Raw genomic sequence first — 57,171 nt, 5'->3', positions numbered from 1 at the left:
CGGCTTGACGTGCGCTCGGGTGCCCCGGAGCGGCTCCATCATCGGGATGCGCTTGAGCGGGTCGCCGCCCACGTCGAGGATGAGGCTGTCCCAGTTGGCGGCGACCACCGCCTCGGGCCAGCGGGCGAGGCACATGCCCCGAAAGTAGGCCCGGGTCGAGCCGGGCGGCTCGGTGATGGCCTGGAGCACGTCGGCCTCGTCGACGAGCCGCTCGACGTTGCCGGCGCGCACGAGCCGCTCGTAGAGGGAGCGGTCGGGGCGCACGTCGTGGTACTGCAGGTCGAGGAGGGCGAGCTTCGGGTCGCTCCAGGACAGGGAGTCCCGAGCCACGTAGGCGTCGAGGAGGGTCCGCTTCGTGACCCAGTCCAGCTGCCCGTCGAGGGACGCCGGGTCCCGCTCCAGCCCGCCGAGGACCGCCTCCCACCGGGTGAGGACCTGGCCGCCGACGTCCTCGCCGCCGCACAGCTCGAGCCCGGTCTCGTCGGCGTACTTCTGGGCCAGCCGGAGGAACTCCCACTGGAGCTCGACCGCGGTCATGCGGCTGCCGTCGGCGAGCTCGACGGTGGCGCGACAGGTCGGGTCGTGCGAGACGGTGCGCATCGCGGGGACCGGCCCGGCGAGCGACCACTCCTTGCGGGTGCCCGCCATCCCGAGGTCGAGGAACTCGTCCTCGATCATGCCGAGGACGACGGCGGTCGTGCCCACCTTCAGGAACGTCGCCACCTCGCAGAGGTTGGCGTCACCGGCGATCACGTGCAGCCGCCGGTACTGCTGCGGGTCGGCGTGCGGCTCGTCGCGGGTGTTGACGATCGGGCGCTTCAGCGTGGTCTCGAGCCCCACCTCCTCCTCGAAGAAGTCAGCCCGCTGGCTCAGCTGGTAGTCGACGGGCGCGGCGCCGTTCTCGGAGCCCACCTTGCCGGCCCCGGTGAAGACCTGCCGGGTGACGAACCACGGGAGCAGGTATCGCACGAGGCTCGAGAACGGGACCGCCCGGTCGACGAGGTAGTTCTCGTGGCACCCGTACGAGTTGCCCTTGCCGTCGGAGTTGTTCTTGTAGACCACGATCGACTGCCCGGGCTCGAGGAGCCGACCGGCGGCCTGCATCGAGCGGGCCAGCACTCGCTCGCCCGCCTTGTCGGCCAGCACCAGCTCGAGCGCGTCGGCGCACTCCGGCGTCGAGTACTCGGGGTGGGCGTGGTCGACGTAGTACCGGGCGCCGTTCGTCAGGACCGTGTTGACGAGGTGGGTCTCGATCTCGGGAGCCTGGGTGCCCTCCCGCGCGTAGCCGCGGGCGTCACGGCCGGGGCTCTCGTCCTCGAAGTCCCAGCCGACCTTGCGCTGCTCGACGTAGCTGTTGATGAGCACCGACGACGCCAGCACCGGGTTCGGGTCGGGGGCGCCGCGCAGCACCACGCCGTACTCGGTCTCCGTGCCGCAGACTTTGGGGACGGCCACGAACTCCAGCCTACCGACGGCGCGCTCGGGTCCTCGGCCCTCGGTTAGAGGTACTGGCCGGTCGTGACCCGCTCGATCTGGCGTCCGCCGGTGGCCTCGTCGCCCTCGGCGAGGAGGGTGCGGACGAACACGATCCGCTCGCCCTTCTTGCCCGAGATCTTCGCCCAGTCGTCGGGGTTCGTCGTGTTCGGCAGGTCCTCGTGCTCGCGGAACTCCTGTCGGATCGACGCGATGAGATCGTCGGTGCCGATGCCCTTCGGCCCCCCCTCGATCTGCCGCTTGATCGACAGCTTCTTGGCGCGGCGCACGATGTTCTCGATCATGGCGCCCGAGGCGAAGTCCCGGAAGTAGAGGATCTCCTTGTCCCCGTTCTGGTAGGTGACCTCGAGGAACTGGTTGTCGTCCTCGTCGCTGTACATGTGGGTGACGGCGGCGCCGATCATCTGCTCGACCGCCTCGGCCGGGGTCCCGTGGGCGCTGGCCTCGGCCTCGGCGAGCGGCAGCGCCACGGTCAGGTAGCGGGAGAAGATCTGCTTGGCGCTGGCCTGGTCCGGGCGCTCGATCTTGATCTTCACGTCGAGGCGACCGGGCCGGAGGATGGCGGGGTCGATGAGATCCTCGCGGTTCGACGCGCCGATGACGATCACGTTCTTCAGGCTCTCGACGCCGTCGATCTCGGCCAGCAGCTGCGGCACGATCGTGCTCTCGATGTCCGACGAGATCCCCGTGCCCCGGGTCCGGAACAGCGAGTCCATCTCGTCGAAGAAGACGATGACGGGGACGCCCTCCTCGGACTTCTCGCGGGCGCGCTGGAAGATGAGCCGGATCTGGCGCTCGGTCTCGCCCACGTACTTGTTGAGCAGCTCCGGGCCCTTGATGTTCAGGAAGTACGAGCGGGCCGACGCGTTCTGGGTCTTCTCGGCGACGCGCTTGGCCAGCGAGTTCGCGACGGCCTTGGCGATCAGCGTCTTGCCGCACCCGGGGGGCCCGTACAGGAGGATCCCCTTCGGCGGCTGCAGCTGGTGCTCCTGGAACAGCTCCGCGTAGAGGTACGGCAGCTCGACCGCGTCGCGGATCTGCTCGATCTGGTTGTCGAGGCCGCCGACGTCCTGGTAGCTGACGTCGGGCACCTCCTCGAGGACGAGCTCCTCGACCTCGGGGCGGGGCAGCCGCTCCACCACCAGGCCCGAGCGGGTGTCGTACAGGAGGTGGTCGCCGACCCGGATCGGCTGGCCCACGAGCGCGCCGGCGAGCTCGCACACCCGCTCCTCGTCGGCTCGCCCGACGACGAGGACCCTTCGCTCGTCTTCGAGCATCTCCTTCAGGACGACCACCTCACCCGACACCTCGAGGCCGCGGGCGAGCACCACGTTCAGTGACTCGTTGAGGGCGACCTCCTGGCCGCGCTCGAGGGCCTCCACGTCGACCTCGGGGTGGACCGAGACCCGCATCTTGCGCCCGGCGGTGAAGATGTCGACGGTGCCGTCGTCGTTCGAGCCGAGGAACGCGCCGTAGGCCGACGGCGGCATCGTGAGCTTCTCGACCTCCTCGCGCAGCGCCGCGATGTGCTCACGCGCCTCACGGAGCGTCGCGGAGAGGCGCTCGTTCTGGGAGACGGCCTGGGCCAGCTGCCCCTTCGTCTCGAGGAGGCGCTCCTCGAGGGTCCGGACCCGCTTCGGGGCGTCCTGGAGGCGGCGGCGGAGGATCACGACCTCCTCCTCCAGCGCCTTGACCTGCGACTGGAGCTCTCCGACCTGACGCTCGTACTCGGCGAGGCGTCGCTCGTGCTCCGGGGCCACGTGCCACCTCCTCCCGGTACTCGAACCGTCCGGGTCTCGGCCGGACACTACACGCCGGATTCCAGCGCATCGGGGCATGCGAACGCCCGCAAATTTACCCCGCCTGCGCTTGAGAAATGACGGCCGGATCGGCTACGCTCAGGTCCTGAAGGGCCCGCCGCGGCCCTGTCCCCAGCCAGGAGTAGGTGGCGATGAAGGTCTGGATCGACCAGGACCTCTGCACGGGCGACGGTCTCTGCGAGGAGATCGCCCCCGACGTCTTCACGCTGCTCGACGACGGGCTCGCGTACGTCAAGGAGAGCGGCAAGGTCTTCAGCGACCCCGGTGGCGCCGAGGGGCTGGCCGGCGTCCCCGGCGGCCTCGAGGAGGCCGTGATCGAGGCGGCCGAGGAGTGCCCCGGCGAGTGCATCTTCATCGAGGTCGACTGACCCACCGCGGGCCCGCCTGACGGGCCCGTCCGCCGCTCCGGCCCGGGCCCCCGCCCGGGCCGCTTCGCGTCAGCCCTGCAGGCACGAGCCCGTGCCAACCGGCGCGCTGGCGCCCGAGGCCACGACCGGCAGCAGCACCGCGTTCATCTCGTCGACCGCCAGCGCGTAGGACGTGGACGCGGCCCCGGGGTCGACCGCGAACGCGATCCCGATCACCCGACCTCGGTCGTCGACGACCGGGCCGCCCGAGTTGCCCGGCATCAGCCGCGCCGCCAGGACGAGCACGTCGCGGCGGGTCGGCGCCGAGTGGTAGATGTCGCTGCCCTCGGCGACGATCCGCTGGGCGACGCGCGCCGGCGCCTCCTGCAGCGGGCCGCCCCCCGGGTAGCCGAACACTCCGCCGTGCTCGTCGACCTGGGCGTCGGCGACCGCCAGGGGGCTCTCCCCGCGAGCGACGCGCAGCACCGCCACGTCCCGCGCCGGGTCGAACGCGACGACGGTGGCGTCGAGCTGGCCTCGTCGCGGCACGAGCACCGTCGTCGAGCGCTCCCCCGCCACCACGTGCGCGTTCGTGACCACGACCCCGTTGCCGACGACGACGCCGCTGCCCTGCTGGATGACGTCGCAGGCGCGGCCCTGCACCTTCACGACTGACGCCTCGACCCGGGCCGCGACGAGCGCTGGGACCCCCCCGGCGGGGGGTGTCCCCACGTCGGGGCTGGTGAGCCGCCGGAACACCTCGGGGAACGAGCCCGCTCCGACCAGGCGGCCGAGGGTGGCGAGCGCCGACGGCGGCGTGGGGGCGACGCGGTCGATCTCGCGGACGATCGCCGAGCCCCGGACGGCCCGGGCGGGCCATCCCGGCGCGTTCGCCAGGCCGGGAATCAGGAGCCACATGGCGACGAGGACGCCGAAGACGCCGGCGGCGGCGCCGGCGACCCGGTCGGCCAACCGGATGCCGCCGAACGCCGGGATGTGCCGCCGCACGACCGACCCGACGGCGATGCCGAGGCTCTGGCCGGCGACGGCGACGAACAGCAGGAAGGCGAGCGAGGCGAGCAGCCGGGTCCGCGGGGTCGACCCCTGCAGCGACCGGGCGACGTCGTCGACGAACTCGACGCCGAGGACCAGGCCGCCGGCCAGCCCGGCCCACGACAGCGCCCGGGCCGCGAACCCGAACCGGTAGCCGCTGTAGGCGGCGGCGGCGATCGCGACGACCAGGAGCAGGTCGAGGAGGTTCACCCCGTCGAGCCCAGCAGGCGGGCGTGGGTCAGGAAGCCGGTGTGACCGACCATGCGGTGGTCCGGACGCACCGACTGGCCGTCCACGTGCCAGCCCCGCTGGATGACCTCCAGGGTCTGGGCCATGCCGAAGGCGGACCCGGCCAGCTCCTCGCGCAGGCGCGCCACCTGCCCGATCGTGGGCAGGTACGCGACGACGATCCCGCCGGGCCTCAGTGCGACCTCGGCGTGCTTCACGACGCGCCACGGCTCGGGCAGGTCGAGGACGATGCGGTCGAGCTGCTCCTCGTCCACGCCCTCGTACACGTCCCGAACCTCGACGCGCAGGGGCAGGTCGGCGCCGAGCAGCCGCTCGACGTTGCTGCGGGCCCGGGTCGCGAAGTCCTCGCGCAGCTCGTAGCCGGTGACGTGCCCGGTCGGGCCGACCGCTCGGAGCAGCGTCAGGGTGAGCGCGCCGGACCCGACACCCGACTCGAGGACGCGCGCGCCGGGGAAGACGTCGGCGAGCATGAGGATCGGGCCGAGGTCCTTCGGGTAGATGACCTGGGCGCCTCGGGGCATCTCCAGCACGTACTCGGCGAGGGTCGGGCGCACGGCGACGATGCGAGCCCCGAGCGTCGTGCGCACGGTCGTCCCCTCGTCCCGGCCGAGCAGGTCGTCGTGGCGGACGATGCCGGCGTGGGAGTGGAACTCGCCCCCCGGCTCGAGGGTGACGAGGTGACGCCGCCGCTTCGAGTCGACGAGGAGCACGAGGTCGCCACGCGCGAACCGGCCGCTCACGACGGTCGACTGGCGCGGGCGCGGAGCCGACAGAAGGCGCACACCGCGCCCGTGGTCGGCGCGCCGCACTCGGCGCAGCGCCCGAGCGGCGCGTCGTCGGCGACGGCGGCGTCGGCGAACCGAGGGTGGCCCCGCTCGACGAAGCCCTGGAAGAACGCGGCCTTCGTGCCGGGCGAGCGTCCCTCGAGCGCGTTCAGCACCTCCTTGTAGTGCAGGTGGCGGTTGCCGGCCGCCATCGGGCACTCCTCGACCTGGTAGTCGATGCGTCGGAGCACGCAGTAGGCCGCCATCTCGCGCTCCCCGAGCCGCACCAGGGGCTTCACCTTGCGCACGAACCCGGGCCCGGCCGGCAGCACCGGCTGCTGCCGGGCGAGGTACTCGGTCTCCCAGCGGAGGACGTTCCCGAGGAGCACCGCGGCCTCGTCGTCGAGGTTGTGCCCGGTCGCGACGACGTCGTAGCCGCGCTCGAGCGCGAACGCGTTGAACAGGTGTCGCTTCGACAGCCCGCAGGCGCTGCAGGGGACGCGATGGGTGGCGGCGGCGGCGTCGGGGACCGTGAAGCCCCAGTCGGCGTCGAGGTCGACCTCGTGGAGGGTCAGGCCGTGGTCCCCGGCGTACTCGCGGGCGTAGCGCCCGGAGTCCTCGGAGTAGTCGCCGATCCCGAGCCCGAGGTACAGGCCGTCGGCGGCGACGCCGAGCCCGCCGAGGAGGTCCCAGAGCCCGAGCGAGTCCTTGCCCCCCGAGACGGCGACGAGGACCCGGTCACCGGCGTCGAGCATGTCGTGGTCGGCGACGGCGCGCTGCACCTGCTGGCGGCAGTGCACGAGGAAGTGGTCGCGGCAGAACGCGGCGTTGTGCCGACGGACGTCGATGACGGCCGGGCCACGACAGACGCGGCACTTCACCGGGTTGCCCCGCCAGAGATGACGGGGCGGATCTCGACCGTCGTGGCGTCCTCGAGGCGGGCGTCGCGGGCGACGAGCTCGTCGCCGGCGATGACGAGCACGGCCTCCGGGCTCAGCTCGAGGCGCTGGAGGAGCGCGGCGACCGTGATCGGCCCGTCGACGTCGAGCTCGCGCCGCGGGTTGCGGAGCAGGACCTTCATCGGGGCGTCCAGGGTACCGGTGGGGAGCGTCCGCGCCGTCAGCGCGCGGCCGGCTCCACGACCCGGACCTCGAGGGCGTCGCCCGAGTGCAGCTCGATCGCCGCGTGCGCTCCCGGCTCGGCGAGGACACGACGCAACACCCCGACGGCGCCGAGGCTGACGCCGACGACGAGCCAGCCCCGCGACCCCCGGACGCCACGGCGCAACGCGGCGGCCGCGGCGCGAGCAAGAAAGAGGTCGCGGCGGGCGCGGGCGTATCGCCCGAGGAGACCCATGGCGCGTCAGATCCGCCGGATCTCGATGATCGAGCGGCGCTTCCTCCCGCGATGTCGACCGAGCAGGTAGGCGACGACGATGAGCAGGAGCGCGGCGGCGATGCCGCCAGCCACGCCGGCGCCGCGGGCGGCCTCGGCGCCGGCCTCGGTGCTCCGCTGCAGCTGCCGGAGCTTGGCTTCGATGTCGTCGCGGGTGATCGGGCGAGCGGCTTCGGTCTTGGACATTCGCGGGCCTCCTCAGGCTCGGGCGCGGCGGGCTCGGCGCGCTCGCCAGGTGACGGCGCCACCGACACACAGCGCGACGAACACGATGCCGTAGGGCGCCCACGACCAGTCGCCGCTGAACGTGCTGCCGGTCTCGGCTTGCAGCAGCCGCAACGAGCCGACGCCGAGGAGGATGACCCCGGTGCCGAGCAGGAACGCACCGGCCAGCCCGAACAGGACGTACCGGCCGAGGCTCTGCAGCGGGACGACGGTCTCTTGCCGGAAGTACGCGACGACGAGGTCGCGCAGCTCGAGCACGAGCTGCGGCAGCGGGACGTCCGCGGCGGGGGCGTCAGGGTCGGCCATCGCGGCGGAGTCTACGGTGGGAGCGCCGCCGCGCCCCGGGCCGCGTGCGCGGCCTCAGCGCATGTTGCCGGTGTGACCCAGCGAGTAGCGCCCGGGCTGGGGCCAGACCGCCACGCCGTGGGGCTCACGGCCCACCGGGATGGTCCGCTCGGCTCCGGTCTTGGTGTCGAAGACGTAGACGACGTCGTCGAACCGACCGCTCACGAAGAGCTGGCGACCGTCGGGCGTGACGTTGCCCATGTCCGGGCTTCCCCCGCCGGGGATGGGCCACGTGGCGACGACCTGGTTCGTCGCGAAGTCGAGCACGCTCACCGAGCCGGGCCCGTGGCCCGGCCCCACCCCCTGGGTCTGGGACCCGCGGTTGGCGACGTAGAGCTTCGTGCCGTCGCGGCTGACGACGAGGCCGTGGGCGCCGATGGTGGTGGGGATGAAGCCGGTCACCGCGAACCGGTTGCCGTCGACGGTGTACAGGCCGCCCCGTTGGAGGTCAGCGACGTAGAACGTGGCGCCGCTCGGCGACACGCGCACGTCCTGGGGCACCGCGTCCGCCGCGACCCGCAGGTAGCCGAGGACGGCGTGGCGACGCCAGTCGACCTTCACGAGGCCGCGCTCGAACTCGCACGACAGGATCAGGTACGACCCGTCGATCGAGAAGTCGCCGTGGTTCGGGCCGGCGCAGCCCGGGAGGGGAAGCGTCGCCTGGAAGGCGAACGTGTGCGGGTCGAGGAAGTCGAGGCGCTTCCGCTGCTCGGCGACGACGATCACGGAGCGACCGTCGGGCGTGAAGTACAGGTTGTACGGGTTGTCGACCGCGATCGGGTCGCCCGGCTTGCCGGTCCGCGGGTCGATCGGGACCACGGTGCCGGCCGAGCCGGGGACGTCCTCGTTGGCGATCCAGAGGGTCTTGAGGTCGTAGGACGGCACCACGTGCTGGGGGTCGATGCCGCCGGACGGGTAGCGGTCGACGACCTGCAGGGTCTTGGGATCGATGACGTAGACGTCGTTCGACTTCAGGTTCGGGACGTAGACGCGGAACCGGGCGCCCTTCGTCGCCGGGCTCAGCCGGCCGACGCCGATCTCGCTGTACAGGTTGCGGGCGTCGACGACGGACGGCATACCGGGTACGACGCGCACCGACGGCGTCGAGGCTGTGGTCCCGGAGCCACCGCAGGCGGCGAGCAGGAGGAGCGCGCTCGCGAGGCCGGTCGCCGCGGCCCGGCTCGTGCGCCCGCGATGCGTGACGGCGCGCGCCGCTCGCGGAGCGCGCGCGGGCGCGCCGAGTCGACCCGGGGTTCGCACCAAGGCCGCGGAGCCTACGGAGCCGCCCCGGCCCGCGGGCCTCACCCCGTCCGCGGGGTGACCGCCGCGGGGGCGGGCACCAGGGCATCCCCCGAGATGTCGGGGAAGGTGGCGAGCGTGACGGCGAAGCGCTCGCGAGCGTCCATGGCCTGGGCCAGGGTCAGGTTGCCGTTCAGCAGCAGCGCGAAGCGCAGCGGTCGCCCGACGTCGAGCACGCCCGCGAGGCCGCCCACCCCGCTCAGCGTCCCCGTCTTGGCGCGGAGCTTCCCGGCGAGCGGCGTGCCCTGGAGGCGGCCGGCGAGGGTGCCCTGCTCGCCGGCCACCGGCAGCGCGTCGAGGATGGTGCGGAACGCCGGCTGCGCCGCGAGGTCGAGGACGCCGGCGAGCGTGCGGCAGCTGACCCGGTCGCCGCGGTCGAGGCCGGACCCGTCGACGAGGCTGAGACCGGACGTCGGGACGCCGAGGCCCTGGAGCGTGCTGGTGATGGCGCGCACGCCGGCGCTCGTCGTTCCCTGTCCGCCGACCCGGACACCGAGCTCCTTCACGAGCAGCTCCCCGGTCAGGTTGTTGCTGGCGCGGAGGTCGGAGGTGAGGATGTCGCGAAGCGGCGGCGAGCTCACCGACGCCACGGTGGCGGGCGCCGCGGGCGGGGGTTGATGGGCGCTCGCGGGGCCGACCTGCACGCCGCGGGCTTGGAGGAGCTGGGTGAGCGTCTGCGCGGCCGCCAGGGCCGGGTCGTCGACGGGCACGAGCCGGCTGCCGCCGACCAGCTTGTAGCCGCCGTTGACGGTCAGCGCGCCGAGCGGCCCGATATCGGGATCGGTGCGGTAGCTCGGGGGCCAGCTCGGGAGGTACCGCTGCGCGTCGTAGCGCGCGTCGTCACCGACGACGCCCCCGGGGATGCTGCGGACGCCCTGGTTCACGATGGCGTCGGCGAGCGGCTCGAGCCGCGTCGTGACCGCGACGTTGTGGGTGGTGGGCTGGCTCTGGAGGTAGGCGGCGAAGTCGCCGGTGGCGAGCACCGAATCGCCGGCGCCGACCATCCACACCTGCGGCTCGGTGCCGCCGGCCGGCGGGGCGGCCGCGACGACCTTGGTCTCGTACCGGAAGTCGGGGCCGAGGACGTGCAGCGCCGCGGTCGCGGTGAGGAGCTTCTCGGTGCTGGCCGGGATGAGGGCGCTGTCGGGCGCGTGCGCCACGAGCGGCTGCCGCCCCTCCGCGACCACGAAGCAACTGGCGGCCACGCCACCGACGTCGCCGTCGAGCGCGCGCTGGAGATGCTGGGCCGCGGCGGCGTCCCCGACGAGCGTGGGCACCCGCCGGGCCGACCAGAGCGGGGTGCCGAGGGAGCCGTTCGGCGCGCCGCCGCTGGCGCGGCTCGCGGGGACCGCCAGCCCGAGGCAAACGAGCCCGGCAACGCCGAGCCCGGCCGCGACCGCGCGCCACGCCGTGGGGCTCACCGGGCCCGGGCCTGCAGCTGGAGGGCGCGCCGCCAGAGGTGACCGAGGGCCCGCACGGCCCGCTGCGAGGACGGGTAGCAGAGCCGGCCGGTGGCCCGAACGGTGCGGGGACCGGGGTTCGTCGGGTCGGCGACCGTGAGCTCGGTCGCGGTCAGCACCGGCTTCCCGGTGGCGTCGGAGGCCTCGGCCGCCGCGCGCGCGAAGCGCTCGTCCTGACGCTCGTGGTAGGCGACGATCCGCTCGACGTCGGGCTCGTCTCGGAACCGGCCCTCACGGAAGAGCCGGGCCTGGTTCGACTGGATGCCGACGCCGAGGTAGATGACCGCGTCGACGTCGGGGTGACGAACGACGAGGTCCAGCACCTCGGGCACGGTATCCCGCGTCTCGCCGCCGGCGAGGTCGATCGGGTTGTTCCGGCTCCACCGGGGCGGCAGCCGCTCGTCGATGGCGCGCCGCAGGTCGTCGGGCAGCGCGACGAGCTCGAGGTCGGACCGGGCGATGGCGTCGGCGGTGACGACCCCCCAGCCGCCGGCGGTCGTGACCACGGCCACCCGGGGGCCGCGCGGCAGCGGCTGGGTCGCGAACGTCGCTGCGGCTTCCCACGCGTCCTCCACCGTCGCCGCGCGCGTCACGCCGGCCTGCCGGCACATGCCGTCGAAGACGCGGTCGTCGCTGGCGAGGGCACCGGTGTGCGAGGCCGCGGCGCGCTCGCCGCCGGGCGTGGTGCCGCCCTTCAACACGACCAGGGGCTTGGCGGCGGCCACCGCTCGGAGACGCTCGAAGAGCGCCCGGCCGTCGCCGACGCCCTCCACGTAGGCGAGCGCGACCCGGGTGTGCTCGTCGGCGGCGTAGTACTCGAGGAAGTCGGGCACGGTGAGCGCGGCGGCGTTGCCCGCGGACACGGCCCGGCTGACGCCGACGCCGGTGGCGCGCGCGAGGTTCTGGAACGACGACACGAAGTTGCCGGACTGGCTCACGATCGCCACGCCGCCCGCGGGCGGGTAGGGCGCGACGATCTGCGCGCAGAGGCGCGACGGCGTCGACACCAGCCCTTGCCCGTTCGGGCCCGCCAGCAGCAGCCCGAGCTCGTCGGCGAGGGCGACGAGCTCGCGCTCGGCGCGCCGCCCCGGCTCCCCCGCCTCCCCGTACCCGGCTGACGTGACGAAGGCGGCCCCGACGCCCCGGCGGGCGCAGGCCCTCAGCACCTCGGCGTTCGCCGCCGCCGGGGTGCACACGAACACGAGGTCGACGATGGCGTCGGCCGGCAGGTCGTCGGCGGAGCGGAGCATCCTGAGCCCGAGCACCTCGCCGCCCTCACGGTTGGTCCCGAAGACGGCGCCGTCGTAGCCCTGGGTGAGGATGTTGTGCAGCGCCACGAACCCGAACTTGCCGGGGTGCGAGGAGACGCCGGCGACGAGCACGCCCCGGGGGTCGAAGAGCGCGCCGAACCGCCGGGGGTCGATGCGGGCGGTCACGTCCGGAGCTCGACGAGGGCGTCGACCGCGACCGGGCGCCCGTCGACGACGACGAGGGGGTTCACGTCGACCGCCGCGACGTCGGGGCGGGTCGTCACCAGCTCCGAGAGGGCGAGGAGGATGGCGACGAGGCGCTCGCGGTCCACGGCCGGCTCGCCGCGGAAGGGGCCGAGGATCGCGGCGGCCCGGAGGTCGTCGAGCATCTCGTGGCCGTCGCGTGCCTCGATGGGGGCGAGCCGCACGGCCACGTCGTCGAGGGCTTCCGCGAGGACGCCACCGACGCCGACGAGCACGCACGGGCCGAACTGCGGGTCCTGGTACGCGCCGGCCAGCAGCTCGCGGCTCCCCGCCACCATCGGCGCCACCACGAGCCGGACCGCGCCGTCGTCCGGGCCGGCGGCGGCGAGGAGCTCGGCGGCGGCGGCCTCGACGTCGGCGGGGCACCGAAGGCCCAGCCGGAGCAGGCCGCGCTCGCTCTTGTGCGCGAGGCCCGCGCCGGTCAGCTTCACGACGACGGGGAAGCCGACGCGAGTGGCGGCGGCGGCGGCCTCGTCGGGGCGGTCGACGACGGCCTCCTCGACGACGGGCACGCCGCGCTCGCGCAGCAGCGCCAGCGACTCGTGCTCGGCCAGGGTTCGCCCCATCGGGCGAGCTCAGACGGCGCGGTCGCGGCCGCGCCAGTGCTCGTCGCGGAGCACCCGCTTCAGGAGCTTGCCGGCCTCGGTCCGAGGCAGCTCGTCGCGCAGGTCATAGTCACGCGGCTGCTTGTAGCGGGCGAGGCGCTCGGCGGCGAAGCCGCGCAGCTCGTCGACGTCGATGCTGGCGCCCGGCTTCGGCTGCACGACGGCGTGGACCCGCTCCCCCCACTCGTCGTCGGGCACGCCGAAGACGGCGACGTCGAGGATGTCCGGGTGCTCGTAGAGCGCGGCCTCGATCTCGGCCGGGTAGATGTTGACGCCGCCGGAGATGATCATGTCCTTCTTGCGGTCGCAGATGTAGACGTAGCCCTCCTCGTCCAGGTAGGCGACGTCCCCGACCGACTGCCACTCGCCCTCGTCGAGGGCGCTGAGCCGCTCCTCGGTGCGGTGGTAGCCGTCCATGCCGATGGTGGTTCGGATGAACAGCTCCCCCGGTTGGCCCGGGGGCGCGTCGGAGCCGTCGTCGGCGACGATCCGCAGCTCGATGCTGTCGTACGGCCGGCCACACGACCCCGGCTTCCGGAGCTGCTCGTCGGGGTGCAGCACGGTCGCGACCCCGAGCTCGGTCGAGCCGTACACCTCGTAGAGAAAGCCCTCGCCCAGCTTCTCGATGACCTCCTGCTTCAGCGCGAACGGCACCGGCGCGGCGTCAGCCACGAGGCTCCGCATCGACGACAGGTCGGCGCGGGCCAGCTCCCCGGGCGGCAGGCTCACGATTCGCTTCAGCTGGGTCGGCGCCGAGAAGGTGTTCGTGACCCGGTGCTCGCGCACGAGTCGCAGCCACGCCGACGGGTCGAACTTCCGGAGCACCACCACGGGACAGCCCAGCGTGTGGTTCAGCGTGGCCCACGCCAGCGGGCCGGAGTGGTAGAGCGGGCCCGTCGTCACGTGGACCTCGGCCCCCGGGTGCAGGTTGAGCTCGGCGAGCAGGGCCAGCACCGTGGCCGGGTCGGTCGTCGTGCGGAGCGCCCCCTTCGGGCGGCCGGTCGTCCCCGACGTGTAGATCATCGACGCGCCCGCGGATTCCGGGACCTCGATACGAGGCTCCGCGTCAGGCTGCCCGGAGACGACCTCGTCCCAGGCGTGGAAGCCGGGCGGCACCTCGCCGCCGAAGACGATGAAGGCGCGCACCTTCGGCAGGCGCTGGCTGACCTCCGCGAGCAGCGGGGCCTGCTCGGCGTCGACGACGACGATCGTGGCGTCGGAGTTGTCGATGACGTACGCCATCTCCTCGGCGTTGAACCGGTAGGAGAGCGGCACCGCGGTGAGGGACGCCTTGCGCGCGGCGTGAATGGTGACGAGGACCTCGAGGGAGTTCGGCCCGCACCAGACGAGCCGGTCGCGGGGCCGGGCCCCGACGGCCGCGAAGCCGTGCGCGGCCTGGTTCACGAGTCGGTTCAGCGCCGCGAACGTCGTCGCCGACGGTCGGGCGCCACCGGCGACGTCGACGATGACCGCCGGCGTGTCGGCTCGCGCGACCGCGTGCGCCGCCAGGATGTCGGGCACCGCGCTCCTCCGATTCGTGACGCGACGCCCCGCGTGGGCGTTGGAGAGCGCCGGTAGCCTACCGTCGTGCCTCGCCCGGTGGCCCTCCGAGGCGTCATCGAGGGCTTCTATGGTCCCCCCTGGTCGCACGACGCGCGCCGAGACCTCATCGAGTTCGTCGCCGAGCGGGACATGAACGCCTACGTGTACGCGCCGAAGAGCGACCCGCGTCACCGGGAGTCCTGGCGCGAGCCCTACGACGCGGCCGACGCCGCCAACCTGGTCGACCTCGCGGCCGCGTGCCGGGCGGTCGGGGTGCGCTTCGGATTCGCGATCTCGCCCGGCCTCGACATCGCGTACGGCGACGACGCCGACCGGGCGGCGCTCGTCGCCAAGCTGCGCCCGCTCCTCGGCGAGGGGGTCGACTGGGTGGTCCTGGCGCTCGACGACATCCCGAACCGGCCCGGCCTGGCCGCCGAGCAGGTGGCGCTGGTGCGCTGGCTGGCGCCGCACGTCCCGGGCCGCCTGACGCTCGTCCCGACCGAGTACGTGGGCACCCGACCGAGCCCGTACCTCGCGGAGCTGGCGTCGGGGCTGCCGGCCGACGTCGACGTCATGTGGACGGGGCCGACGGTGTGCTCGCCGAGGATCGACGCCGTCGACGCGCGGGCCTGGCGGGCCGCGCTCGGCGGACGTCCCCTCGTCCTGTGGGACAACTATCCGGTGAACGACGCGATGATGGAGGCCGAGTTGCACCTGGGCCCGTACCGAGGGCGGACGCCGGGGCTCAGCGACGAGCTCGACGGTGTGCTGTGCAACCCGATGCTGCAGGCGCACGCCTCGAAGGTCCCGCTGGCGACCGCGGCCGCCTACCTGCGGGATCCCAGCGCCTACGACGCGGACGACGCCTGGCGGCGCGCGATCGACGACGTGGGCGGCGTGCGGTCCGCCGCGCTCGGCGCGCTGGCGCGCGCGTGCGCCGACGGGCCGCTCATGGTGCCCAGGCACCTCCAGCTGCACGAGCTCGTCGACCACCTCGAGCGGGACGTCGGCGACGCCACCTGGCCCGCCGGGGTCGTCCCGCTGCGCGACGAGCTCACGGCGCTCCGCGGCGCGCGCCGGGCCTTCGCGAACGCGCCGGACGATCCGCTCACGGGCGAGCTGGCGCCGTGGCTCGAGCAGGCCACCCAGGAGGCCGACGCCGCGCTCTCGGCGTTGCGGCTGCTCCAGCAGGTTCGGCCGGTGGCGTCCCGCGCGCCGTCCGGCGGCGGGCGTGCGGTCGGCCCGGACGCCGAATCGGCGATGATCCACGCGTTCGCGCTGCTCTTCGCCTGGACGGCGGCCCGGCGGGCGTCGAAGGTCGTGGGCGGTCCGCGGTTCGGGCTGCACCCGTCGGTGGTCCAGCGGTCCGACGGGAGCCCCGCCTTCGACGTTCATCTCGGCGTCCGTGAGGACGGATCGGCGGTCGACCGCCTCTGCCGGATCGCGCTGGCCCAGTACCACGAGTGGGCGACGGGCGATGACGCGCCCGTGACGGTGCGGCAAGGCTGGGAGCTGGTCCCCGTCGCGGCCGACGGCTCCTTCGCCGCCGACCCCGACGCCGTGGTCCTCGTCCAGTGCGGGCGCCACGGCACTCGCGTCGACGCGTCCGGCGAGCTGCCGTTCCCCGATTCGCGGCTCTCGTGAGGCTGACCGTCGTCATGCCGGCTCACAACGAGGCGGCGCTGCTCTCGGACTCGGTCCACGAGGTCCTCGACGGGCTCCGCGCTCGGTCGACGCCGTTCGAGCTCATCGTGGTCGAGAACGGCTCGCAGGACTCCACCCCGGACGTCGTCGAGCGCCTCGCCCACGAAGCGCCCGAGGTGGTCGCGCGCCAACTCCCGCGAGCCGACTACGGCCTCGCCCTCCGGACCGGGCTGTTCGCCGCGACCGGCGACGTCGTCGTGAACTTCGACGTCGACTACACCGATCTCGGGTTCCTCGACGCGGTGCTCCTGCGGTTCGGCGAGCCGGACCCGCCGGCCATCATCGTCGGCTCGAAGCGAGCACCGGGCTCGCAGGACCGCCGCTCCCGGATCCGGCGCGTCGTGACCTGGGGCTTCGCGCTGGTCCTGCGCGTGGGTTTCGGGCTCCGCCGAACCGACACGCACGGCATGAAGGCGATGGACCGTGAGCTCATCCTGCCCATCGCTCGCGCCTCCCGGTGCGACGGGGAGCTGTTCGACACCGAGCTGATCCTGCGCGCCGAGCGGGCGGGGTTGCGCGTCGAAGAGCTGCCGGTCACGGTCAACGAGCGACGGCCGTCACGCAGCTCGATCACGCGACGGGCACTCCGGACGCTGGTCGGGCTCGTGCGCCTGCGCGTGGCCCTGGCTGGCAGCCGTCGCGCCCGATGACCGCGAGCGTCCTCCGCTCCGACGCGCTGTGCCCGCCGGGCGTCCCGCAGCCGGGCTGGCTGGCGATCGAGGACGGGTGCATCGTCGAGACCGGGACGGGCCGGCCGCCATCGGGGGCGACCGACGTCGGCCCGGCGGTCCTCGCGCCGGCGTTCGTCGACCTGCAGCTGAACGGCGTCGACGACGTCGACCTCGCCGTCGCCGACGCGCCCGGTTGGGAGCGGGCCGGACGTTCCCTCGCGCAGCACGGGGTGACCGCGTACCTCGCGACCTTCGTCTCCGCGCCCCTGGACGCCTACGAGGCGCCCCTTCGCCGGCTCCGGGCCGCCCGCGTCGAGCCCGAGCCCGGCGCGGCGGCCCCGCTCGGCGCGCACCTCGAGGGGCCATTCCTGGGGAGCGCCCCGGGCGCCCACCGCGTCGACCTGCTCCGACCGGCCGACGTGGCGTGGCTCGGCGCGATCCTCGACGCGCACCCCGGCCAGGTGCGGATGGTCACGCTCGCACCCGAAGCCGACCCCGGCCTGGCCGCGGTGTCGTGGCTCGCGAGCCGGGGCGTGCTCGTGGCGCTCGGCCATTCACAGGCCAGCGACGCCGACGCCCGCGCCGCCGCCGCCGCGGGCGCCCGCGTCGTCACCCACGTGTTCAACGGGATGGGGCCACTGCATCACCGCGCCCCGGGACTCGTCGGCGCCGCCCTCGACGACGAGCGCCTCACCCCGACGCTCATCGCCGACCTGGTGCACGTCCATCCGACCGTCGTCCGGATCGTGCTCGCCACCAAGGCCGACGTGGCGCTGGTCAGCGACGCGGTCGCCGTCGGCGGTGCCGTGCAGCGCACCGACGGCGCGGCGCGCCTCGCCGACGGCCGTCTGGCGGGCGCGACCGCGCTCCTCGACGCGGCGGTGACGAACCTCGTTGGCCTCGGTGTCCCGCTCGAGCGGGCGGTCCGAGCCGCCAGCACCGTGCCGGCCGGCCTCCTCGACCTGTCGGACCGCGGCCGCCTGGCGGTCGGCGCTCGGGGAGATGTCGTCGCGCTCGATCCCGACTCGGGGGCGCTCCGCGCCGCCTGGGTCGGCGGCGCGCCGGTCCACTGAGCCAGTCAGGCGCGGCGCTCGACGACCAGCTGGCGCACGCCCCACTCGACGCGGCCGTCGGCGTCCGCGGCGAGGCGGGCCAGCCGCGCCGCGAGCCGGTCCAGGTCACGGCGGCGGAAGTGCTCCCGCGCGAACCGATCGTGGCGCCACGTCTCGAGGTTCAAGCCGTAGATCCGGGCCGCGACCGACGCCGGGACCGTGATCGTCCGGACCTCGGTCCAGCTGCGCTGCTCGCCGTCGTGCCCATCGAGGTGCCGGAGGAGCGGACCGGCGTACATCGGCGCGCCCTGGTCCTCCACGACCGCCAGCACCCGGGCCTCGTAGTCGGCGAGCACCGGGTCGGCGGCCTCGATCCACTCCATCTCCTCGAGGACCAGCCGCCCGCCCGGGGCGAGGCCGCCCGCCCACCGCCGGGCCAGCGCGGCGGGGTCGGGTAGGTGCGCAAGCACGAGCCGCGCGAACACGAGGTCGGGCGGCGGGGTCGGGAAGGCCGTCGTCGCCACGTCGTGGCGGACGAACTCCAACGTCGGGAACGCTCGTCGGGCCGCATCGAGGAACGCCTCCGAGCGGTCGAGTCCGACGGTGCGCGCCGCCCGGGTCGCGCCCGCGACGACCGCGGTGCTGAGTCCCGGCCCGCAGCCCAGGTCCAGCGCCAGCCCTGGGGGCTGGGGCACGGCCGCGCCGAGGAGCTCGCGGGACGACGGCTCGAACGCCCTCGCCAGCAGCTCGAGGCGGCGGGCGGCGGTGTCGCCGTCCCCGAAGGTGTACCGCGCCTCGGGAGCCGCGGTGGTGTCCTCCACGCTCCGTCCTCGTCGCCGGCGTGCGATCCCCGCTCACGCTAGGGGTCCGGGCGTCCGGCGCCCGGGGATTTCGCGAGGCGAAGCGCCTCCCGTCCGACCGGTAGGTTCGCGCCGTGCGCCGCTATGCGTCCGCGCTGTCGTGCCACCCGGTCCCGGCGCACGCGGTCGGTGAGGCTGCCGGCGAGGTGATCGAGCAGCTCGACGGCGAGGACCCGACCCTCGCGGTGTGTTTCGCGTCGGCGCACTTCGTCGGTGCGCTCGACGACGCCGCCAACGCGCTCCGGAACCTGCTCGAGCCGCAGGTGCTCGTGGGCGGCACCGCCGGCGGGATCATCGGCGGCAGCCACGAGGTCGAGGCCGGCCCCGCGTTCTCCGTGTTCGCCGCCCACCTCCCCGACGCCACGCTGACCCCGGTGGCGCTGCGCCTGGAGGAGACCCCCGACGGCGCCGCGGTCACGGGCTGGCCGCCGGACGTCGACGCGGCCACGACCCTGATCCTCTTCGCCGACCCGTTCACGTTCCCCGCCGACGCCTTCCTCCGGCGGTTGAACGAGGAGCGCCCGGGGCTCGCCGTGATCGGCGGGCTCGCCTCGGCCGCGGGCCACCCCGGGGGCAACCGGCTGGTGCTCGACCACCAGGTGCGCCCCGACGGCGCCGTCGGGGTCTTCGTCGACGGCGCCACCGTCGAGACGGTGGTGTCCCAAGGCTGCCGGCCGATCGGGCAGCCGTTCACCGTGACGCGGGCCGAGCAGAACGTGATCGTCGAGCTCGGCGGGCAGCCGGCGCTGCGCCGGCTCGAGGAGCTGGCCGCCGGTGCCACCGAAGCCGACCGGGACCTGCTGCGCGGCGGGCTCCAGGTCGGACTGGTCGTGGACGAGCACAAGGTCGAGTTCGAGCGCGGCGACTTCCTGATCCGCAGCGTGCTCGGCGCCGACCGGGACGCCGGCGCCATCGCCGTCGGCGACCACGTGGACGTCGGCCAGACCCTGCAGTTCCAGGTGCGGGACGGGGTCGCCGCCGACGAGGACCTGCGCGCCCTCCTCGCCAGCCACGCCGCCGACGGAGCGCTCCTCTTCACCTGCAACGGTCGCGGCCAGCACCTGTTCGGCGTCCCCGACCATGACTCCGGGGTGGTCGCCCAGCTGCTCGGGCCGGTGCCGCTGGCCGGCGCCTTCTGCGCCGGTGAGCTGGGCCCCGTCGGCGGCCGCAACTTCTTGCACGGGTTCACGGCCAGCCTCGCCCTGTTCTCCTGACCGGGGCGCGGACGCGGGGCCGCCCCCGGGGAGGCCAGGAGCGACGCGCAATAGTGGGGGTGATCGGAGCTCGCGCCGGCACCCGGCGGGCGTGGCGACCTCGAGCCGACGGAGCAAGGAGGGACGAGTGCCGGTGACCGACCTGGACGAGCGGAGCATCAACGTCATCCGCGGCCTGGCCATGGACGCCGTGCAGCGTGCGAACTCGGGGCACCCCGGGACGCCGATGGCCCTCGCCCCGCTGGCGCACGTCCTCTTCACCCGGGTGATGCGGTACGACGCCGGCGCGCCGGACTGGTTCGACCGAGACCGCTTCGTCCTCTCGAACGGGCACGCGTCCATGCTCCTGTACGCCCTCCTCTATCTCACCGGGTTCGGGCTCGACCTCGACGACCTGCGGTTGTTCCGCCAGTGGGGGTCACGGACCCCGGGGCACCCGGAGTACCGCGCCGCGCCCGGCATCGAGGTCACCACCGGGCCGCTCGGCCAGGGCTTCGCCAACAGCGTCGGCATCACGCTGGCCGAGGCGAACCTCCGCGCCCGCTACGGGCCCGAGGTCTGTGACCACCGGGTGTTCGTCATCGCCAGCGACGGGGACTTCGAGGAGGGCATCAGCCACGAGTCGGCGTCGCTGGCGGGCCATCTCGGCCTCGGCCGGCTCGTGTGCGTGTACGACGACAACCACATCAGCATCGACGGGCCCACCGAGCTCGCGTACAGCGATGACGTGGCGCGCCGCTTCGAGGCCTACGGCTGGCACGTGGTGCGACTCGGCGAGGCCGCCAACGACGTCGACGCGCTCGAGCGGGGCCTCCGAGACGCGATGACCGAGCCCGAGAAGCCGAGCCTGGTCATCCTGCGCAGCCACATCGGCTGGCCGTCGCCGAAGTACACCGACACCGCGCACGCCCACGGCAGCCCGCTGGGCGAGGACGAGGTGCGCGTGGTGAAGGACATCCTCGGGCTTCCACCCGACGAGACGTTCTGGGTCCCCGACGACGTGCTCGCCGCCTACCGGGAGGCGGGTCGGCGCGGCCGGCCCGACCGGGAGGCGTGGGAGGCGCGGCACCTCGCCCTCCGGACCCGCGAGCCCGAGCTGGCCGAGGAGTTCGACGCCTGCCTCGAGCAGCGCGGCCTCCCCGGGTGGGAGGCGAAGCTGCCGTCGTTCACCGCCGGCGACTCGATCGCGACCCGTGCCGCCAGCAAGCAGGTGCTCGACGCCATCGTCGACGTCGTGCCCGGGATCGTGTGCGGCGGGGCCGACCTGTCCGGCAACACCGGGACCGAGCTCGCCAACGAGGCGATCGTCGCCACCCACCAGTTCGGGGGCCGCCAGCTCCGCTTCGGGATCCGCGAGTTCGGGATGGGCGGCGTCCTGAACGGCATGTCGGTCTCGGGGCTCCTGCCGGCGGGCGGGACCTTCTTCGTGTTCTCCGACTACATGCGCGCGGCGGCGCGACTCGCCGCCCTGTCCGGGTACCGGACCGCCTTCGTCTGGACGCACGATTCGGTCGGCCTCGGTGAGGACGGTCCCACCCATCAGCCGATCGAGCAGCTGGCGGCGTTCCGGGCCATGCCGGACATGCGCATGATCCGGCCCGCGGACGCCAACGAGGTCGCGCAGGCGTGGCAGGTCCACGTGGACAGCGATCGCGGGCCCACGGCCCTGATCCTCACCCGCCAGAAGGTCCCCGTGCTCGACGGCACCGCGGAGCGCGCGCCGGACGGCGTGGCCCGCGGCGCCTACACCCTCGTCGACGAGGACTCGGGGCGGTGCGACCTGGTGCTGGTCGGCACCGGCTCGGAGGTCGCGGTGTGCGTCGCGGCACGCGAGCAGCTGCGCGCCGACGGGCTGTCGGTCCGGGTGGTGTCGATGCCGTCCTGGGACCTCTTCGGGGCCCAGTCGGACGCCTACCGGGCCGACGTGCTGCCCCCGCCGGTCCCGAAGCTCGCGGTCGAGGCCGCGGCCACCTTCGGGTGGGACCGCTGGGTCGACGACGTGGTGGGCATCGACCGGTTCGGCGGCTCCGCGCCCGGTGCGACCGCGTTGGCCGAGCTGGGGATCAACCCTGACCACGTCGTAGCGCGCGCGCACGCGCTCCTCGACCGAACCGCAGGAGGAAGCCGATGACCAGTGCCATCGCCCGGCTCCACGACTTCGGGCAGAGCCCGTGGTGCGACAACCTCAGCCGCCCGCTCATCACCGGCGGCGGCCTCCAGCGTCTCATCGACGAGGACGGCATCCGCGGCGTCACCTCGAACCCCACGATCTTCGAGAAGGCGATCGGAGCGGGCGCGGGGTACGACGACGAGCTCAAGGCGGACGCGGCCGCCGGCCTCAGCATCGAGGATTCGTACTGGCGGCTGGTGCTCGACGACGTCGGCCTCGCCGCCGACGTGCTCGCCCCCGTCTACGACGCCACGAGCCGGGCCGACGGGTTCGTGTCGGTCGAAGTCTCGCCCGACCTCGCGCACGACACCGACGAGTCGATCGCCCAGGCCCGCTCGCTCCACGAGCGGGTCGGTCGTCCCAACGTAATGATCAAGATCCCGGCAACCGTCGAGGGCATCCCCGCCATCGAGGCGAACCTCGCCGCCGGCATCAACACGAACATCACGCTGATCTTCTCGTTGGATCGCTACGCGGCGGTGATCGACGCCTACCTGCGCGGCCTCGAGCGGCTCCTCGCCGCCGGTGGCGACCCCGGCGGCGTCTCCTCGGTGGCGTCGTTCTTCGTCAGCCGCGTGGACACCGAGACCGACCGGCGCCTGCCCGAGGGGCACCCGCTGCGCGGCAAGGCCGCGGTCGCGAACGCCAAGCTCGCCTACGAGCTGTTCCGGCAGCGCTTCGCCGGCGCCCGCTGGGACGCGCTCGCGGCCAAGGGGGCACGGCTCCAGCGGCCCCTGTGGGCGTCGACGTCCACGAAGAACCCCGCGTACTCCCCCACCCTGTACATCGACGAGCTGATCGGGCGGGACACCGTCAACACGCTGGCGCCCGCGTCCATCGACGCGCTGCACGGCGGCGACGCCAACCTGCGACCCGACACGGTCCAGGAGGACGTCGAGGGCGCGCACGCCGTCATCACCGGGCTGGCCGAGGCCGGCGTCGACTTCGACGACGTCACCGCGACCCTCGAGCGCGAGGGCGTCGCGTCGTTCTCGACAAGCTTCCACGACGCGTTCCAGACCCTCGAGAAGCGACGGGCCGAGGTCTCCTGACCGTCGCTCGCCGCGAGCGGGCCGCGCCCGTGCGGTCGAGCACGCCGCGCCGGCCCGCGACCGGTTGCGTTCCGTCCGGCGCGGCCGGCCCCGGTTACGTCAGGGACCGGTGCGGTCGGCGAGCCGGCGGACGGCGCGCAGGTGGTCGACGAAGTCGTCGAACGAGGCGTGCGCGTTGGCGCCGCTCGTGTTCGGCATGACGTACGCCGGCGCCTCGCCGAACCCGTGGCGCTGGAGACCGCATGTGGCCGCCGGGTCGATCGCGGCGCGCCAGCCGGCGAGCCCGACGAAGCACACCACACGCGGCCGCAGCCACCGCACGAGGCCCTCCACCCGGCGGGCGCCGTCCCGGTACTCGGCGCGCCGCAGCGTGGCCGCGCCCGGCGTGGCCCGCTTCACCAGGTCGGTCATCCCCATGCCGTGGGCGCGCAGTGCGTCGGCCGGATCCCGGTCCCGCGCGACGAGGCCGGCGGCGATCGCCGCGGGCCAGAAGCGGTTGCCGGGACGGGCGAAGCCGACGCCGGCGTCGGCGGCGTACACGCTCGGGTTGAGGCCCACCACCACGACCCGCAGGCCGGGCCCGACGTAGTCGGGCAGCGTGCGGGCCCGCCCCGCCCGCACCTGGAGCCACTCACCCTCCGCGCTGAGCTCCAGCAGGTCGAACCCGGCTCCCACGACCACGTCGGCGAGCGCGGCGGGCTCCCACTCGGCGAAGAACCGGCCCGGGAAGTCGTCGTCGGGCAGGGGGCCCTCGCCGCCGCCGCCGCGCATCGTGAGGTGGATCGGGGCGCCGACCGAGAGCGAGCGGTGCAGGTCGGCGAGCGCCCACGGCAGCCACACCCGGGGGACGTGCAGGTAGCTGGCCCGGGCCCAGGCCCCGGCGAGGCCGCCCCGCCGAAAGGGCAGCGCCTCGAGGTCGGCCTGCACGCACCACGCGTCCGGGGCCACCTCGCGGGCCAGGCCCAGCATGGCGAACGCGGCGTCGAGCGCCACCACGGGACGACCGAGGTGCTCGAGGTGCTTCCCCGCTCCGCAGCCGAGGTCCGCGCGCGGCGCGCCCGCGGGCACCGCGGCGGTGAGGGCAGCCGCCCGTTCGACGAAGCGCGCCGGGCGCCGGTCTCGCCACTCCGGTGCTCGAGCCTCGTACACACCGACCGTCTTTCGGTCCACCGGCCGTATCATCGCCGACATGCCGAGCCCGGTCAGGCCCGACGACCGGGTCGCGACGACGATCGTCGTCTTCGGTGCCACCGGCGACCTCGCGCACCGCAAGCTCTACCCCGCGCTGGCCTCGCTCGCCCGCGGCGAGCAGCTCCCGGCGGGGCTCGCGGTGGTCGGCGTGGCCCGGACCGAGATGGACGACGCCGACTTCGAGCAGAGCGTGCACGCCTCGATCGAGAAGGCGGAGGACGGGAACCAGACGGGGGTTCGAGCCCTGCAGGACCGCGGCGTGCACTTCCGCTACCTGGTCGGCGCCGCCGACGACAGCACGACCTACGACCACCTGCGCGAGCTGCTCGCGCGCTCGGCCGGCGGGGGTCGCGAGCCGATCGGGAACTGCCTCTTCTACCTCTCGACCGTCCCGCAGCTGTTCGAGCCCATCGCCGAGGGCCTCGGCCGCGCCGAGCTCGCCGACGAGGACGACGGCTTCCGCCGCGTCGTCGTCGAGAAGCCCTACGGGCGGGACCTCGCGAGCGCCCGGGCCCTCGACGAGCACCTCCACCGGTTCTTCCGCGAGCACCAGATCTTCCGCATCGACCACTACCTGGCCAAGGAGACGGTCCAGAACATCCTGGCGCTCCGCTTCGCCAACACCATCTTCGAGCCGCTCTGGAACCGGCGCTACGTCGACCACGTCCAGATCACGGTCGCCGAGGAGCTCGGGATCGAGCACCGCGGCACCTTCTACGAGCAGGCGGGCGCGCTGCGCGACATCGTCCAGAACCACGTCATGCAGGTCCTGGCCCTCACGGCCATGGAGCCGCCGGGCTCGTTCAACGCCGACGCCATCCGCGACGAGAAGGTGAAGCTCCTCCGGTCCGTGCACCTGTTCGACCCGAACCAGCTCCAGGGCCACGTCGTGCGGGCCCAGTACAGGGCGGGCGAGATCGACGGCGTCACCGTGCCCGGCTACCGCGACGAGGAGGGCGTCAGCGCCCACAGCACGGTCGAGACGTTCCTCGCCCTCCGCCTCGAGATCGACAACTGGCGGTGGGCCGGCGTCCCGTTCTACGTGCGGACGGGGAAGCGCCTCGCCCGTCGGGTGACCGAGGTCGTGCTGCGCTACAAGGCGGTGCCGTTCCTGCCGCTGCCGCCCGGCGCCCGCGACTCGATCGAGCCGAACGACCTGGTGCTGCGGATCCAACCCGACGCCGGGATCGAGGTCTCGTTCGCGGCGAAGGTCCCGGGCCAGGCCTTCCAGGTCCGAACCGTCCAGCTGAGCTTCTCGTACGCGGCCACGTTCGCGGAGGCCGCGCCCGAGGCCTACGAGCGGGTCATCCACGACGCGCTCGTCGGCGACGCGACGCTCTTCATCCGCACCGACGAGGTCGAGCAGTCGTGGCGGATCGTGCAGCCCCTCATCGACGGCTTCGACCTGGTCGCGGTCCCGCTCGCCCACTACCCGGCCGGGTCGTGGGGTCCCCCGGAGGCCGACGTCCTCCTCGCCGAGCGCGGCGCCCGCTGGCGGGTGCCGTGACCCTCTTCGGCGAGGAGCGCCGCGTGGCTCACGTCCCGCCGGCGTTCGCCGAGCTCGTCGCCGCCGAGGCTCCGGCCTCGGTCGCGCTCTCGGGCGGCGGCACGGCGCGCGCCTGCTACGAGCTGCTCGCCACCGCTCCCGTCGACTGGTCCGGCGTCGACGCGTACTTCGGCGACGAGCGGTGGGTGCCGGTGCACGACCCGGACTCGAACGAGGGCATGGCCCGCGTGACGTTCCTCGACGAGGTCGAGCCGCGAGCCGTCCACTCGATGCGTCTCGCGGGCCCGACCCCCGAGCGCGCCGCCGCCGCCTACGACGAGCTGATCCGGCGCTCGCCGCCGATCGCGCTCGTGCACCTCGGGCTGGGACCCGACGGGCACACGGCGTCGCTGTTTCCCGCCTCTCCGACCCTCGAGGAGCAGGAGCGGCTCGTCGTCGCCACCGGCGACGACCAGCACCCGCACGAGCGGCTGACGCTCACCTACCCGGGGCTCGCCCGAGCCGGGCTCGTCGTGTTCACCGTGGCCGGCGCCGACAAGCGCGACGCCCTGGCCGCCGTGCGGCGCGGCGAGGACCTCCCCGCGGCCCGGGTGCGGGCCCCCCGCGTGGTGTGGCTCGTCGACGAAGCCGCGGTCGCGGGCACGTAGCATGCGCTCATGCTGAGCCGCCACGAGGCCGTGGCGCTGCGCGACGCCCCCCTCGCGGAGCTGCTCGGCGCGGCGTCGGCGGTGCGGGACGACGCCCACGGCACGCGGGTCACGTTCTCGCCGAAGGTCTTCATCGCCCTGACGATGCTGTGCCGCGACCACTGCGGCTACTGCACCTTCGCGAAGCCGCCCGCCCGCCTCCCCGCCCCGTTCCTCGACCTCGACGAGGTGGTGGCCATCGCCGAGGCCGGGGCGGCCGCCGGCTGCCACGAGGCGCTGTTCACGCTCGGCGAGGCCCCCGAGGCGCGCTACCCGGACGCGGCGGCGTGGCTCGCCGAGCACGGGCACGGCACCACCGTCGACTACCTGGTGGAGGCGGCCGGCGCGGTGCTCGAGCGGACCGGCCTGCTCCCCCACGCCAACGCGGGTGCCCTCGGCGAGCCCGACCTGGCGCGGCTCCGAGCCGTCAGCCCGTCCCAAGGGATGATGATCGAGACGCTCGCCGCCCGGCTGGCGGCGCTCGGTGCCGCCCACCACCGCGCGCCGGACAAGACGCCGGCGCGGCGGCTCGCCACCCTCGAGGGCGCCGGGCGCGCTCGGGTGCCGTTCACGACCGGGATCCTGGTCGGCATCGGCGAGACCTACGAGGAGCGCGTCGACGCGCTCCTCGCCATCCGCGAGTCGCACGAGCGGCACGGCCACGTCCAGGAGGTCATCGTCCAGAACTTCCTGCCGAAGCCGGGCACGGCCATGCACGACCATCCGCCGTGCGACCGCGACGAGTACCTGCGGGCCGTGGCGGTGGCGCGCCTCGTCCTCCCGGCGGCGATCCATCTCCAGGCCCCGCCGAACCTCAGCGACGAGCTCGGCCCGCTCCTCGCCGCCGGCATCGACGACTGGGGCGGTGTGTCCCCGCTCACCCCCGACCACGTGAACCCCGAGCGACCGTGGCCCGCGCTCGAACGGCTCCGCGCCGCGACGGAGGCCGCCGGCAAGACGCTGGCGCCGAGGCTCACCGTGTACCCCGAGTTCGTCCGCGACGAGACGTGGCTGCACGAGGACGTCCGGCCCGCGGTGCGCCGAGCCTCCGACTCCGAGGGCCTGGCACGCGACGACCGGTGGTCCGCCGGCGGCGACGCGGCCCCGCCCGACGTGCTCGGCGCCCCCGGGGCGACGTCCCGCGTCCGGGGCGCGGTGGACGAGGTCCTCGACGGGATCCTGGTCGGCCACGAGCCCGGCGTCGACGAGCTGGTGACCCTGCTCGGCGCCCGCGGGCCGGAGGTGCGACGAGTCGCCGAGGTCGCCGATCAGCTGCGACGCGACACCGTCGGCGATGTCGTCACCTTCGTCCGGAACCGGAACATCAACTACACGAACGTCTGCACGTTCCGGTGCCGGTTCTGCGCCTTCTCGAAGGGGCCGTTGTCGCTGAACCTGCGCGGCGAGCCCTATCTGCTCGGCCTCGACGAGATCCAGCGACGAGTCGTCGAGGCCGTCGACCTCGGCGCCACCGAGGTGTGCCTGCAAGGCGGGATCCACCCCGACTTCGACGGCGACTACTACCTCACGGTCACCCGAGCGGTGAAGGAGGTCGCGCCCACGATCCACGTCCACGGGTTCACCGCCCTCGAGGTCACCGAGGGGGCCCGCCGGCTCGGGGCGCCGCTGCGGGACTACCTCCGAGTCCTGCGGGACGCCGGCCTGTCCACCCTGCCCGGCACCGCCGCCGAGATCCTCGACGACGAGGTGCGGGCGGTCATCTGCCCCGACAAGGTCACGACCGACGAGTGGCTCGACGCCCACCGGGTCGCCCACTCGATCGGGCTCCGGTCGAACGTGACGATCATGTTCGGGCACGTCGAGCGGCCGGTGCACATCGCCCGGCACCTCGTCCGCACCCGCGCGCTCCAGCGGGAGACGGGAGGCTTCACCGAGTTCGTCCCCCTTCCGTTCGTGCACATGGCGACCCCGCTCGCGCTGCAGGGCAAGGCCCGGAAGGGCCCGACCTTCCGCGAGGTGCTGCTCGTCCACGCCGTCGGGCGCATCGCCTACCGCGGCGCGATCGACAACGTGCAGGTGTCGTGGGTCAAGGTCGGCGTGCGCGGCGCCCAGCAGGCTCTGCGGGCCGGGTGCAACGACCTCGGCGGGACGCTGATGGACGAGAACATCTCGCGGGCCGCGGGGGCGTCGCACGGCCAGGAGCTCGACGACGCCGGGTTCCGGTCGATCGTCGAGCCCCTCGGGCGACCACTCGAGCAGCGCACCACCCTCTACGGCCGGACCCGCACCGAGGGCCGACCCTTGCGGCCCCAGCCCGCTGATCCGGTGCCCGTGGGGCTGAGCCGCCGCGCCGGGACGTGACCCCGGCGGCGGCGCCTCCGACCCTCGACGTCGTCGCCGTCGGCAACGCGCTCGTCGACGTGCTGAGCGCCGCCACCGACGAGTTCCTCGCCGAGCAGGGCCTCTACAAGGGCGCGACCGCGCTCATCGACGCCGAGCGGGCCCGCGCCCTCTACGAGCGGATGGGACCGGGCACCGAGATGTCCGGTGGCTCGGCCGCGAACACCGCGGTCGGGGTGGCGTCGCTCGGGGGGCGCAGCGCGTTCGTGGGCCGGGTGCGCGACGACCTGCTGGGCGAGGTGTTCGCCCACGACATCCGCGCCGCCGGGGTGCGCTTCGAGACCCGGCCGGCGACCACCGGTGACCCGACCGGCCGGTCCCTCGTCCTCGTGAGCCCGGACGCCGAGCGGACGATGAACACGTTCCTCGGGGCCGCGGCCCAGCTCCACCCCGACGACGTGTCGCCGGCGTTGGTCGCCGCCGCGGCCGTCGTCTACCTGGAGGGGTACCTCTTCGACCTGCCCGACGCCAAGGCCGCGTTCCGGCACGCCGCCCGCGCCGCGCACGAGGCCGGGCGACGCGTCGCGCTGAGCCTGTCCGACACCTTCTGCGTCGAGCGCCACCGGGCCGACCTCCTCGCCCTCGTCCAGCACGACGTCGACCTGCTGTTCGCCAACGAAGCCGAGATCTGTGCCCTCTACGAGGTCCCGACCCTCGACGACGCGATCGAGCCGGCCGTCCGCTACTGCGACGCCGCCGCGCTCACCCGGGGCGCCAAGGGCTCGGTCGTGGTGTCACGGGACGAGCTCGTCGAGGTCCCCGTCCATCCGGTCCCGGGGAGCGTCGTCGACACCACCGGAGCCGGCGACCTCTATGCGGCCGGGTTCCTGTTCGGGTTCACGCACGGCTCCGACCTGGCCCGGTGCGGCCGGCTCGGCGCCGTCGCCGCCTCCGAGGTGATCTCCCACCTGGGGGGCCGCCCCGAGCGCCCCCTGGCCGAGCTCGCGGCGCCGCTGCTGCGATGAAGCTGCCCCGCTACCGCACCGGGGACCCTGAGCTCGACGACGCCGTCGCCGACCTCGTGACGCGCGCCGGGAGCGGCCGTGACGCCGACCTGATCTTCGAGCTCGTCGCCTCGGCCCTCCGGCTGGCTCGCGACGGCGCCGACCGTGGCGACCTGAAGATCGCGAACGCGGCGCTGAAGGAGATGCGCTACTTCTTCCACGTCTTCGAGCCGTACCGGACCCAGCGGAAGGTCGCGATCTTCGGCTCCGCCCGCACCCAGCCGGACGACCCCCTCTACCACCAGGCCCGCCGGTTCGCGGACGCGATCGCGGAGCGTGACTGGATGGTGATCACCGGGGCCGGCCCGGGGATCATGGAGGCCGGCATCGAGGGCGCCGGGCCCGACCGGGCCTTCGGCGTGAGCATCCGGCTGCCGTTCGAGGCCGCGACCTCGCAGTTCATCGCCGACGACCCGAAGCTCATCCACTTCCGGTACTTCTTCACCCGCAAGCTCGCCTTCGTGAAGGAGTCTGACGCCTTCGTGCTGCTCCCGGGCGGGTTCGGGACGATGGACGAGACGTTCGAGCTCCTGACCCTCGTGCAGACGGGCAAGGCGCAGCCGGGGCCGGTCATCCTGCTGGACACGCCCGGCGGCACGTACTGGGCCGGGTGGCTCGAGTTCGTGCGCCTCGAGCTGCTCGCAGACGGCTACATCTCACCGCCCGACCTCGGGCTGCTCACCGTCACCGACGACGTCGACACCGCCGTCGACGAGGTCACGAGCTTCTTCACCAACTACCACTCGCAGCGCTTCGTCGACGGTCGGCTCGTGGTCCGGCTGCGGGCCGCGCCCGACGACGCGACGCTCGACCGCCTGAGCGAGAAGTTCGCTGACATCGTCCGCCGCGGACGCATCGAACGCGTCGACCCGTCCGCGGCGGAGCGCGCTGACGAGGACGCACTCGACACCGAGCGGATCGCGTTCTGGTTCGATCGCCGTGGGTGGGCACGCCTGCGGGAGCTCATCGACGACCTCAACGGCCGCACCCGATCCGGAGCCGGGCGCGTGTCGGAACTCGGCGGGTAGCCTGACGGTCGTTCTCGCGCGGGTGTGAGGGACGGCGGCGTTGAGTCCGACGGTGATGGTGACCACGATGTTCACCGATCTCGTCGATTCCACCGCGTTGGCATCGCGGCTGGGCCCGGAGGCCGCCGAGGACCTGCGCCGGGTCTACTTCGGCCTCTTGCGCGACGCGCTCGAGGCGACTGACGGGTCGGAGGTCAAGAGCACCGGCGACGGGCTGCACGCGGTGTTCCCGAGCGTGAGCTCGGCGCTGGCGTGCGCGCGGGCGACCCAACAAGCCGTCGATCGGCACAACCGGCACCGGGGCGAGCCGCTCGCGGTGCGGGTCGGCATCAGCCACGGCGAGGCCGAGCGCGCCGACGACGGCGACTTCTACGGCGCGTCGGTGGTCGAGGCGGCGCGGCTGTGCGCCGCCGCGCAGGGCGGGGAGATCCTCACCACCGCGATGGTCCGGGCGCTGGTCGGGAGCCGCGGCGACCACACCTTCGAGGACGTCGGGCCGCTGTCCCTGAAGGGGCTGGGCGAGCCCGTGTCGGCGTGTCGGCTGGCGTGGGCGCCGGCCCCGGGCGCGGGCTGGTCGGTGCCGCTCCCGGCTCGGCTGCGCACGCCGGACGGATCGCTGTTCGTGGGTCGGAGCGTCGAGCGCGCCAGCGTGGCGACGGCCCTCAAGGAGGTCGCCGCCGAAGGCGACCGGCGGATCGTGCTCGTCGGCGGCGAGGCGGGGATCGGCAAGACGACGCTGGTGTCGACGGTGGCTTCCGACGCGCAGGCCGCGGGGGCGGTGGTGCTGTACGGCCGCTGCGACGAGGAGCTGGGCATCCCCTATCAGCCCTGGGTCGAGGCGCTCGGCGATCTCGTCGAGCACGTGCCGCAGCCCGTGCTCCGGGCGCACGTGGACGCGCGAGGCGGGGACCTCGTGGCCCTGGTACCCGGGCTCGGCACCCGGCTGGACGAGGTGCCGAGCTCGCGGTCGTCGGATCGAGACACCGAGCGGCACCTGCTCTTCGCGGCGGTTCTGGACCTGCTGGGCCGGGTGGCCACCGACACGCCGGTGCTGCTGGTGCTCGATGACCTCCACTGGGCCGACCGGCCGACCTTGCAGCTGCTGCGCCACGTGGTGGCGGGCTCGCGGTCGATCCGGCTCCTGATGCTCGGTACCTTCCGCGCCGCCGATGTGGGGGCAGACGACCCGCTGGCGGAGGTGCTGGCCGCCTTGCACCGCGAGCCTGGGGTCGAGCGCGTGAGCCTGCGGGGCCTCGATGACCTGGAGCTGCTGGCGCTGCTCGAAGCGGCAGCCGGGCACGAGATGACCGAGGACGGGCTGACCCTGCGGGACGCGCTGTCGGCAGAGACGGACGGAAACCCGTTCTTCGTCCTCGAGATCCTGCGCCACTTGGCCGAGACCGGGGCGATCTCCCAGACCGACGACGGGCGCTGGGTGGCGCAGCTGGACCTGAACACCCAAGGGCTCCCCGTCAGCGTGCGTGAGGTGATCGGGCGGCGCGTCCACCGGCTGGGGCCCGACGCCACCCGGGCACTGGCGGCGGCCTCAGTGATCGGAAGGGACTTCGACGTCACCCTGCTCGGCGCCCTCGTCGACATCGACGAGGACGAGCTGCTCGACGTCCTCGACGCCGGGGTGGCGGCGGCGGTCATCGCCGACGCGCCGCGCAGTCCGGGTTGTTTCACCTTCGTGCACGCGCTGATCCAGCGGGCGCTTTACGACGAGCTGAACGCGGCTCGTCGCCAGCGGCTGCACCGCCGCGTCGCCGAGGCCCTCGAGACGCTTCCGGGGGACCACGAGGAGCGGGTGGGTGAGCTCGCCCACCACTGGTACGCGGCCACCCAGCCCGCCGACCTCGACAAGGCCATCGGCTACTCCATCGCCGCTGGCGACCGGGCCCAGCGCCGGCTCGCGCCCGAGGAGGCCGCGCGCTGGTACGCCCAGGCGCTCGACCTCGTCGATCGGCTGGATCGAGACGCCCGAGACCTGCGCCGCTGCGAGCTCCTGGTCCGGCTCGGCAGCGCGCAGCGGCTTGCCGGGCTGGCCGAGTTCCGTCAGACCCTGCTGGACGCGGCCGACCTCGCCCAGCGCCTCGGCGCCACCGAGCAGCTCGTTGAGGCCGCGTTGGCCAACACGCGCGGGTACACCGCCTTCATCGGCCGCCTCGACGTCGAGCGCATCGACGTCCTGCGCGCCGCGCTCGACGCCGTGGGAACCTCGTCGCCGGATCTGCGGGCGCGCCTGCTCGCGCAGTGGGCACTCGAGACCATCTACAGCCCCGAGTACGACACGCGGCAGCTCATCGACGAAGCGCTCGCGCTCACCGAGACGACGAACGACCCGCAAGCGCGTTGGCACGCGCTCCACGCCCTCCACCTGTACTTCATCCCCCAGAACCTCGACGAGCGCCTGGCCCGACAGGCCGAGTTCCACGAACTGAGGCCTCGGCTCGACCCGAGCCAGCAGTGGTGGACGTTCGTCGGGAGCGTCCACCTCGCCATGCAGCGGGGCGACATCAACCAGGCGCGGGAGGACCTCGCAGACATCCAGCGGCTGGCCGAGGCCGTCGGTGACCCCGTCATGCGGTGGGAGGCCGAGTGGTTCCAAGCGAGCCACGCCCTGCTCGCAGGCGACCTCGCGACCGCTGAAGAGCACGCGAACACGGCGCTGCAGATCGCCGTCGACGCCGACCAATCCGACGCGCTGGTCGTTTACGGGGGCCAGGTCATCGAGCTGCGCTTCGCCGCGGGCCGGCAGGCGGAGATGCGCGACCTCCTCGCCGCGACTGCGGCCGAGCATCCCGGCATTCCCGCGTTTCGATCCTCCCTCGCCCAGGTGCTGGCGGTGAGCGACTGGGTGGAGGACGCGCGCCCGCTCGTCGACAACCTCGCGGCCGAGCTCCCCGGCCTCTGGATCGACCCCAGCTGGGCGTCAGCGGTGCGAGGGGTGACCCAGGCGGCCGCGGTCGTCGGGAACCTCGCCGCCGTGCGGGCCGCCGTCGCGCTCCTGGAGCCGTTCGCCGATCAATGGGTGTGGCACGGCGCCGCCCATTCCGGTCCGGTGGCGCTCTGGTTGGGGGTCGGTCGGGCCGCGCTGGGCGACCACGAGCGCGCCGAGGCCGATTTCGCCCGGGCCCTGGCCCTGGCCGAGCGGGCCCGCGCCCCGTTCTGGCGGGCCACGACGCAGCTCGAGCTCGCCAGGATGCTCGTCGAGCGCGCTCAGGGCGACGACCGAGCGCGTGCCGTGGGCTTGCTCGAGGCCGCCCTCGAGACCGCGGGTACACGCGGCTTCGCCGGTGTCGAACGTCGCGCCCGACCACTCCGCGACCAACTGGCGTAGCGGCGCTCGCCGCGGTCGGCCGCGACGTCGGCTCGCAGCGACGATCTGACCGACGGCGCGGTCCGCGCGCCTTGAGGCTCGGCTTGCGCACTCAGCACGCCGCCGAAGATCGCCCGACGCTACTGGGGCGCGTCGCGGCGAGGCGCGTCGGCCAGCCGGAACAGCTCCCACTCGCCGGGCACGCCCTTGAGATCGTGGGGGCCGAGGGCCTCGAACCTCCCGGCCTGGCCGGCGACGGCGGACGGGACCGACGCGGTCACGACGACCTGCCCGCGACCAGCGACCGCCATGACTCGGGCCGCGATGTGCACGCCCAGCCCGGAGACGTCCTCCCCGCGACGGTCGACGTCGCCGATGTGGATGCCGATGCGAACCTCGAGTCCGTCGGCTGCGAGCTCGTCTCGCACTCGCTCGGCCGCACGCACGGCGGCACCCCCGGACGGCAGGAGCGCGAGGACGCCGTCGCCGGTGGTCTTCACGACGTTGCCACCGCACCCGCCGACCGCGGCCCGCACGGTGCGGTCGTGGCGGTCGAGCACCGCTCGCCAGTGCTCGTCACCGAGGGTCGCGGCACGCTCGGTGGAGCCGACGAGGTCGGTGAACATGAGCGCCGCCAGGAGGCGCCGGGGGGGCGGGAGCCGCCGCTCCCCGACCACGAAGTCGCCGACTTCGGCGACCACCGCGTCGACGTCGCCGAGAAACGGGAAGTGGTCGGCGCCGTCGAGCTCGACGAGGGTCGCCCCGCGGATCTGGGCCGCGGCCAGGCGCACCGCCTCCGCCGACACGTAGGGGCTGTCGCGGCGGGACAGGACCAATGTGGGCGTGTCGACCTGCTCACCGCGCTGATCGTCGGGTCGAGAGCGGAACACCGAGTCCCAGATCCGGGCCGCCGTCGCGGGGCTGGCGCCGGCGCGCCCGGCCCGCGCGTACCACTCTCGGAACGACGCATCCGACACGCGGGTCGGGGCGATCTGCTCGAGCAGCGCGTCCCGGCCGCCCCCCAGGTTCTCGCGCACCAGCGCGGCCCGCCGGGCCACCCAGTCGTCCCAGCCGTCGTCGGGCACCATCAAGGGCTGGTGGAGCACCAGGAGCCGAAGTCGGTCTCGGTGCTCCGCGGCGAACCGGGTGGCGACGCCGTAGCCGTCCCAGGCGAAGACGACCGGGTCTCGGGCCCCGGACGCCTCCACCACCGCGGCGAGGTCGTCGGCCCACTGGTCGAGGATCGGCCGCTCCCAGTCGACGATCGGGTCGGAGAGGCCGAGGCCCCGGCGGTCAAAGATCACCACCCGCCCGAGGGATCGCAGCCCCTCCAGCAGCCGCACGAACCCCGGGTCGTCGTCGAACAGCTCCATCGGGATCAGGCCCCCCGAAGCCATGACGATGTCGCTGCCCGCCTCGCGGTCGGCGTCGGCGTCGAGCACCCGGTAGGCGACGTGGGTGCCGCCGTCGGCGCGGGCGTACTGCACGTCGCTCACGGCCGGCTCACAGCTCGCCGCCCGCCTCGCCGCCGAGGGCCCGGATCGCTCGCTCGACGGCGCGCCGCGCCTGCTGCACCCGCCGCTCCTGCGCCCCGGCCGCCTCGTCGCCGTCCACCGCGGCGGCGCGCAGCCGCTCGTACCCGGCGTCGCGGAGCCGCTCCTCGACCGTCCGCAGCGTCTCGACCAGGTCGGCGAGGTCGGCGAACTCGTCGCTCACGACGCCTGCCGGTGTCGCTCGACGGGCGGGATCGGCAGCCGGCCCGGCGCCAGCTTGCCGGCAGGGTCGAAAGCGGCCTTCACGCGGGTCATGACCGCGAGGTTGGCCGGCGCGACCCCGAAGCCGTCGAGGCCCGGCGCGCCCGCCTCGCGGAGCAGCCAGCCACCGACGCTCGTGGCCGCCGCGCGCGCCGCGCCCAGCGCCGCCTCCGAGTCGGCGGCCACGTGCACCGTGCCGACCCCCCACTCACCGAGCCAGCCGATCCCGTCCGCACGACCGAGCGCGGCGGCGAGGTCGTCCATCCGGGCTGGCGCCACCGAGATGCGGCCCCGGTGCGGTCCCTCCGGCCACGCCGGCGCGTCCGGCGCCGGGCGGAGGGACGCGGCCTCGGCCTGGGCCTCGACGTCGCCGGGGTCGCCCTCGAGCAGCACCCAGGCGCCGGCGCCGGCGTCGGCCACCGTCGACGGCGACACCAGCCGGGCGCGCAGCCGGGCCGGGTCGTCGCCGCTGCGGTACCAGCGGGCGCAGCGGGGCCGGGGCTGGCAGCGCACGATCAGCCGCGTCAGCACGCCGAGCGTCCCGAACGAGCCGACGAGCAGCCGGGGGAGGTCGAAGCCGGTCACGTTCTTCACGGTCGGGCCGCCGCCGCGGACGACCCGGCCGTCGCCGGTCACGAAGCGGACCTCGAGCACCCGGTCGCGCAGCGGCCCGTAGCGGAGGCGGCGGTGCCCGGACAGCCCGACCGCGACCAGGCCCCCCAGCGTGCAGCGCGGATCGGGCGGGTCGAGCGGGCACTCCTGGCCGTGGGCGCCGAGGGCGGCGTCGAGCTCGGCCACGGTGGTCCCCGCCCACGTCGTCACCGTCAGCTCGGCGGGGTCGTAGGCGACGATCCCCGCCGGCGCCGACACCGGCGTGCCGTCGGGGACCGGACCGCCGACCTCCCGGTGGGTGCCGGCCCCGACCGGCAGGACGGTCGAGGCCTCGACCACGGCGGCGCGGACGGCTTCCTCGCTCGGCGCCGGGGTCAGATCCACGCGCCGTCCGGAACCCGGCTGAGCTCTCCGCAGCGGCTCCCGCGGGGCAGCACCTTGTCCGGGTTGGCGAGCCCCCACGGGTCGAAGGCGTCCCGCAGGCGGGCCTGCGCGTCGAGGTCGTCGGGCCCGAAGACCATCGGCATGGCGTCCCGCTTCTCGAGGCCGATCCCGTGCTCCCCCGACAGCACGCCGCCGGCGTCCACGCACGCCCGGAGGATGGCGTCGCCGGCGTCGGCGACCCGGGGCCAGATGCCCGGCTCCCGCGCGTCGAAGACGATGAGCGGGTGGAGGTTGCCGTCCCCGGCGTGGAACACGTTCATCATCGTGAGGCGCTGCTCGGCGGCGACGGCGTACACGCGCTCGAGGACGTCGACGAGGCGCGTGCGCGGCACGACGGCGTCGTGGAGGTAGTAGTCGGGCGCGATCCGGGCGATGGCCCCGAACGCCGACTTCCGGCCCTTCCAGAGCAACGCCCGCTCCTGGTCGTCGGCGGCGACGCGCACGGTCCGGGCGCCGTTCGCGGCGCCGACGGCGCGCACCGCCTCGACCTGGGACGCGACGCCGCACTCGAGGCCGTCGACCTCCACGAGCAGCACCGCGCCGGCGTCACGCGGGTAGCCGGCGCCGACGAAGTCCTCGACGGCACGCGTGATCGCGGCGTCCATCATCTCGAGCGCGGCCGGCACGATCCCGGCGGCGATGATCCCGCTCACGGTCGCAGCGGCGGCCTCGACGGTGACGAAGTCGAGCAGGAGCGTCCGGACCACCGGGGGGTCGGGCGTGAGCCGGACGGCAACGCGCGTCGCGATCCCCATCGTCCCCTCGCTGCCGACGAAGCAGCCCCGCAGGTCGTAGCCGGGCTGGTCGGGCTCGAGGCCGCCGAGGCGGGCGGTCGTCCCGTCGGCGAGGACGACGTCGAGGGCGACGACGTGCGTGGCCGTGACGCCGTAGGCGAGGCAGTGCGGCCCGCCGGCGTTCGTGGCGACGTTGCCGCCGATCGTGCACGCCTGCTGCGAGGACGGGTCCGGGGCGTAGTGCAGGCCGAGGTGCGCGACGGAGCGGCTGAGGTCGAGGTTCAGGACCCCCGGCTCCACCCACGCCACCCGGCTGGGGCCGTCGACGTCGAGGATCCGGTTCAGGTGGGTGGTGACGATCACGACCGGCCGGCCGACCGGGGTGGCCCCGCCGGCGAGCCCGGTGCCGCTGCCGCGGGCCACGAAGGGCCGCTCGTGGCGGGCCGAGACCGCCACCGTGGCCGCGACCTGCTCCGGCGTGGCCGGGAAGCACACGACCCCGGCCTCGCCGGTGGCCACGCCGGCGTCACGCCCGTAGAGGGCGAGCTCGAGGGGCTCGTTCCGGACCCGCTCCGCGCCGAGGACGGCCCGGAGGTCGGCCAGCAACGCCGCGTCGTCGTCGATGCGCGAAGCCTACCGACGTGCTCGATACGCTCGACCTTCCTTGACGAGGAGGCTTGGATGCCAGGCCCGACGCGCGAGTGGGTGACCTTCGACGACCCCGACGAGGAGGGTCGCCGCTGGCAGGTCGACGTGACGTTCCTGCTGTCGTCGTGGCAGTGCATCTTCGGGTGCGGGTGCCAGGGCGTGCTGACCGGGCCCGCGCCCGAGCTCGTGCAGGGCTGCTGCTCGTACGGCGCGCACTTCTCCGACCGCAAGGACCGCGATCACGTCGCCCGCGTGGCGAAGGGGCTCACCGACGACGAGTGGCAGTTCCGGTCCGCGGGTCGCAAGAAGGGCATCTACGCCAAGGCCGGCAAGGACGACGACGGCCGGACGGAGTGGCGGACCCGGCTCGTCGACGACGCCTGCATCTTCCTGAACCGGCCCGGGTTCGCCGGGGGCCCCGGGTGCGCGCTGCACCTCCACGCCCTCCGCACCGGCGTCCACCACAGCGACGTGAAGCCCGAGGTGTGCTGGCAGCTGCCGCTCCGGCGCGTCGACGAGGAGCAAGAGGACGGCACCGTCGTGTCGACGCTGACCGAGTTCGCCCGCGACGGCTGGGGCGAGGGTGGCGACGACTTCGCCTGGTGGTGCACCGAGGCGCCCGAGGCGTTCACGGGCTCGGAGCCCGTCTACCAGAGCCTTTCCGTCGAGCTCCGCAAGATGCTCGGCTCCAAGCTGTACCGACGGGTCGCGGCGTACCTCGACGAGCGCCGGCGCGCGCGGCCGGCTCCGGTCGGGCACCCGGCCGAAGTCCGGCTGCGGGCCCGCCCCTCCCGCGCCCGGGGCTAGCCGAGCCCGCCTACAGGTAGAGGCCGGACTGGCCCTCGCGCTTGGTCGACGCCACCGCGTGGACGTCGCGCTCGCGCAGGATGACGTACTCGTCGCCGCGGATCTCGACCTCGTACCCGGCGTCGGGCGCGAACAGCACCTGGTCGCCGTCGTCGACGTTGCGCACCGTCGGCCCGACGGCGACGACCTCCGCCCACACGAGCCGCCGGTCCACGTTCGCGGTCGCGGGGATCACGATCCCCGCCCGGGACTTGCGCTCCGAGTGCTCGTCGGACGGCTTCGTGAGGAGCCGATCGGCGGTCATGCGGATCGACTGCTTGACGTCATCGGTGTCGGGGCTCTCGGCCATGCTCCGCGCAGGCTACCGCCGGCGGCTTCGAGAGCCTCGCAACGGCTCGGTTACGATGCCGCGAGCCCCGCCCTGGAGCGCCGTGTCTGACTTCGTCGCCCTGAACCAACCCGTCGCCGTCGTCGAGGCGTGGGTGAAGCGGGCTCGGCGGGCGGTCGCCCACTACGTCGCGTTGACGAAGCCGCGGGTCATCGAGCTGCTGCTCGTCACCACCGTGCCGGCCATGATCCTCGCCGCCGGCGGCGTCCCCGACCTCGGGCTCGTGGCCGTCGTCCTCGTCGGGGGGACCCTCGCCGCCGGTGGCGCCAACACCATCAACTGCTGGATCGAGCGGGACCGCGACCAGCTCATGCGGCGCACCCGGCATCGTCCCCTGCCGTCCGGCGTCGTCGAGCCGGTCCGGGCCCTGGTGTTCGGCCTCGCGCTCGAAGCGGCGGCGTTCGCGCTGCTGTGGGGCGGCGCCAACCTGCTCGCCGCCGGGCTCGCCCTCTCGGCCACGGTCTTCTACGTGTTCGTGTACACGATCTGGCTGAAGCCCCGCACCGCGCAGAACATCGTCATCGGCGGCGCCGCCGGCGCCGTGCCGGTGCTCGTCGGGTGGGCCGCGGTCACGGGCAGCCTCGCCGCGCCGGCGCTGGTGCTGTTCGCGGTCGTGTTCAGCTGGACGCCGGCGCACTTCTGGGCCCTGGCCCTGCGCTACCGCGACGACTACGCGGCGGCGCACATCCCGATGCTCCCGGTCGTCCGGGGCCCGCGGGCCGCCGCGAGCCAGATCCTCGCCTACGCCGCGCTCGTGATGGTCGTGAGCCTGCTCCTGCCGCTCGTGGCGTCGACCGGTGTCGTGTACCCGGTCGCGGCGTCGCTGCTCGGGCTGGCGTTCGTCGGGCAGGCGGCCCAGCTCCGGCGCGACCCCTCCCCGGCCCGGGCCATCGCGTTCTTCAGCCGGTCGAACACCTACCTGGCTCTGCTCTTCGCGGCCGTTGCCGTCGACGTCCTCGTCAACGTCCGCTGAGGGCGGGCGGCCGCGACGGGGCCGCCTCGTCCTCCTCGCCGCGATCGTCGTCGCCGCCGTCGGCGCGGTGACCGGGTGGGCCGTCGCCTCCGGGTCGTCGCCCCGCTCGACGAGCAGCAGCCCGTCGCGTCACGCGTCGCCGTCCGGTGGCACCGCCACGACGGCGGCGGGCGCCCCGACCGCGGGCCCGGCCGCGCCGGGGTTCTCGCTGACCACGCTGACCGGCGGCCACGTCTCGCTGGCTGCGCTCGCCGGGCACCCGGTGCTCGTGAACTTCTGGGCGTCGTGGTGCTACCCGTGCCGCCAGGAGTTCCCGCTGCTGCGGGCCGCGCTGGCTCGGCACCGCGCCCAGGGCCTCGTGATCGTCGGCGTGAGCTTCCAGGACATCCCCGACGACGCCCGCGCCTTCGTGCGCGAGCAGCACGCGGACTGGATCTTCGCTCGCGACGACGACGGCGCCGTCGCCGCCGCGTACGGGGTCCGGCCGGTCCCCGAGACGTTCTTCGTCCGACGCGACGGCACGCTCGCCCGCCGGCTCTTCGGGATCACGTCGGCTCGCGAGCTCGAGCGGGACCTCAACGGGATCCTTCCGCCCGCCTAGCTCTCACTCCTCCCATCGGAAGGTCCGGGCGGCGAGGAACGGCGCCCCGACCGCCCACGCCAGCAAGGTGACGAGGGCCCCGACCGAGATCGGGCTCGTCGACAGGGCCTGACGCACGGTGTCGGACAGCGCCGCCGCCGGCAGCCCGCGGGCGAGGGTCTCGAGCGCGCCCGGCAGCCGGCCCAGGGGGTACGCCATCCCGCCCAGGAACAGCAGGAGCAGGAACAGCGCGTTCGCGACGGCCAGGTTCGTCTCCGCCCGCAGCGCGCCGGCGAAGAAGAGGCCCAGGCCGGCGAACGCGACCGTGCCGACCAGCAGCAGGCCGACCGCGACCCCGACGTTGCCGACCGCGTGCCAGCCGAGGGCGGCCCCCACCGCCAGCAGGACGACCGCCTGCACGACCTCGAGGGCCAGGACGCCGATCGTCTTGGCCGCCAGGAGCCCCGCCCGCGACAGCGGGGTCGACCCGAGCCGCTTCAGGACCCCGTAGCGGCGCTCGTAGCCGGTCGCGATCCCGAGGCTCACCATCGCGGTGGACATGACCGCGAGCGCCAGAACCCCGGGGACGAGGAACTGGACCGGGTCGCGCAGCGAGGTCTGCACGACGTCGACCTTCGTGAAGAACACGAGGATCCCGACTGGGATCGCGAGCGACACCACGAGGCTCTCGCCCCGGCGCAGGGTCAGGAGCAGCTCGACGCGGGCCTGCGCCGACACGGCGCGCACCGACGACCGGTTCACCGGTCGTCGTCCGTCGTCAGCTGGAGGAACACCTCTTCGAGGGTCCGCCGGCCGGTGCGGAGCTCGCCGAGGCGCACGTCGCGGTCGCGCAGCCAGATCGCGAGGTCGGCCACCAGCTGCGGCGTGGCGTCGGCACGGAGCAGGTACCCGCCGGGACGCTCCTCGAGCACGAGGGCGACGGCCAGCCCGACCGCCTCGGCGAGCGACGCGCGGTCGAGCCCGGCGGGCGCCGCGAACCTCGTCTCGTCGCTCGACGCGTTCAGCGTGAGCTCGGCGGGCGTGCCGCAGGCCACGAGCCGACCGGCGTTCATGATGGCGACGCGATGGCAGAGCTGCTCGGCCTCGTCCATCGCGTGGGTGGTGAGCAGCACCGTGACGCCGTCGTCGCTGAGGCCGCGCACGAGCTCCCAGGTGGTGGCGCGGGCGCGCGGGTCCATGCCCGCGGTCGGCTCGTCGAGGAACACGAGCGACGGGCGCCCCACGAGCGCCAGCGCCAGCGACAGCCGCTGCTGCTGCCCGCCCGAGAGCCGCCGGACGAGGGTGCGGCGCACGCCGGAGAGCCCCACCCGGTCGAGCAGCGCCTCCGGGTCGGCGGGGTGGTCGTAGTAGGCGGCGAAGAGCTGCAGCGCCTCGAGCGGCCGCAACCCGGGGTAGAGGCCGCCCTCCTGGAGCATCACGCCGATCTGGGGCCGGAGTCGGCGACCGTCGCGGGTCGGGTCGAGGCCGAGCACCCGCAGGTGACCCCGGTCGGGGCGTCGGTAGCCCTCGAGGGTCTCGACGGTGGTGGTCTTCCCGGCGCCGTTCGGACCGAGAAGCCCGAACACCTCGCCGCGCTCGACCGTGAGCGCGACGCCGTCCACCGCGCGCACCGCGCCGTAGCGCTTCTCGAGCTCGGCGACCTCGATCGCGGGTGTCGCCGAGGGCATCGACCGCGGAGCCTACCGGAGGGCCTCCGCGTCGCCCTGCGCGCGCCGTCGTTCCGCGGCGAGCAAGAATGAGCGCGCAGTGAGCGACGAGTACCAGTACCTCGCCTTGATGGCCGCGTGCCTGATCGTGACGCTGCCGCTGGAAGTGGTGCTCGGCGCCCGCGTCTGGCGCCGGCCTCGTCGGCTGCTGCTCGTGCTCGTGCCCACCGTCGCCGTCTTCTTCGCGTGGGACGCGCTCGCGATCGCCCGCCACCACTGGACCTTCAACGGGCGGTACGTCGTGGGGTGGTCGCTGCCGGGCGGCGTGCCGATCGAGGAGCTCGTGTTCTTCGTCGCCATCCCGATCTGCGGCCTGCTGACGCTCGAGGCCGTGCGCGGGATCCTGAGGCGCGGCCGTGCATGAGTACACGGCGCTGGCGCTGGCGGCGACCGCCGCCGTGGTGGCGTTCGAGGTCGCGGTGCTGCACACCGGTCTGCTCCGCAGCGGCGCGTACTGGGCCGCTCTGGCCATCTGCTACGGCTTCATGATCGCCGTCAACGGCTGGCTGACGAAGCTTTCCGCCCCGATCGTCGTCTACGACCACGGCGCCACGACGGGCTGGCGGGTCCCGTGGGACGTCCCGGTCGAGGACTACCTGTTCGCCTTCGCGCTCCTCACCCTCGCCATGCTCCTGTGGGACGCCGCGGCCCGGCGCGAGCGAGCCCAGCCGTGACCTTCGCCGCGCTCGCCGTGGCGTCGCTCGCGGTCATGGAGCTGGTGGCGACGCTCGCCCACCGGTTCGTGTTCCACGGCTTCGGGATGGGCTGGCACCGCAGCCACCACCTCCCGCCCCGCCGGGTGCTCGAGGCCAACGACCTGTTCCCGGTGGTGTTCTCGGCACTGACGATCGTGGTGCTGTCGGTCGGCGTCTGGGGCGGCGCCGGCGCCGTGCTCGTCCCGATCGGGGTCGGTGTGACCGGCTACGGCCTCTCCTACCTCGTCGTGCACGACCTCGTCATCCACCGCCGGGCCTCGTGGCTCCGGGTCCCCGACCGGGTCGGGGGCCGCCTGCGGCGGGCGCACAACGTCCACCACCTCTTCAGCGAGGCGCCGTTCGGCTTCCTCGCCCCCGTCGTCCCGCCGCGCCTGCGCGAGGCCGCCAACGCGCGGCGGCGGGACGAGACCCCGCGGGCGGTCAGTCGCCGGTCCTGAGCACCGACCAGCCGACGACGAGCGCCTTGCGCGCCGTCGGCACCCGGGCCCGGCTGCTGAACACGTCGCCGCCCGCCCGGTCGATGCGATCGAGGATCTCGGAGTACAGCCGCCGGGCGGCCCGGATGCAGCGCGCCGAGGACGACGGCAGCATCGGGATCCCGAGGTCCGCCGACGCGTAGTACTCGCGGGTGCGGCGGATCTCGAACGCCATCAGCGCGCGCCACTCTGGGGTGACGTGGCGGGCCCACGGGTCGGCCTCGAAGCGTCGCAGGTCCTCCTGGGGGATGTACACGCGGCCTCGGTCGAGGTCCTCGGCGACGTCCCGGAGGAAGTTCGTGAGCTGGAAGGCGATGCCGAGGTCACGAGCGGGGCGGAGGGCCGCGCCCGAGGTGGGCTCGAGGATGGGGAGCATCATCTCGCCGATCACGGCCGCCGACCCGTCCATGTAGTCGAGGAGGTCGTCGAAGGTCTCGTAGGTCTCGACCTTGAGGTCCATGGTCATGGAACGCAGGAACCGCCGGAAGCAGTCGGGGTTGATGTCGAAGGCGTTGACGGTGTGCACGACGGCCTTCAGGACCGCATCGTCGGAGTCGCCGCGCTCGAGGTCGGCGAAGAAGCGCTCGCCGAACTCCGTGAGGGCGCGCTCGCGCGCCTCGACCGGCGCGGGACCGAGGTCGTCGACGATGTCGTCGGCGTACCGGCAGAACGCGTACAGGGCGTGGACGTGGTGGCGCTTGACGCGCGGCAGCAGCAGCGTGGCGGCGTAGTAGGTGGTCCCGTACGCCTTGTTGAGCTGCCGGCAGCGGGCGTAGGACTCGTCGAGCGTGGTCACCCACGACCCCAGGCATCGACGCGGTCCGCCGCGAGCCGCCCGGAGAGCAGGACCATCGGGATTCCCACGCCGGGCACCGTACCCATCCCGGCCAGGACGAGCCCGGGTACCCGCCGCTCCACGTTCGGCGTCCGGAACGGCCCGCTCTGGAAGAACCGGTGGGCCAGGCCGAACGGCGTCCCCCGCTCGAGGCCCTGGGCCGCCCATCCCGCGGGATCGGTGCAGCGCTCCACCACGATGTCGGTCACCGGGTAGCCCCAGTCGCCCACCCGGCCGACGAGCTCGTCCCGGGCCCGGGGGCCGGCGACGCGCCAGTCGAGCCGGCCGTCGAGGTTCGGGGCCGGCTCGAGCGCGTAGAGCGTCGCCCCGCCCGGTGGGGCGAGGGTGGGGTCGGTGGCGCTGGCGCAGGTGACGAGGATCGACGGGTCGGGCATCCGAGCGCCGTCGCGCAGCAGCGCGTCGAAGGCGCGACGCCAGGACCGCCCGAAGTGGAGGTTGTGGTGCGCGGCGCCATCCGGGAGCCGGCCGCGCACACCGGCGGTCCACACCACGCACGAGGGCGAGTAGCGCCCGCGGGCCGCGACACGCGGCGGCGCGATCCCGAGCAGCGACCGGTACGTGGCGGCCACGTCGGCGTTGCACACGACCGCGTCGGCGGCGATGCGCTCGCCCCCGGCGAGCGTGACGCCCTCGACGCGTCCGTCGGCGCGACGAGCGATCCGCGTCACCGGGCTCGAGTACCGGAACCCCGCACCCGCCTTCTCGGCCGCGGCGGCGAGGCCGCGGGCGAGCTCGTGCATCCCTCCGGCCGGGAAGAGCACGCCCTCGACGGTGTCCATGTACGTGATGACGCTGAAGATCGCCAGCGCCTCGAAGGGCGACAACCCCGCGTAGAGGGCCTGGAACGAGAAGACCCGCTGCAGCCGCTCGTCCTGGAAGAACGACGCCACGCGCGGCGCCAGGCGTCGCAGCCCGCCGAGGCGGACCAGACGAAGCAGCGCCCGCACCTCGCGCAGCAGGTCGGCGGGACCGTCGAAGTTCCGGGCGACGAACGGGCCGAGCTCGGCCTCAGCGAGGGCGCGGAGCCAGGCGCAGAACCGGTCGAACGCCGCCGCCTCGCCGGCCCCCGCGAGCCGCTCGATCTCGGACCGGGTGGCGTCGCCGTCGGCTCGCAGCGCAAGCTGGGTGCCGTCGGCGAAGCAGGCCCGGTAGATGGGATCGAGGCGGCGCAGCGACAGGTGCTCGTCGACGCTCGACCCGGCGGCGGCGAAGGTGTCGGCGACGATGCCGCCCATCGTGAGCACGACCGGCCCCGTGTCGAGCCGGAAGCCGCGCTCGTCGAGGACCCCGGCGAGCCCGCCCGGCACCTCGCCGCGCTCGAGGACGGCGACCTCGTGGCCGCGGCCGGCGAGGTGGCAGGCGGCGGCGAGCCCACCGAGGCCCGCTCCCACGACTGCGACCCGCACGGCGGCTACCGGTCGCGCCAGGCGACGTAGACCGCGAGCTCCTGGAGCGCGTCGCGGGCCTCGCACGTGATCGGGGCCCGCTCGAGGGCGCCGAGCGCCCGCTCCACCAGCCGCTCGATGGCCGCCTCGATCTCCTCGCAGGCGCCCGACTCGAGCAGCAGCGCCTGGAGCGCCTGGATCTCCGCCTCCGACAGGTCCGACGACCCGACGCGGCCGAGCAGCCGGGCGCCGGCACCGTCGACCCGAGCCGCGGCCGCGGCGAGCAGCGGGGTGAGCTTCCCCTCGCGCAGGTCGTCGCCCACGGGCTTCCCGGTCACCCGCGAGTCGCCGAACACGCCGAGGAGGTCGTCGCGAAGCTGGAACGCCTCCCCGAGCGGGAGGCCCACGGCGCTCAGCGGCGCCTGCAGCTCGTCGAGGCGGCCGGCGAGGGCCGCGCCCAGGTGGAGCGGGCGCTCGACGGTGTACTTCCCGGACTTGTAGCGCTCGATGCGGGCGGCCTGCTCGGCGTCGTTGCTGGCGCTGGCCGTGCCGACGAGGTCCAGGTACTGGCCGACGCACAGCTCGAGCCGCAGCTCGTCGAAGATCCGCCGCGCGACCGGCGTGGTGTCGCCGAAGAGCAGGTCCGCGTACACGAACGCGAAGTCGCCGACCAGGATCGCGGCACCCTCTCCGAACCGGCGCGCCTCACCCCGCCACGCCATGTCGTCGTGGCCCCGCATGAACCGACGGTGGATGGCGGGCTGACCTCGTCGCAGCTCGGAGCCGTCCATGACGTCGTCGTGGACGAGCGCGAACGTGTGCAGCAGCTCGAGGGCGGCGCCGGCGTCGACCACCGCCGGTGCCGTCGGGGGTCCGCCGGCGCCGACGTAGGCCCAATGGCAGAACGCGGGCCGGAGACGCTTGCCGCCGGCCACGACGAGGTCTCGGAGGGCCAGGATCGGCTCCGCGAGCTCGGGGTCGACGTCGGCCCACCGGAGCGCCTCGGTGTCGAGGAGGGTGAGGATTCGGGCCTCGGCGCGCGCGCCCACGGCCACGAGGCTGGGAGGCACCGGGATGCTGCGGCGGGCCGGCGCGGCCGACGACATCACGAGATGCTAGGCCGGCCCGCGGCCGCCGGTCCGAACGACGCGCCGGACGCGCACCGGTACGCTGCGCGGGTGGCCGAGTTCCTCTCGGACGCGTGGATCGAGGAGCTCGACCAGGCGGCGCGGGACGCGCCGAGCCTCGCGGCGATCGGTGCCGAGCGGCCCCTCGTGGTCGAGCAGCGCGTCCGCCGCGGGACCGACGAGGTCGTGTACTCGCTCTGCTTCACCGCCGACGGCGCGCGCGTCACCGCCGGTCCCGCCGAGTCTCCACACGTCGTCGTGCGCACAGACGCCTCGACGGCGCGAGCGCTGCAGCAGGGAACGATGAACGCGCAGCAGGCCGCCGTCGCTGGGCACCTGAAGATCCAGGGACAGGCCGAGCACCTGCGCGCCGCCGGCGACGCGCTCCGGGCCGCTGGGGACGTGTTCGAATCGGTCCGGGCCTCGACCACGGACCCTCCCGGGCTCGACACTGGCGCGACAGGCCGCCGCTAGCATCGGCGCCGGCGACCCGGCCGGGACGACCGGCGCCGACGACAGGAGCGACCGTGATCCCCGAAGCCCAGTTCCGGGCCGAGGCCAAGTCCTTCCTCGACGGCCACGCCGAGCCACGGGCCGAAGAGAAGTTCGAGTGGGGCAAGGGCTCCGACCGGGTCGGCCTGCTCGACGAGAAGACCGCCGAGCAAGAGGCGGCCGAGATCCGGGACGCGAAGGCCTGGAAGGCGCTCGAGTACGACGCCGGGTTCGGCTGGGTCACCGGACCCGAGGAGTACGGCGGCCGGGCCCTCCCCGCCGGCTACGAGCGCGCGTACCGCGAGCTCGCGGGGGGGTACGCGATCCCGCCCCAGACGGTGTTCGGGATCGGGCTCGGCATGGTCGCCCCGACGATCCTCGCCCACGCCATCCCCGACGTGAAGCGCCAGTACCTGGCGCCGCTCCACCGCGGCGACGTCGTCGGCTGCCAGCTCTTCTCCGAGCCCGCGGCCGGCTCCGACCTCGCCGGCGTGCAGACCCGGGCGATCCGGGACGGGGACGAGTGGGTGCTGAGCGGCCAGAAGGTCTGGACCTCGGGCGCGCACTACAGCGACATCGGCGAGATCATCACCCGCACCTCCACCGACAAGCCGAAGCACAAGGGCCTCACGATGTTCCTCGTGGACATGAAGGCGCCCGGTGTCGAGGTCCGGCCGCTCCGCCAGATGACCGGCGGGGCGTCGTTCAACGAGGTGTTCTTCGCCGACGTGCGAGTGCCCGACACCCATCGACTCGGTGACGTCGACGAGGGCTGGACCGTCGCCCTCACCACGCTCATGAACGAACGGGCCGCGATCGGCGGCGGGGGCGCCGGCGTCGGGGCCATCGGCCTCACGCGGCTCCGAGAGATCGCCACCCACTTCGGTCGCGACGAGGACCCGCTCGTCCGCCAGCGGCTCGCCGACATCTACATCCGGCACACCGTCGCCCGCTACACGAACCTGCGCGCCATGGCCAAGATCCGCGCCGGGCAGGTGCCGGGGCCCGAGATGTCGATCGCGAAGCTGGCGCTCACCCAGAACATGCAGCGCGTCGCCGACGCCCTCGGCGAGCTGCTCGGGCCGCGCCTCGTCGCCGACACGCGCGAGTGGGGCACGTTCGCCTGGGCGGAGTTCGTCCTCGGCGTGCCGGGCGTGCGCGTCGCCGGCGGCACCGACGAGGTGATGCGCAACATCGTCGGTGAGCGGGTCCTCGGCCTGCCGAAGGAACCGCCCGGCGCCCGGTAGGGATGCTGCCGTTCGAGCGGCTGCGCGCCCTGGCGCGGTACGCCGGGGACGACCGCGGTCTCGTCCTCGAGGCCGCGGAGTGCCTGGCTGACTTCGCCGACGACCCCACCCAGCTCGTCACGGTGTGCCGGCGTCTCCTCGCCCACCACCCGAGCAACGGGGGCCTCTGGTGGCTGTGCGCGCACGTCCTGGCGGCCCCCGAGCCCGCCACCGGCGCCCGTGAGGCCGCGCGCAGCCTCGAGCGCGACCGCACCGCCAACCGGCTGGCGTCGCTGCTGCCGTTCCCACACGACGACGCAGTCGCCGTGCTCGGCTGGCCGGACGTCACCGCCGCCGCGCTTACGGAGCGCCCGGACCTCGACGTCGTCGTCGTGCGGCCCCGACACCAGCGGCTCCGCCCCGCTGAACGCCGCGTGCGGGTCCTCGACGAGGTCGAGGTCGTCGCGGCCGCCCCCAGCCACCTGCTCGTCGAGGTGCTGGCGGCCAGCCCGGGGACGGCGGTCGTTCCCGACGGCGTCGAGGACCTGCACGCGTCGCTCGGTCACGCGGCGCTGTGGCTGGTCGTGCCGGCCGGGCGGCTGCTGCCGGCCCGCCTGTTCGACGCGCTGTCCGCGCAGCTCGGCGACGAACCCGACGTCGAGCGACTCGCGGTCGGCCGCGCCGACCAGATCGCGGGGCCGTTCGGTCTCGAAGCCCCCGGTCGGCTCGACCGGCGCGTCGACTGCCCGGTCGCGCCCGAGCTCCTGCGCCTCTGAGCGCCCGGGTCAGGCTTCGAGCTCGTCGCCGCGCACGACGACGAAGCGGCGAGACCAGCGCCGCCGGAGTCGACGGCGGACGACGCGCCGCACCGGCGTCACGAGGAGGAGCAGCCCGGGGACGTCGGTGACGAACCCCGGCACGACGAGCAGCGCGCCGGCGACGACGACGAGCGCGCCGTCGGCCAGCGTGGGTCCCGGGACGCGTCCGGCCTCGACGTCGCCGACGAGCCGCCGCAGGACGGCCAGGCCCTGGGCCTTCACGACGAGCACGCCGACGATCGACACCAGGATCAGCAGCCCGATCGTGTCGATGACGCCGAGCCGCTGCGCGACCTCGACGATCACGACCAGCTCGACCACCGCCAGCGCGGCGGCGTAGGCGAGGAACCGCTGCATAAAAGCAGGGTACCGGCGCCGTCGGGCGGGTCGGCCGGCAGGCGGGCGGTCAGGCCTCCAGGGCCAGCGGCGGGTCCCCGTCGTCCGGCTCCTCGACGAGCTCGAGGTCCCGGGTTCGGAGCTCCTCGATGGCTCGGAGGGGGCGCTCGAGCGTGTTGGCCCGGGTCCCGGCCAGGGCGGTGTACTCGCGGCCGGCAGCCTCGATCTTCTGGCCCACCTTCTCCATCTGGACCTTGAACTTCCCCCACTGGTCGAGGAACTGGCCGAGGAGCCCGAGGATCTCGTCGGAGGTGCGGGCGAGCCGGAAGTTCTCGACCATCTGGCGGATCAGCGCCAGGACCACGAACAGCGTCAGCGGCGAGCAGAACACGACGCCCTGCCGGACGGCCTCGTCCAGGATCGTGTCGTCCTGCTCGTGGATGAAGGCGTACAGCTGCTCGTTGGGGATGAACAGGAGCACGAAGTCGACCGTCCCGCCGCCGGCGTCCACGTAGTCCCGTCCGCTCAGCTCGCGCACCCGGGCCCGCACGTCTCGGAGGAAGTCGTCGCGGTGCCGCTTCCGCTCCAGGTCGGACCCGGCCTCGCAGTACCGCAGGTAGTTGTCGAGGGGGAACTTCACGTCCATGTAGAGCCGCAGGTCGTTGGGCAGGAAGAAGGTGTAGTCGGGGATCCCGGAGCCGCTCTCGACGGCGCGCTGCTTCCGGTAGTTGATGTTCTCGACGAACCCGGCCAGGCGGAGGACGTCCTCGGCCATGCGCTCGCCCCACTGGCCGCGCGCCTTCGTGCTGGAGAGCGCCTCCCGAAGGCTCTGGGTGGTGTGGAGCAGGTCGGCGAGCCCGTCGTGCTGTTGGCTCAGCTGGGCGCTGAGCTCGCCGAAGGAGCGGGCCCGCTGGGCCTCGACGTCCTGGACCAGGTGCGAGACGTCGTCCAGCTTGGCGGCCATCGCCGCCAGCTGCTGGTCGATGAGCGACTTCTTGCCCTCGAGGTCCCGGTCGGCCAGCTCCCGCTCGGCGAGCAGCGCGGCCCGGTTGTGGGCCAGGAACTGCTCGACGGCGGCCTGGACGACGGCGTCGCGCTGCCCGGCCATGGCCCGCTCGTGGTCCGCGACCAGCCGGGCCGAGCTCAGCTGGTGGCGGCGCAGCACCAGCCCGGCGACGCCCGCGACGACGAGGGGCCCGAGGATCGCGACGGCGATGACGACGAGCTCCATCGCTGCAGCGTCACACGGGGGTGTGACGACGCCGCGGATGGCCCCTGACCAGCCCAGACGCCGGACGGGGGACCCCGGACGGCCTAGAAGGTGCCCCCGTCCACGGTCAGCCGCTGGTCGGTCAGGTAGCCGGCGGCGTCGGACACGAGGAACCGCACCACGTCGGCCACCTCGTCGGGCGTGCACACGTGGCCGTAGGGCGAGCCGGCGTCGAGGGCGTGGATGTCCTCGACGCCCTGGGTCGCCCGGACCAGCCGGCGGCCCATCTCGGACACGACCAGTCCGGGGGCCACCACGTTGACGTGGATCCCGTTCCGGCGCTCCTCCTTGGCCAGGGTCCGGGCGAGGGCCTCGAGCGACGCCTTCGCCACGTTGTACGGCAGCGAGTTCGCGGCCATGAAGCTCGTCGCCACGCTGGAGATCAGGATCACGTCGCCTCGGGGCTGGGCCCGCATGCTCGGCAGCACCAGCTTCGCGAGCAGGAAGGCGCCGAAAGCATGGATCCGCCACACCCGCTCGAGCTCGGCGGGGTCGGTCTCGAGCGTCGTGTGGCCCCGGCTGGCGATGCCGGCGCTGTGCACGAGGATGTCGACGTGGCCGAAGTCCGCCAGCGCGGCCTCGACCATGGCCGCGTCGGCGGCGGCGTCGTCGACCGACGCCTGGTACGCGACCGCCTTCCGCCCGAGGTCCTCGATCGCGCCCACGGTCTCCGCCGCGGCCGCGGCGTCGCGCCGGTAGTTGACCGCCACGTCGGCGCCGTCCGCGGCGAGCCCGAGCCCGATGGCGGCGCCGATCCCCCGGCCGCCGCCGGTCACGAGGGCGACCCGTCCTTCCAGTCCCATGCTGCTCCTCTCAGGCTCGGGATTCGGCCAGCCGGTCGGCGCGCGCGACCAGGGTGGGCGACCCGAGGCGGTCCGCCCACCCTCCGAGCTCCCGCGTCGGTCCGGCCCACCGCCACGCCGCCGGCACGCCGACGTCGGCGTCGGTCCGCAGCGTCGCCAGCACCCGGAACAGCTCGGCCCGGGACCGCTGCTCGGCGAGGGTGGCCGCGAGCCGGGCCGCGCCGCGCACGTCCACGTCCCAGTTCAGCGCCTGGTCCGGGATGGCGTCGAGGTGGCCGTACCGGGCGAGGACGGCGCTGGCGGACTTCGCGCCCCAGCCCGGGAGGCCCGGGAAGCCGTCGGCGCTGTCACCGACGAGCGCGAGCCAGTCCGGGATCGACGCCGGCGACACGCCGAACTTCGCCCGCACCGCGGCCTCGTCGAGGACCCGACCGGTCCGGCGGTCGAGCTGGACCACCTGCGGGTCGTCGACGCACTGCGCCAGGTCCTTGTCCGGCGTGCAGATGACCGCCCGGTCCGCCGCCGGGTCGGCGCGGACCGCCGCCGCCCCGGAGGCGAGGGCGTCGTCCGCCTCGAGCTCCACCTCGGCCCAGACGGTGACGCCCAGCGCCCGCAGCGCGTCCTCGACGACCGGGAACTGCTGGAGCAGCGCGGGCTCGACGCCGGCGCCGGTCTTGTAGCCCGGCCACAGGTCGTTCCGGAACGACTCGATCACGTGGTCGGTCGCCACGGCGACGTGGGTCGCGCCTTCCTCGAGCAGCTGCACGACCGAGCCGACGACGCCGCGCGTCGCGCCGACGTCCATCCCGTCGTCGGCGAAGTGCTCCGGGACCGCGAAGTAGTGCCGGAACAGCTCGTAGGTGCCGTCGATGAGGTGCGCTTGCATGCGAGCCAGCCTGCCCGACGCCGGGACCGCCAGGGACGGGGAGACTCTGGCACAGCGCCACCCGGACGGCGCCGGCGCGGCCGACCGAGGGTCCGGGCCCGCGCTGGTGGGCGCGCCACGGTGGGCGTCCGCCGCGCCCCGGTATCGTCGCTGCGTGGCGCCGGCGATCCGTCCCGCGTCGATGGCCGACGCGGAGCCGCTCCTCGTGCTGCTGGGCCAGCTCGGCTACCCGTCCACGCCCAGCCGGCTCGCGGAGCAGCTGGCGAGCGCCGCGGGCGACCGCGGCGGGGTCCTGGTCGCCGCCGATGGCGACTCGGTGTCCGGGTTCGCGTCGTATCAGATCGTGTTCTTCTTCGAGGACGGCGCGCCCCGGTGCCGGCTGACCGCGATCGCGGTGGAGGCGGCGGCCCGGCAGACGGGCGTCGGGCAGCGGCTGGTGGCCGAGGTCGAACGACGAGCCCGCGCCGCCGCCTGCACCGAGCTGGAGGTGGTGAGCGCCCACCGGCCGGAGCGCGCCGCCGCGCACGCCTTCTACCCGGCGCTCGGGTTCGTCGACGCCCGCCACGAGTGCGGCCTCTACACGAAGGTCCTCAGCTAGGGGCCGACGCCGCCGGGCCCCGCCCGCCGCTGCCGAAGATCGGAGAACCAGATGGCGACCGTCGTGCTCGAACACCCCGAGCCGCACGTCACGCTCGTGACCCTCAATCGGCCCGAGCGGCTGAACGCGATGAACTACGAGCTCGTCGCCTCGTTGCACGACGCCCTGGACCAGATCGGTCAGGATCCCGAGTGCCGCGTCGCCATCCTCACCGGCGCCGGGCGGGGGTTCTGCTCGGGCCTCGACCTGAAGGACTGGGGTCGGCCACCGGCGCCCGGCGGCCATCCCCACGCGCTCGTGGGCACCGGCGGCCAGGAGTTCATCGCCAGCCTCACCCTCCGCGTGCGAGCGACGCCGCAGGTGATCCTGGCGGCCGTGAACGGTCCCGCCTTCGGTGGGGGCCTGGCGCTCGCGTGCGCCGCCGACCTTCGGGTCGCGGCCGAGTCGGCGCGGTTCTGCTCGGCGTTCATCCGGACCGGGCTCACGGGCACCGACATCGGCATCAGCCACACCCTGCCTCGGATCGTGGGCGCCGGACGGGCCTTCGACCTCATCGTGACCGGCCGCGAGCTCGGGGCCGTCGAAGCCGAGCGCATCGGCCTCGTGAGCCGCGTCGTCCCCGACGACGCCCTGGCGAGCGAGGCCGCCGCCGTCGCCCGGCAGATCGCGGGCTACGCCCCTTCTTCCTTGGTGCTCACGAAGGAGGCGTTCTGGCACAACGTCGACACGCCGAGCCTCGCCGCCGCGATCGCGCTCGAGAACCGCAACCAGGCCCTGGCGAGCCGCACGCCCGAGGTCGAGGCCTTCATGGCCGGGTACTCGGCCCGCTTCTCCTGACCCCTCCGTCGTCGCCCCGCCCGCACGATGGTTGAAATGTAAACCATCCGCTAGACTGACGAGCGTGGCGGCACCACGGTGGCTGAACGACGAGGAGCGACGGACCTGGATCGCGTTCGTGTACGCCCAGGGGCTCCTCTTCGAGCAGGTCGAGCGGGACCTCCAGCGCGACTCCAACCTCCCCCTCGCCTACTACCAGGCCCTCGTCGTGCTCTCGGAGCACCCGAACCACGCCATGCGGATGGGCGACCTCGCCGAGGCCCTGACCTTCTCCCGGAGCCGGATGTCGCACGCGATCACGCGCCTCGAGCAGAACGGCTGGATCCGCCGCGAGCAGTGCGCCGAAGACCGCCGCGGCTCGGTCGCGGTCCTCACCGACGCCGGTTTCCACGCCCTGGAGGCGGCCGCGCCCCAGCACGTCGAGAGCGTCCGGGCCCACCTCTTCGACCAGCTGTCCCCCGAGCAGGTCCGGAACCTGCGTGAGGTCTGCGAGACGCTGGTGCGCCACCTCCTCGGATCGTTGAACATCGAGCCGCCGAGCGTGCTCCCGGAGCCCGGCTACTGGGAGGCCACGGCGCGCTGACCCGCGCTCGCCGGCTCGGCGACGCGCGACGACTCGGCCTGGCGCGCCGCGACGCGCGAGCCTCGCGGGGTGGCCTCGGAGTCTCTCGACGCGGTCGTCGTCGGCGCGGGGCCCAACGGGCTCACCGCCGCGGTCACGCTGGCGGCGGCCGGCGTGGGCGTTCGGGTCTTCGAGGCCAACGACGGCGTGGGCGGCGGGGCCCGCACCGCCGAGCTGACGTTGCCGGGCTTCCACCACGACCGGTGCTCGGCCGTGCACCCGCTCGCGGCCGGGTCGCCCGTCTTCGCCACGCTCCCGCTCGCCGACCACGGCCTCAGCTGGCTCGAGCCGCCGCTGGCCCTGGCCCACCCGCTCGACGACGGGCCCGCCGCCCGGCTCGAGCGCTCGCTCGCCGACACCGCGGCCGGCCTCGGACCCGGCGGTCGCGGCTACCGCGCGCTCCTCACCCCGTTCGTCGGCCGGTGGGCGGCCCTGGCCCCCGACGTGCTCCGCCCGTTCGCCTCCGTCCCGCCGCGCCACCCCGCGCTCCTGGCCCGCTTCGGGGCCCGGGCGCTCCTCCCCCTGACGGTCAGCGCCCGCCGCCTGCGCGGCGACGCCGGGCCCGCCCTGCTCGCGGGCATGGCCGCGCACACGGGCAGCCCGCTCACCGCGCCGGTCAGCACCGGCCCGGCGCTGATGCTGGCCCTCGCGGCCCACGACGTGGGCTGGCCCAGCCCCCGCGGCGGCGCGCAGGCGATCGCCGACGCCCTCGCCGGCTACCTGGCCGAGCTCGGCGGGTCGATCGTGACCGGCCACCGGGTGCGGAGCCTCGACGAGCTGCCGACGGCCCGGGCGTACCTCCTCGACGTGTCCCCCTGGGCCCTCCCCGGCCTGGCCGGGCGGCGGCTGCCCCGCCGGTGGCTGCGGCGGCTCGGCCGCTACCGGCGCGGGCCCGGCGTCTTCAAGCTCGACTACGCGCTGAGCGGACCGGTCCCGTGGCGCGACGAGGCCACCCGGCGGGCCGGCACCGTGCACCTCGGCGGCACCCTGCCCGAGGTCGCCGCCGCGCTCGCCGCGATCAGCCGCGGCCAGGCGCCGGACCGGCCGCTCGTGGTCTCGGCGCAGCCCAGCCTCGTCGACCCGTCCCGCGCCCCAGCGGGCCGCCACACCTTCTGGGCCTACGCCCACGTGCCGAACGGCTGGCCCGGCGACCTCACCGACGCCATCGAGGGCCAGATCGAGCGGTTCGCCCCCGGCTTCCGCGACGTGGTGCTGGCCCGGGCGGTGTCGCCGCCCGGCCAGCTCGAGCGGCAGAACGCCAACCTCGTGGGCGGGGACATCGCCGACGGCGCCGTCTCGGGCGCCCAGGCGCTATTCCGGCCCCTGGTGGCGGCGGTCCCGTACGCGACGCCGGACCCGGCGGTGTTCCTCTGCTCCGCGGCGACGCCGCCGGGCCCGGGGGTGCACGGCGTCTGCGGGCACGAGGCGGCCCGGGTGGCGCTGCGCCGCGTCTTCGGCCGGCGGGCGCCGCGGTTCCAGCCCCCGGGGGCGGCGAGCCGCCGCGAGCGAGGGACGAACCTCCCGGGGTAGGGATGAGCTGGTTCGACGCGCCGCAGTACTGGCTGACGCGGTTCGTGTTCGAGCGCGCCCTCGGAGTCATCTACGTGGTGGCGTTCCTCACCGCCTGCAACCAGTTCCGGCCGCTGCTCGGTGAGCGGGGGCTCCTGCCGGTGCCGCGGTTCCTGCGCCGGGTGCGGTTCGGCGACGCGCCGAGCCTGTTCCAGTTCGCCTACTCCGACCGCCTCCTCCTCGCGGCGGCCTGGGGCGGGGTGCTGCTCGGCGTCGCCGTGGTCCTCGGCCTGCCCCAGGCCGGGCCGCTCTGGGTGCCGATGCTCGTCTGGCTGACGCTCTGGGCCCTCTACCTGTCGATCGTGAACGTGGGCCAGACCTTCTACTCCTTCGGCTGGGAATCGCTGCTGTGCGAGGTGGGCGCGCTGGCGGTCTTCCTCGGCAACGCGCGGACGGCGCCGCCGATCCTGCTCGTGTTCTTGATGCGGTGGCTGGTCTTCCGGCTCGAGTTCGGCGCCGGCCTCATCAAGCTGCGCGGCGACCCGTGCTGGCGCGACCTGACCTGCCTCTACTACCACCACGAGACCCAGCCGATGCCCAACCCGCTGAGCTGGTG

57 protein-coding genes (1 of these 57 only partly in view) are annotated in these 57,171 nt (G+C 74.3%); 27 read left to right on the top strand and 30 right to left on the bottom strand.

Translation table 11 applies throughout. The annotated features are described in order from the left end of the window. Positions 1-1,455, bottom strand: partial view of a depupylase/deamidase Dop gene (dop, locus tag VG869_04900; protein HEV3450525.1) — the 5' portion only. 54 nt of this gene lie to the left of the window's left edge; the window shows 1,455 of its 1,509 coding nt (coding positions 1-1,455); the start codon lies at positions 1,453-1,455; its stop codon lies beyond the left edge, outside the window. A 44-nt stretch (positions 1,456-1,499) separates the two neighbouring features. After that, positions 1,500-3,302: a proteasome ATPase gene (gene arc / locus VG869_04895; protein ID HEV3450524.1), complete on the bottom strand. Its 1,803-nt coding sequence runs from the start codon at positions 3,300-3,302 to the stop codon at positions 1,500-1,502. A 143-nt stretch (positions 3,303-3,445) separates the two neighbouring features. Here arc and VG869_04890 point away from each other — a divergent pair, with 143 nt between their 5' ends. Further along, on the top strand, positions 3,446-3,682 hold the full coding sequence (locus VG869_04890; GenBank protein HEV3450523.1) for a ferredoxin: 237 nt from the start codon (positions 3,446-3,448) through the stop codon (positions 3,680-3,682). Between the two features lie 69 nt (positions 3,683-3,751). Here the strand turns inward: VG869_04890 and VG869_04885 are convergent, their stop codons facing one another. The 12 genes from VG869_04885 to VG869_04830 form a co-directional block, all read right to left on the bottom strand. Next, complete coding sequence (locus VG869_04885; protein ID HEV3450522.1) at positions 3,752-4,924, bottom strand: MarP family serine protease; 1,173 nt, start codon at positions 4,922-4,924, stop codon at positions 3,752-3,754. Beyond that, positions 4,921-5,703, bottom strand: a complete 783-nt coding sequence (locus VG869_04880; GenBank protein ID HEV3450521.1) for a tRNA (adenine-N1)-methyltransferase — start codon at positions 5,701-5,703, stop codon at positions 4,921-4,923. Before VG869_04880 ends, VG869_04885 begins: the two co-directional genes overlap by 4 nt. Further along, positions 5,700-6,608, bottom strand: a complete 909-nt coding sequence (locus VG869_04875) for a tRNA(Ile)-lysidine synthetase (GenBank protein ID HEV3450520.1) — start codon at positions 6,606-6,608, stop codon at positions 5,700-5,702. Before VG869_04875 ends, VG869_04880 begins: the two co-directional genes overlap by 4 nt. After that, on the bottom strand, positions 6,605-6,808 hold the full coding sequence (locus VG869_04870) for a MoaD/ThiS family protein (GenBank protein ID HEV3450519.1): 204 nt from the start codon (positions 6,806-6,808) through the stop codon (positions 6,605-6,607). Before VG869_04870 ends, VG869_04875 begins: the two co-directional genes overlap by 4 nt. A gap of 38 nt (positions 6,809-6,846) precedes the next feature. Further along, positions 6,847-7,083 carry a hypothetical protein gene (locus VG869_04865; GenBank protein ID HEV3450518.1) on the bottom strand — a complete coding sequence of 79 codons (237 nt, stop codon included), beginning with the start codon at positions 7,081-7,083 and terminating at the stop codon, positions 6,847-6,849. A 6-nt stretch (positions 7,084-7,089) separates the two neighbouring features. Continuing rightward, positions 7,090-7,308 carry a hypothetical protein gene (locus VG869_04860; GenBank protein HEV3450517.1) on the bottom strand — a complete coding sequence of 73 codons (219 nt, stop codon included), beginning with the start codon at positions 7,306-7,308 and terminating at the stop codon, positions 7,090-7,092. Positions 7,309-7,320: 12 nt separating this feature from the next. Next, complete coding sequence (locus tag VG869_04855; protein HEV3450516.1) at positions 7,321-7,653, bottom strand: hypothetical protein; 333 nt, start codon at positions 7,651-7,653, stop codon at positions 7,321-7,323. A 54-nt stretch (positions 7,654-7,707) separates the two neighbouring features. Beyond that, complete coding sequence (locus VG869_04850; protein HEV3450515.1) at positions 7,708-8,769, bottom strand: hypothetical protein; 1,062 nt, start codon at positions 8,767-8,769, stop codon at positions 7,708-7,710. 224 nt (positions 8,770-8,993) lie between these two features. Next, positions 8,994-10,412 carry a D-alanyl-D-alanine carboxypeptidase/D-alanyl-D-alanine-endopeptidase gene (gene dacB, locus VG869_04845; protein ID HEV3450514.1) on the bottom strand — a complete coding sequence of 473 codons (1,419 nt, stop codon included), beginning with the start codon at positions 10,410-10,412 and terminating at the stop codon, positions 8,994-8,996. Next, positions 10,409-11,887, bottom strand: a complete 1,479-nt coding sequence (locus VG869_04840; GenBank protein ID HEV3450513.1) for a CoA-binding protein — start codon at positions 11,885-11,887, stop codon at positions 10,409-10,411. Before VG869_04840 ends, dacB begins: the two co-directional genes overlap by 4 nt. Then, complete coding sequence (locus VG869_04835) at positions 11,884-12,531, bottom strand: acetate--CoA ligase family protein (GenBank protein ID HEV3450512.1); 648 nt, start codon at positions 12,529-12,531, stop codon at positions 11,884-11,886. Before VG869_04835 ends, VG869_04840 begins: the two co-directional genes overlap by 4 nt. Before the next feature lie 9 nt (positions 12,532-12,540). Further along, the gene (locus VG869_04830) at positions 12,541-14,091 is read right to left on the bottom strand and encodes an AMP-binding protein (GenBank protein HEV3450511.1); all 1,551 of its coding nucleotides are present in this window, start codon (positions 14,089-14,091) and stop codon (positions 12,541-12,543) included. A 66-nt stretch (positions 14,092-14,157) separates the two neighbouring features. Between VG869_04830 and VG869_04825 the strand changes: the two genes are divergently transcribed. From VG869_04825 to VG869_04815, 3 genes are read left to right on the top strand one after another with little or no spacing between them, the layout of a single operon-like run. After that, positions 14,158-15,756 (top strand): protein O-GlcNAcase, encoded by a 1,599-nt coding sequence (locus VG869_04825; protein ID HEV3450510.1) that lies wholly within the window; start codon positions 14,158-14,160, stop codon positions 15,754-15,756. Continuing rightward, the gene (locus tag VG869_04820; protein HEV3450509.1) at positions 15,753-16,466 is read left to right on the top strand and encodes a glycosyltransferase; all 714 of its coding nucleotides are present in this window, start codon (positions 15,753-15,755) and stop codon (positions 16,464-16,466) included. Before VG869_04825 ends, VG869_04820 begins: the two co-directional genes overlap by 4 nt. Then, positions 16,463-17,560, top strand: coding sequence for an amidohydrolase family protein (locus VG869_04815; GenBank protein ID HEV3450508.1), 1,098 nt, complete (start codon positions 16,463-16,465; stop codon positions 17,558-17,560). The genes VG869_04820 and VG869_04815 overlap by 4 nt, the downstream gene beginning before the upstream one ends. 5 nt (positions 17,561-17,565) lie before the next feature. Here VG869_04815 and VG869_04810 read toward each other — a convergent pair whose 3' ends face one another. Continuing rightward, positions 17,566-18,360, bottom strand: a complete 795-nt coding sequence (locus VG869_04810) for a methyltransferase domain-containing protein (protein ID HEV3450507.1) — start codon at positions 18,358-18,360, stop codon at positions 17,566-17,568. A gap of 113 nt (positions 18,361-18,473) precedes the next feature. On the opposite strand from VG869_04810, the gene VG869_04805 reads away from it, so the two are divergent. The 3 genes from VG869_04805 to tal all read left to right on the top strand — a co-directional run bounded on the left by VG869_04805 (position 18,474) and on the right by tal (position 22,835). Then, positions 18,474-19,613, top strand: coding sequence for an FIST N-terminal domain-containing protein (locus VG869_04805; GenBank protein ID HEV3450506.1), 1,140 nt, complete (start codon positions 18,474-18,476; stop codon positions 19,611-19,613). A 133-nt stretch (positions 19,614-19,746) separates the two neighbouring features. After that, positions 19,747-21,744, top strand: coding sequence for a transketolase (gene tkt, locus VG869_04800; protein HEV3450505.1), 1,998 nt, complete (start codon positions 19,747-19,749; stop codon positions 21,742-21,744). Beyond that, positions 21,741-22,835, top strand: coding sequence for a transaldolase (gene tal / locus VG869_04795; GenBank protein ID HEV3450504.1), 1,095 nt, complete (start codon positions 21,741-21,743; stop codon positions 22,833-22,835). The genes tkt and tal overlap by 4 nt, the downstream gene beginning before the upstream one ends. Before the next feature lie 99 nt (positions 22,836-22,934). Here tal and VG869_04790 read toward each other — a convergent pair whose 3' ends face one another. Beyond that, positions 22,935-24,005 (bottom strand): uracil-DNA glycosylase family protein, encoded by a 1,071-nt coding sequence (locus tag VG869_04790; GenBank protein HEV3450503.1) that lies wholly within the window; start codon positions 24,003-24,005, stop codon positions 22,935-22,937. Positions 24,006-24,024: 19 nt separating this feature from the next. Here VG869_04790 and zwf point away from each other — a divergent pair, with 19 nt between their 5' ends. The 6 genes from zwf to VG869_04760 are packed head-to-tail and all read left to right on the top strand — an operon-like array spanning position 24,025 to position 33,952. Further along, positions 24,025-25,533: a glucose-6-phosphate dehydrogenase gene (gene zwf / locus VG869_04785; protein HEV3450502.1), complete on the top strand. Its 1,509-nt coding sequence runs from the start codon at positions 24,025-24,027 to the stop codon at positions 25,531-25,533. 23 nt (positions 25,534-25,556) lie between these two features. Then, positions 25,557-26,180: a 6-phosphogluconolactonase gene (gene pgl, locus VG869_04780; protein HEV3450501.1), complete on the top strand. Its 624-nt coding sequence runs from the start codon at positions 25,557-25,559 to the stop codon at positions 26,178-26,180. Positions 26,181-26,189: 9 nt separating this feature from the next. Next, entirely contained in the window at positions 26,190-28,541 is a 2,352-nt protein-coding gene (gene cofH / locus VG869_04775) for a 5-amino-6-(D-ribitylamino)uracil--L-tyrosine 4-hydroxyphenyl transferase CofH (protein ID HEV3450500.1), read from the top strand. Then, positions 28,538-29,545 carry an adenosine kinase gene (locus tag VG869_04770; protein HEV3450499.1) on the top strand — a complete coding sequence of 336 codons (1,008 nt, stop codon included), beginning with the start codon at positions 28,538-28,540 and terminating at the stop codon, positions 29,543-29,545. Before cofH ends, VG869_04770 begins: the two co-directional genes overlap by 4 nt. Beyond that, positions 29,542-30,612 (top strand): TIGR00730 family Rossman fold protein, encoded by a 1,071-nt coding sequence (locus VG869_04765; GenBank protein HEV3450498.1) that lies wholly within the window; start codon positions 29,542-29,544, stop codon positions 30,610-30,612. The genes VG869_04770 and VG869_04765 overlap by 4 nt, the downstream gene beginning before the upstream one ends. 55 nt (positions 30,613-30,667) lie before the next feature. Further along, a complete protein-coding gene (locus tag VG869_04760) occupies positions 30,668-33,952 on the top strand; it encodes an AAA family ATPase (GenBank protein ID HEV3450497.1) in 3,285 nt (1,094 codons plus the stop codon). Between the two features lie 119 nt (positions 33,953-34,071). Here the strand turns inward: VG869_04760 and VG869_04755 are convergent, their stop codons facing one another. The 4 genes from VG869_04755 to VG869_04740 are packed head-to-tail and all read right to left on the bottom strand — an operon-like array spanning position 34,072 to position 38,081. Continuing rightward, positions 34,072-35,427, bottom strand: a complete 1,356-nt coding sequence (locus VG869_04755; protein ID HEV3450496.1) for an alpha/beta fold hydrolase — start codon at positions 35,425-35,427, stop codon at positions 34,072-34,074. A gap of 7 nt (positions 35,428-35,434) precedes the next feature. Next, on the bottom strand, positions 35,435-35,647 hold the full coding sequence (locus VG869_04750) for a hypothetical protein (protein ID HEV3450495.1): 213 nt from the start codon (positions 35,645-35,647) through the stop codon (positions 35,435-35,437). After that, positions 35,644-36,681, bottom strand: coding sequence for an FAD-binding protein (locus VG869_04745; protein HEV3450494.1), 1,038 nt, complete (start codon positions 36,679-36,681; stop codon positions 35,644-35,646). The genes VG869_04750 and VG869_04745 overlap by 4 nt, the downstream gene beginning before the upstream one ends. Continuing rightward, positions 36,672-38,081: an FAD-linked oxidase C-terminal domain-containing protein gene (locus VG869_04740; protein HEV3450493.1), complete on the bottom strand. Its 1,410-nt coding sequence runs from the start codon at positions 38,079-38,081 to the stop codon at positions 36,672-36,674. Before VG869_04740 ends, VG869_04745 begins: the two co-directional genes overlap by 10 nt. Before the next feature lie 75 nt (positions 38,082-38,156). Here VG869_04740 and VG869_04735 point away from each other — a divergent pair, with 75 nt between their 5' ends. Then, positions 38,157-38,930, top strand: a complete 774-nt coding sequence (locus VG869_04735) for a hypothetical protein (GenBank protein ID HEV3450492.1) — start codon at positions 38,157-38,159, stop codon at positions 38,928-38,930. 10 nt (positions 38,931-38,940) lie between these two features. On the opposite strand, the gene VG869_04730 is transcribed toward VG869_04735, so the two are convergent. Then, a complete protein-coding gene (locus VG869_04730; GenBank protein ID HEV3450491.1) occupies positions 38,941-39,279 on the bottom strand; it encodes a co-chaperone GroES in 339 nt (112 codons plus the stop codon). A gap of 82 nt (positions 39,280-39,361) precedes the next feature. Here VG869_04730 and VG869_04725 point away from each other — a divergent pair, with 82 nt between their 5' ends. Both VG869_04725 and VG869_04720 read left to right on the top strand, forming a co-directional pair. Further along, a complete protein-coding gene (locus VG869_04725) occupies positions 39,362-40,291 on the top strand; it encodes a heme o synthase (protein HEV3450490.1) in 930 nt (309 codons plus the stop codon). Next, entirely contained in the window at positions 40,260-40,892 is a 633-nt protein-coding gene (locus VG869_04720) for a TlpA disulfide reductase family protein (GenBank protein ID HEV3450489.1), read from the top strand. Before VG869_04725 ends, VG869_04720 begins: the two co-directional genes overlap by 32 nt. A gap of 3 nt (positions 40,893-40,895) precedes the next feature. Here VG869_04720 and VG869_04715 read toward each other — a convergent pair whose 3' ends face one another. Beyond that, positions 40,896-41,633, bottom strand: coding sequence for an ABC transporter permease (locus VG869_04715; GenBank protein ID HEV3450488.1), 738 nt, complete (start codon positions 41,631-41,633; stop codon positions 40,896-40,898). Beyond that, the gene (locus VG869_04710) at positions 41,630-42,559 is read right to left on the bottom strand and encodes an ABC transporter ATP-binding protein (GenBank protein HEV3450487.1); all 930 of its coding nucleotides are present in this window, start codon (positions 42,557-42,559) and stop codon (positions 41,630-41,632) included. The genes VG869_04715 and VG869_04710 overlap by 4 nt, the downstream gene beginning before the upstream one ends. A gap of 79 nt (positions 42,560-42,638) precedes the next feature. On the opposite strand from VG869_04710, the gene VG869_04705 reads away from it, so the two are divergent. From VG869_04705 to VG869_04695, 3 genes are read left to right on the top strand one after another with little or no spacing between them, the layout of a single operon-like run. Further along, entirely contained in the window at positions 42,639-42,962 is a 324-nt protein-coding gene (locus VG869_04705; GenBank protein HEV3450486.1) for a lycopene cyclase domain-containing protein, read from the top strand. Then, positions 42,955-43,272 carry a lycopene cyclase domain-containing protein gene (locus VG869_04700; GenBank protein ID HEV3450485.1) on the top strand — a complete coding sequence of 106 codons (318 nt, stop codon included), beginning with the start codon at positions 42,955-42,957 and terminating at the stop codon, positions 43,270-43,272. The genes VG869_04705 and VG869_04700 overlap by 8 nt, the downstream gene beginning before the upstream one ends. Then, complete coding sequence (locus VG869_04695) at positions 43,269-43,751, top strand: sterol desaturase family protein (GenBank protein HEV3450484.1); 483 nt, start codon at positions 43,269-43,271, stop codon at positions 43,749-43,751. The genes VG869_04700 and VG869_04695 overlap by 4 nt, the downstream gene beginning before the upstream one ends. On the opposite strand, the gene VG869_04690 is transcribed toward VG869_04695, so the two are convergent. The 3 genes from VG869_04690 to VG869_04680 are packed head-to-tail and all read right to left on the bottom strand — an operon-like array spanning position 43,735 to position 47,137. After that, a complete protein-coding gene (locus VG869_04690; protein ID HEV3450483.1) occupies positions 43,735-44,586 on the bottom strand; it encodes a phytoene/squalene synthase family protein in 852 nt (283 codons plus the stop codon). The two genes, VG869_04695 and VG869_04690, sit on opposite strands and share 17 nt — an antisense overlap. Continuing rightward, positions 44,583-46,037: a phytoene desaturase family protein gene (crtI, locus tag VG869_04685; GenBank protein ID HEV3450482.1), complete on the bottom strand. Its 1,455-nt coding sequence runs from the start codon at positions 46,035-46,037 to the stop codon at positions 44,583-44,585. Before crtI ends, VG869_04690 begins: the two co-directional genes overlap by 4 nt. Before the next feature lie 20 nt (positions 46,038-46,057). Continuing rightward, a complete protein-coding gene (locus VG869_04680; GenBank protein ID HEV3450481.1) occupies positions 46,058-47,137 on the bottom strand; it encodes a polyprenyl synthetase family protein in 1,080 nt (359 codons plus the stop codon). A gap of 72 nt (positions 47,138-47,209) precedes the next feature. On the opposite strand from VG869_04680, the gene VG869_04675 reads away from it, so the two are divergent. Genes VG869_04675 through VG869_04665 form a run of 3 tightly spaced genes read left to right on the top strand, consistent with a single transcriptional unit; the run spans position 47,210 to position 49,652 of the window. After that, positions 47,210-47,632: an SCP2 sterol-binding domain-containing protein gene (locus VG869_04675; protein ID HEV3450480.1), complete on the top strand. Its 423-nt coding sequence runs from the start codon at positions 47,210-47,212 to the stop codon at positions 47,630-47,632. Between the two features lie 53 nt (positions 47,633-47,685). Next, positions 47,686-48,897: an acyl-CoA dehydrogenase family protein gene (locus tag VG869_04670; GenBank protein ID HEV3450479.1), complete on the top strand. Its 1,212-nt coding sequence runs from the start codon at positions 47,686-47,688 to the stop codon at positions 48,895-48,897. A 2-nt stretch (positions 48,898-48,899) separates the two neighbouring features. Continuing rightward, the gene (locus VG869_04665) at positions 48,900-49,652 is read left to right on the top strand and encodes a hypothetical protein (GenBank protein HEV3450478.1); all 753 of its coding nucleotides are present in this window, start codon (positions 48,900-48,902) and stop codon (positions 49,650-49,652) included. A gap of 9 nt (positions 49,653-49,661) precedes the next feature. Here the strand turns inward: VG869_04665 and VG869_04660 are convergent, their stop codons facing one another. The 4 genes from VG869_04660 to VG869_04645 form a co-directional block, all read right to left on the bottom strand. Continuing rightward, on the bottom strand, positions 49,662-50,051 hold the full coding sequence (locus VG869_04660) for an FxsA family protein (GenBank protein ID HEV3450477.1): 390 nt from the start codon (positions 50,049-50,051) through the stop codon (positions 49,662-49,664). A gap of 49 nt (positions 50,052-50,100) precedes the next feature. Next, complete coding sequence (locus VG869_04655; protein HEV3450476.1) at positions 50,101-51,261, bottom strand: DNA recombination protein RmuC; 1,161 nt, start codon at positions 51,259-51,261, stop codon at positions 50,101-50,103. Positions 51,262-51,344: 83 nt separating this feature from the next. Then, positions 51,345-52,103 carry an SDR family oxidoreductase gene (locus VG869_04650; GenBank protein ID HEV3450475.1) on the bottom strand — a complete coding sequence of 253 codons (759 nt, stop codon included), beginning with the start codon at positions 52,101-52,103 and terminating at the stop codon, positions 51,345-51,347. Positions 52,104-52,113: 10 nt separating this feature from the next. Beyond that, entirely contained in the window at positions 52,114-52,989 is an 876-nt protein-coding gene (locus VG869_04645) for a 5'-3' exonuclease H3TH domain-containing protein (GenBank protein HEV3450474.1), read from the bottom strand. A 154-nt stretch (positions 52,990-53,143) separates the two neighbouring features. On the opposite strand from VG869_04645, the gene VG869_04640 reads away from it, so the two are divergent. The 5 genes from VG869_04640 to VG869_04620 form a co-directional block, all read left to right on the top strand. After that, positions 53,144-53,587, top strand: a complete 444-nt coding sequence (locus VG869_04640; protein ID HEV3450473.1) for a GNAT family N-acetyltransferase — start codon at positions 53,144-53,146, stop codon at positions 53,585-53,587. A gap of 51 nt (positions 53,588-53,638) precedes the next feature. Beyond that, on the top strand, positions 53,639-54,424 hold the full coding sequence (locus tag VG869_04635) for an enoyl-CoA hydratase-related protein (GenBank protein HEV3450472.1): 786 nt from the start codon (positions 53,639-53,641) through the stop codon (positions 54,422-54,424). Between the two features lie 64 nt (positions 54,425-54,488). Beyond that, positions 54,489-55,007 carry a MarR family transcriptional regulator gene (locus VG869_04630; protein ID HEV3450471.1) on the top strand — a complete coding sequence of 173 codons (519 nt, stop codon included), beginning with the start codon at positions 54,489-54,491 and terminating at the stop codon, positions 55,005-55,007. A 69-nt stretch (positions 55,008-55,076) separates the two neighbouring features. Continuing rightward, on the top strand, positions 55,077-56,576 hold the full coding sequence (locus VG869_04625; GenBank protein HEV3450470.1) for an NAD(P)/FAD-dependent oxidoreductase: 1,500 nt from the start codon (positions 55,077-55,079) through the stop codon (positions 56,574-56,576). Positions 56,577-56,578: 2 nt separating this feature from the next. Beyond that, positions 56,579-57,171 (top strand): lipase maturation factor family protein (locus VG869_04620; protein ID HEV3450469.1); only part of this gene is annotated, 593 nt, incomplete at its 3' end.

This window comes from Acidimicrobiia bacterium (assembly GCA_035948415.1).
In the GTDB taxonomy this organism is placed as follows: domain Bacteria; phylum Actinomycetota; class Acidimicrobiia; order IMCC26256; family PALSA-555; genus PALSA-555.
This window is presented reverse-complemented; position numbering and strand designations above follow the sequence as displayed.

Coding starts and splice junctions, on each gene's coding strand:
- VG869_04665 (HEV3450478.1), top strand. CDS start 48,900: ATGCTGCCGTTCGAGCGGCTGCGCGCCCTGGCGCGGTACGCCGGGGAC.
- VG869_04710 (HEV3450487.1), bottom strand. CDS start 42,559: ATGCCCTCGGCGACACCCGCGATCGAGGTCGCCGAGCTCGAGAAGCGC.
- VG869_04815 (HEV3450508.1), top strand. CDS start 16,463: ATGACCGCGAGCGTCCTCCGCTCCGACGCGCTGTGCCCGCCGGGCGTC.
- VG869_04760 (HEV3450497.1), top strand. CDS start 30,668: ATGGTGACCACGATGTTCACCGATCTCGTCGATTCCACCGCGTTGGCA.
- VG869_04645 (HEV3450474.1), bottom strand. CDS start 52,989: ATGCAAGCGCACCTCATCGACGGCACCTACGAGCTGTTCCGGCACTAC.
- VG869_04835 (HEV3450512.1), bottom strand. CDS start 12,531: ATGGGGCGAACCCTGGCCGAGCACGAGTCGCTGGCGCTGCTGCGCGAG.
- VG869_04860 (HEV3450517.1), bottom strand. CDS start 7,308: ATGTCCAAGACCGAAGCCGCTCGCCCGATCACCCGCGACGACATCGAA.
- VG869_04680 (HEV3450481.1), bottom strand. CDS start 47,137: ATGTCGTCGGCCGCGCCGGCCCGCCGCAGCATCCCGGTGCCTCCCAGC.
- VG869_04850 (HEV3450515.1), bottom strand. CDS start 8,769: ATGCCGTCCGTCGTCGACGCCCGCAACCTGTACAGCGAGATCGGCGTC.
- cofH (HEV3450500.1), top strand. CDS start 26,190: ATGCTGAGCCGCCACGAGGCCGTGGCGCTGCGCGACGCCCCCCTCGCG.
- VG869_04765 (HEV3450498.1), top strand. CDS start 29,542: ATGAAGCTGCCCCGCTACCGCACCGGGGACCCTGAGCTCGACGACGCC.
- VG869_04655 (HEV3450476.1), bottom strand. CDS start 51,261: ATGGAGCTCGTCGTCATCGCCGTCGCGATCCTCGGGCCCCTCGTCGTC.
- VG869_04855 (HEV3450516.1), bottom strand. CDS start 7,653: ATGGCCGACCCTGACGCCCCCGCCGCGGACGTCCCGCTGCCGCAGCTC.
- VG869_04865 (HEV3450518.1), bottom strand. CDS start 7,083: ATGGGTCTCCTCGGGCGATACGCCCGCGCCCGCCGCGACCTCTTTCTT.
- tal (HEV3450504.1), top strand. CDS start 21,741: ATGACCAGTGCCATCGCCCGGCTCCACGACTTCGGGCAGAGCCCGTGG.
- VG869_04730 (HEV3450491.1), bottom strand. CDS start 39,279: ATGGCCGAGAGCCCCGACACCGATGACGTCAAGCAGTCGATCCGCATG.
- VG869_04660 (HEV3450477.1), bottom strand. CDS start 50,051: ATGCAGCGGTTCCTCGCCTACGCCGCCGCGCTGGCGGTGGTCGAGCTG.
- VG869_04650 (HEV3450475.1), bottom strand. CDS start 52,103: ATGGGACTGGAAGGACGGGTCGCCCTCGTGACCGGCGGCGGCCGGGGG.
- VG869_04890 (HEV3450523.1), top strand. CDS start 3,446: ATGAAGGTCTGGATCGACCAGGACCTCTGCACGGGCGACGGTCTCTGC.
- VG869_04735 (HEV3450492.1), top strand. CDS start 38,157: ATGCCAGGCCCGACGCGCGAGTGGGTGACCTTCGACGACCCCGACGAG.
- VG869_04635 (HEV3450472.1), top strand. CDS start 53,639: ATGGCGACCGTCGTGCTCGAACACCCCGAGCCGCACGTCACGCTCGTG.
- VG869_04870 (HEV3450519.1), bottom strand. CDS start 6,808: ATGAAGGTCCTGCTCCGCAACCCGCGGCGCGAGCTCGACGTCGACGGG.
- zwf (HEV3450502.1), top strand. CDS start 24,025: ATGCCGAGCCCGGTCAGGCCCGACGACCGGGTCGCGACGACGATCGTC.